Genomic DNA, 54264 nt, shown 5'->3' with positions numbered 1-54264 from the left:
CCCGGCGCGCCCGGCACGTTGTCGACCGCGTCACCGGCCAGCGCCTGCACGTCGACCACGCGGTCGGGTCCGACGCCGAACTTCTCGAAGACCTCGTCGGGGCCGATCAGCTTGTTCTTGATGGGATCCAGCATGTCGACGCCGTCGCCGATCAGCTGCATCAGGTCCTTGTCGCTGCTGATGATCGTGGCCGTGCCCCCGGCGTTGCGGGCGGCAACGGCCATGGCCGCGATGATGTCGTCGGCCTCATAGCCCTCGGTCTCGATGCAGGCGATGTTGAAGGCGCGGGTCGCGTCGCGGGTCAGCGGGAATTGCGGGCGCAGATCCTCGGGCGGCTCGGGGCGCTGCGCCTTGTAGGCGGGATAAATTTCGTTGCGGAAGGTCTTGGACGAATGGTCAAAGATCACCGCCGCATGGGTCGGCGCGGTATGCCCGTCATCGGTCTGCACATAGCGCCACAGCATGTTGCAGAACCCCGCGACCGCACCCACCGGCAACCCGTCCGATTTGCGCGTCAGGGGCGGCAGCGCGTGATAGGCGCGAAAGATGAAGGCCGATCCGTCGATCAGATGCAGATGACAGCCCTTGCCGAAACGCTCGCCCATGATCACCTCATCCATGCTGGTCAGGGCCGCCTTGTGCCATGACCCGCGCCGATCTTCCAGCGGGGATGCTTGATGCCCAAGATGCGCCGAAAATCCGACCTGCCCCGCAAGACCTGCGCGGCCTGCGGGCTGCCCTTCACCTGGCGCAAGAAATGGGAGCGGGACTGGGAGAACGTGCGCTACTGCTCGGACCGCTGCCGCAGGGCGAAACCCGCGGGCGGGGCGCCGGGCGGCCGCGCCGCCCCGGTTTGACGGCCCCCTCGATGGGGGGCGTCGAACCGAGCCGCGCCAGGACGGAGGATCAGTGCTCGTCGCCCGCGTGATCGCGGTCGATGACGAAGCGCTTGTCGCAATAGCCGCAATCGACAAAGCCCAGATCCGGGCTGATCGCCAGCCAGACCCGCGGATGGCCCAGGCCCAGGGCGTCGTCGCCGTCGCAGCAGACCCGCCAGCGGGTCACCACCTCGGTCACCGGGGCCGGTCGGCTCAGCGCCTCGGGGCCGGTTTCGGTGGACAGCGGGGTCTCGGGCGTCACATGCTGCGTCATGGCTGGCCTTCTTGTGGCGGCGTGCTTCATCTGGTCTAACCCCCATTAGCGCAGCGCCGCCTGCCTTCGCAAGCTCTGCTAGGAAGCACCCATGCCCGACGCCATCCAGATCAGCGGTCTTCGCAAGACCTATGCCGCCCAAGGCAACGCGCCCGAAAAGCACGCCCTGAAGGGGATCGACCTGACCATCCCGGCGGGCAGCATCTTCGGCCTTCTGGGTCCCAACGGCGCGGGCAAGTCCACGATGATCAACATCCTGGCCGGGCTTGTGAACAAGACCGCGGGCCGGGTCACCATCTGGGGGTTCGACCAGGACGTGAACCCGCGCCAGTCGCGCGCCGCCATCGGGGTCATGCCGCAGGAGCTGAACATGGACCCGTTCTTCACCCCCCGCGCCAGCCTGGAGGTCCAGGCCGGCCTCTACGGCGTGCCGAAATCCGAACGCTGGACCGACGAGCTGCTGGAGCTGGTGGGCCTGACCGATCAGGCCAATGCCTATGCCCGCGCCCTGTCGGGGGGCATGAAGCGGCGGCTGCTGCTGGCCAAGGCGCTGGTCCACCGCCCCCAGATCCTGGTCCTGGACGAACCCACCGCCGGCGTCGACATCACCCTGCGCGAGATGCTGTGGAGGAACGTCCGCCGCCTGAACGACCAGGGCATGACCATCATCCTGACCACCCATTACCTCGAAGAGGCCGAGCAGATGTGCGACGAGATCGCCATCATCAACCATGGCGAACTGATCGTCCGCCAGCCCACGCGCGACCTGCTGGCCCGGACCGACGGCAAGACCCTGGTGCTGGAGACCGGCGGCGACGCCCCGATCCCGCCTCTGCCCCAAGGCGCGCGGGCCGAGACGCGGCCCGACGGGCGTGTGGCGATCACCTATGCGCCCTCGCGGCTGCGCGCCGACCAGATCCTCGACGTGCTGCGCGCGGGCGGGGTGCCGATCCTCGACGTCGCGACCGAACAGCCCGACCTCGAGGATGTCTTCGTCGAACTAACCCGCGACTAGCGCGCGCCCAGCATCGGCCCCATCACCGCGCCGCCCAGGATGTGCAGGTGGAAATGCGGCACCTCCTGCACGCCATGGCTGCCTGCATTGGTGATGGCGCGGAACCCCTCGCCCCGGTCCAGCGACAGCCCCTCCATCGCGCAGACCTCGGCGCAGAGCCGCATGAAGCCCGCGATCTCGGCCTCCGAGGCATTGGCCGCGAAATCGTCGAAGCTGACATAGGCCCCGCGCGGGATCACCAGCACATGGCTGGGCGCCTTGGGGTTGATGTCGCGAAAGGCCAGCGCGTGATCGTTCTGGGCGACGGTGTCATTGGGGATCTCGCCCCGCAGGATGCGGGCGAAGATGTTGCTGTCGTCATAGGCCATGTCGGTCCTTCCTTCAGTCTGCGAAAAGATGCGGCGTCTCGGCCAGGGCCTGCGCCGTGTCGGGGGGCACGGCCAGGAATGCGGCCAGCGCTTGGGCGTTGCGTTCGGGCGGGGCCTGTTCGCTGATGATGCTCAGGTTGCGGAACCCCGCCTCCTTCAGGCGGTCGGCCTCATGTTCCAGATCGCTGCGCACCACGGGCAGCAGCGCCTCGACGATCTCGGGGGGGGCATCGGCGCTGACCAGCCCGACCCGGCCCATATGGCCGCGGATGTAATCGTCGTCGAAGCGGCTGTCCACGAACAGCACCCGCGTCTCGGCCCGGTCCTTGTCGAAATCCGCGATCAGGTCCAGCGCCGATGGGTCCACGCAAAAGACCAGCCGGTCGGCCTCGAACTGGTCGAACATCAGCTTGACCAAGGCGCGGCGATGGCGCGTGCGCTTGTCCAGCGAGGTGGCGACGCCGCCCATGTCGGGCAGGTGCGCATCCTCCTCGTTGAAGACGTAATCGACGGCCGGGATCGGGGTCAGCCCGCGGATGGCATCGGTCAGGCGTTTCGCGATGTGCCATTTCTTGGCCACCACGATCTGGACCACCCGTTCCGCGCCCAGGCTGCCATCGGTTTCCCAGAAGCGCGGCGCGAAGCGGCGCCCGACCCGGCCCCGCCCGGTCAGGAAGGTGAACAGCCGCCGCCCCTCGGCCGCGATGGTGAACTGCTGCCCCTCGGCCTGCCACAGCGCCCCGAGCCGCGCGCGCAGGTCCAGCGCCTCGGGACTGATCTTGCGGGCGAACAGGTAATCCTGGCGCAGCAGGAAATCGTAATGGTCGTTGTAGAAGGTCGTGGGCATCCCGTAATCGCTGAAGATCAGGAAGGTCAGCGTGCGGGTGCGGATCTGGCGCTTGGGCACCAGATGCGCGACCAGGGTCTGAAAGAAGGTCTCGTCCGGGATCCAGGTCGTGCTGAAGAACCGCGGGATCTCGGGGCGGTCGCGGATCAGGGCCAGGATCGCCTCGACCGTCTGGCGGCGCAGGCACCACCATTGCGACCCGATCATCACCTGCAGGTCGCGCGGCACCGCCCGCGTCAGGCCGAACCGCCGCTGCAGGTCCATGCTGGCATAGAACAGCCGTTTCTGCCGCCGCTCGTTGAACCAGTGGCGATAGATCAGCCGCTCCTCCTTGAGGCCGATCTTGATCCAGTCGCCCTTGTGGAAATCGAAGCTCTCGATGTAGTCGCAATCCTCGGCATCCAGGACGCGCCGCGCATATTCCGCCGACTTGATGGGCATGCAGTCGCCCGACAGCATGTAGAAATGGGTGGCTTGGGGAAAGGCCGCCTCGGCCGCGCGCAGGGCCTCCAGGGTGGCGGCGACCAGGGACCATTCGCCCCACCCGCATCGCACGCGCCGCCGCGCGAAGACGACGCCGGGATGATCGGCCAAGGCGTCGCGCACCTGCTGGAACATCGCCTTGGGGGCCCGCCGGTCGAAATGGATCGCGACATAGTCGCCCGTGGCCGTCAGCCGCCGCGCCTGGTCGATCACCCCGTCGGGGTCCTTGTGGGTCAGCAGGATAAAGGCGATCCGTGCCATCGTCAGCGCGCCCTCCGAAGGTCGATTGCGTCGAATCCAACGCAGGGCGTTGAAATTGTCGGATGGTTGAGGTTTGTGTGTGTCATCATTTCCGCGTTCGGGACAAGCAGGGCGATCGGCGCCGCGCTGTCAACCCCGGTCGACGCAATCAGAGCGAGTATCAGGATGGGTTTCCCCGGCGTTTGGATGACGGAAAGTGAAAGTCTGGTCTATCGAGTCGTGCCGAAATGCGCCTGTTCGACGATCGGGCAGATCATGTTCTATTCGGACCACGGGCGCTTCTTCGACGGCGACATCCACGATTCCACCGACGGCATGCACAAATGGGCCCAGGATCACAGCCATGATCCGATCGAACGGGCGGTCCGTGCGCGCAAGGGGGTGACCTTCACCTGCGTGCGCAACCCCTATGCGCGCATCCTGTCATCCTTCTTCGACAAGATCGCGGGCATCCAGCGCAACGGCCGCCGCTATCGCGGCAACCTGGTCCCGCAGCTGATGCAGCGCTACGGCATCGACGTGGGCAGCCCGGAAAACGGTTTCGATTTCGACCAGATCGCCAGCTTCCGCCGGTTCCTGCTGTTCGCGCGCGACACCGTGCGCTTCCGCAAACCGATGGAGCCCGACATCCACTGGTCGGCCATGTCCGGCCATATCTCGACCTTCATCGTGAATGGCGGGCGCTACGACCGGATCTTCTTCACCGAGGCCTTCAACGACGGCATGCAGAAGGTCCTGGATGCCGCCGACAACCCGGTCGAGGTCGATCTGGCCCAAGTCCCGCGCTTCAACGAATCGGAAGGTCACGGGCCCAAGCGGGCCCATAAGGTCAGCGATTATTTCGACGACCTGTCGCGGCACCTGATCTGGGAAATCTACAAGGACGATTTCCAGCTGTTCCGCTATGACTTCGACGACCCCGACAACAAGATGCCCCTGGGCGAGGTCGACCTGGACGAGGTGCACGCCAAGCTGGGCCGCTGAGGGCCCGACCGGGTCACTCCAGATGGCTCTCCAGGAACCACAGGTCCTTGTCGGCGGTGCGCGAGGCCGCGGTCAGGATATCGGCCGTATCCTCGTCCCCCGCATCGCCCACGGCGGCGATCGCTTGGCGCAGATTGGCCCCATGCGCCCGCATCCGCGCACAGATCGCCCGCAGGTGATCCTCGGCCTTGGTCAGGTCGGTGGGATAAGGCTCCAGCCCGGATGCCTCGGCCACGACCTCGGCGGTGCCGCGGGCGGTGCCGTCCAGCTGCTGGACGCGCTCCGCGAATTCGTCCAGATGCGGGTCCAGGTTGGTGCGCACCGTGTCGAACAGCTCGTGGATGGCGATGAAGTTCGGGCCCTTCACGTTCCAATGCGCCTGCTTGATCGCCAGCGCCAGGGCCAGCCCGTCGGCCAGCCGGCCGTTCAGCTCGTCGATCGCCGTCTTGCGGGCATTGTCGCTCAGGCCTTCCAGATTGACCGGCATCGCGGCCTCCTTCTTCCAATGGGTCACGGCCCCAACACCGCCCCGTCGGACCGGGTTCCGCGCATGAAAAAACGGCGCCACGCGATGCGGGCGCCGTTCAGGCCGCAACCCCCGCAAGGGGGCCGCGCAAGGGATGCGATCAGACCGCGCCCTTGATGAAGTTCACCGCGTCGCCGACGGTCTGGATGGTCTCGGCGGCGTCGTCGGGGATCTCGATCCCGAACTCTTCCTCGAAGGCCATCACCAGCTCGACGGTGTCGAGGCTGTCGGCACCCAGATCGTCGATGAACGAAGCGGATTCGACCACCTTGTCCTCGTCGACACCCAGATGCTCGACCACGATCTTCTTCACGCGATCAGCGATATCGCTCATGTCATATCCTCATTGTCGCGGGCATCCGCCCAGGTTTTGCGCGGGCACGACGGCCCGGTTCAGCCCAGGGCGGTTCCCCTGCTGCCAAGGGCCGGGATATAGCACCCATGAACCCTCATGCAACCGCTTTTGCACAGGCCAAGCGGGCTCAGACCATCGCCATGCCGCCATTCACATGCAGCGTGGCCCCGGTGACATAGCCCGCCGCGGGGCTGGCCAGATACAGCACGGCGGCGGCGATGTCCTCGGGACGGCCCATGGCGCCGGCGGGGATCTGGGTCAGGATCTTGCCCTTCTGGTCGTCGGTCAGCTTGTCGGTCATGGCCGTGGCGATGAAACCGGGCGCCACGCAGTTCACGGTGATCCCGCGGCTGGCGACCTCATAGGCCAGGGATTTCGACATCCCCACGACCCCCGCCTTGGCGGCGGCATAGTTGCCCTGCCCCGGATTGCCCGTGGCCCCCACGACCGAGGTGATGTTGACGATCCGCCCCCACCGCGCCTTCATCATGCCCCGCAGCACCGCGCGCGACAGCCGGAAGGTGCTGGTCAGGTTGACCTCCAGCACCTGGGCCCATTCCTCGTCGGACATGCGCATGAACAGGTTGTCGCGGGTGATGCCGGCATTGTTGACCAGGATGTCGACCGAACCCATCGCCTCGGCGGCGGCCTTGGGCAGCGCCAGGACGGATTCCGCATCCCCCAGATCCGCGGTGACCACATGGGCCCGCTCGCCCAGCTTCTCGGCCAGCGCGCGCAGCGGCGCCTCGCGCGTGCCCGACAGGGCGACGGTCGCGCCGGCCCCGTGCAGCGCCTCGGCGACCGCCCCGCCGATCCCGCCCGACGCACCCGTCACCAGCGCGCATTTTCCCGTCAGATCGAACATCCCAAAGCCTCTTCTTCGTTGTGCAAATACCCCGGGGTCCGGGGCGGAGCCCCGGTCCGCCCTCAGCCCTTCAGCGCCGCCAGATCGGCGGGGGCGCCCACATTGCGCACGGTCGCGTCCTTGCTGATGCGCCGGATCATGCCCGACAGGGCCTTGCCCGCGCCGATCTCCCAGAACTCGGTGACGCCGGCCTCGGCCATGTTGGCGATGGATTCCCGCCAGCGCACCGTGCCGGTCACCTGCTCGACCAGCAGGCGGCGGATGGCGCCCGGCTCAATCACCGCCTCGGCGCGGACATTGGCGATCAGCGGCACGGCGGGGGGCTGGATGTCCACGCCCGCCAAGGCATCCGCCATCACCGCGGCCGCGGGCTGCATCAACACCGAATGGAAGGGCGCCGACACGGGCAGCATCAGCGCGCGCTTGGCGCCCGCCGCCTTCATCGCCTCGGCCGCGGCCTCGACCGCGCCCTTGTGCCCCGAGATCACCACCTGCGCGGGATCGTTGTCATTGGCGGCCTGCACGACCTCGTCCCCGCCGATCTCGCGGCAGATGCGGTCCACGGTCTCGAAATCCAGGCCCAGGATGGCGGCCATCGCGCCCTGGCCCACCGGCACGGCCTCCTGCATGGCCTGGCCGCGCAGGCGCAGCAGCCGCGCCGTGTCCGCCAGGCTCAGCGACCCCGCCGCACAGAGCGCCGAATATTCGCCAAGCGAATGGCCCGCCACGAAATTGGCGTCCATGATGTTGATGCCCTCGGCCTCCAGCGCGCGGAAGGCCGCGATCGAGGTGGCCATCAGCGCGGGCTGCGCGTTCTGGGTCAGGGTCAGGGTGTCGGCGTCGCCCTCCCAGATCAGCACCGAGAGGCTTTCGCCAAGCGCCTCGTCGACCTCGTCGAACACGTCCCGCGCGGCGGGATAGGCCCCGGCCAGTTCGCGCCCCATGCCGATCGTCTGTGCACCTTGTCCCGGAAACACGAATGCCCGCATGGCACCCCCCTGATAACGTTGCGTCCCCCGTGGCATAGCCGCTGCGGGGCGCTGCCGCAACCAAGCGCGCCAAAGAGAAACGGGGCCGCAGGGACCCCGTCCGTCCGTTCCATGCCTTGCGGCGGGTCTCAGCCGACCAGTTCGAGGCCCGAGAAGAAGAACGCGATCTCCTCCTTGGCGGTCTCGGGGGCGTCCGAGCCGTGGACCGAATTCTCGCCGACCGACAGGGCGAATTCCTTGCGGATGGTGCCGGCATCGGCCTGCTCGGGATTGGTGGCGCCCATCACTTCGCGGTTCTTGGCGATGGCGTTCTCGCCTTCCAGAACCTGCACGACGACGGGTTCGGAGGCCATGAACTCGACCAGCTCGCCATAGAAGGGACGGTCCTTGTGGACCTCGTAGAACTTGCCCGCCTGTTCGGCCGACAGCTTGATGCGCTTCTGCGCGACGATGCGCAGGCCGGCATCCTCGAACTTGGCGTTGATCTTGCCGGTCAGGTTGCGGCGGGTGGCGTCGGGCTTGATGATGGAAAGCGTGCGTTCGATGGCCATGTCTTCACCTTGTCATTGTCGCGGGCTATGCCCGCCGTGATGGGAAATCCGCGTCCGGTTAACAGGCTTGCCCCGCGCGGGCAAGATCGCCACGCTTGCGGAACCCGACCGACACCACCACCCGGAGACCCGATGACCCAGCCCCCCTGCCCGCGGCCCCGGCCCCCATGCCCCCCGGCCCCGCACCCTCGGCCCCAGAACGCGCGATCACGCCCGGCACGCTGATCGCGGTGGCGGTCCTGACCGTGCTGCTGGCCGCGTCCTGGTTCTGGGCGGATGTCCTGCTGCTGGTCTTTGCCGCGGTGCTGATCGCGGTGGCGCTGCGGGCGGGGGCGGGGATGCTGCACCGCTGGCTGGGGCTGAACGTCAAGATCGGGGTGATCGTCGTCATCTTGGCGGTGATCGGGGCGCTGGCCGCCGTGGGGCGCGTCGCGGGCCAGGCCGTGGCCGAACAGTTCGCGGAACTGGCCGCCTCGGTCCCGGAGGCCTGGGCCGGGGTGAACGACTGGCTGAGCTCCAGCGAGATCGGCACCAGCCTGCAGGAACAGATCGAGGATGCCCCCGACATGACCGATCGCGCCGCCGAGATGGCGCAGCGCCTGCCCGACCTGTTCCAGACCCTGTCGGGCGCGGTCAATGCCACGGTGGGCAGCGTCTTCTCGATCTTTTTGATGCTGATCCTGGCGCTCTATATCGCGATGGAGGCGGAACGCTATCGCCAAGGCACGATCATGCTGGTGCCGCTGCGCCATCGCGACCGCGCGGGAAACATCCTGGACGAGATGGGCCGCAACCTGGCCCTTTGGATGGGCGGCCAGGCGCTGGACATGCTGGCCGTGGCGATCCTGGCCGGGCTGGGGCTGTGGATGCTGGGCGTGCCCTTGGCCTTCATCTTGGCGCTGATCGCGGGGCTGACCAACATCATCCCCATCGTGGGGCCGTTCCTGTCGGGCACGATCGCGGTCCTCTTCTCCTTTACCCAGGGGTTCGAGCTGGCGGTCCAGGTGGCGATCCTCTTCATCGTGATCCAGCTGATCGACGGCGAGATCATCCTGCCGATGATCCAGCGCTTTGCCGTCAGCCTGCCCCCGGCGCTGACGGTGGTGGGGATCATGGCCTTCGGCGGGCTGTTCGGCCTGGTCGGCATCCTGCTGGCGACGCCGCTGCTGGTGATCCTGATCGTGCTGGTCCGCCGCGTCTATGTCGAGGACGTTCTGGGCGACCGCCTGCCGGACTGACGGCCCGGCCCGGCGGTCCCGCGAAAGGACGTCGTGATTCCGACATGCGGGCGCGCTATGGTGCCCGTGCCTTCCGCGGGGGGCGCGCCTTCAGCGTGGGGATTGCCGCATGACGCCGATGATCCGGGGCCGGTACACCGCCCGGCTGGCACGGGACCAGGCCGATCTGCGGGATGCGCAGCGCCTGCGCTGGCTGGCCTTCGTCGCCCGGACCGGCCAGGCCGATGACGGCCACGCGACTGAGGCCGACGCGCTGGACCCGCAATGCAGCCATATGCTGATTCGCGACGCCGAGGGCCGGCTGGTCTGCAGCTTCCGCTTCCTGCCTTTGGAGAACGGATCCCAGATCGCGCGCAGCTATTCCGCGCAGTTCTACGACCTGGCCGCCCTGCAGGATTTCGACGGGCCGATGGTCGAGATGGGGCGCTTCTGCCTGCATCCCGACTGCCGCGATCCCGACGTGATCCGGCTGGCCTGGGCGGCGCTGACGCGATTTGTCCATGACAGCGGGACCGAGATGCTGTTCGGCTGCTCCAGCTTTCTGGGATGCGAGCCCGAACCCCATGCCCAGGCCTTCGCCATGCTGCGCGAACGCCACCTGGCGCCGCGCCGCTGGTGGCCGCGGGTCAAGGCGCCGCAGGTCTTCCGCTTTGCCCGCGGCGCCCGGCAGGCGGCCGATCCGCGCCAGGCCATGGCCGCCATGCCGCCCCTGCTGCGCAGCTACCTGGCCTTGGGGGGTTGGGTCAGCGACCATGCGGTGGTCGATCCGGTGCTGCGGACCATGCATGTCTTCACCGGGGTCGAGATCCGCGCCATCCCCCCCGCCCGCCGCCGCCTGCTGAGCGCCATGGCTGAACAGCCCGCCTGATCGTCAGGCACCCTGCCCGCCGATTGGGCAGACGCCCCGCCTCTGCCCAGCCCATCGGCAGAAATCGCCCCTCCTGCGATTGACCTGGCGCCCGACCCGGCGCCCCTTGCGGCCATGTTGGACGCCCGCCCCCCCGTGACCCAGATGCAGCGCAGCCAAGGCGCGGCGCAAGTCGTCATGGGCCGACGCGGGCTGATCGATCTGGCGCAGCGCGGATCAGCCAAGGCGATGCTGCCGCGCATGACCGCGGGCCTGCCCGAGATCGTGTTCCTGAACACCTCGGGCGGGCTGGCCTCGGGCGACCGGCTGGAATTCGGCGTGACCCTGCGCCCGGGCACCGCCGCCTTGGCCACCACCCAGACCGCCGAACGCGCCTATCGCGCCGAAGGCCCCCCGGCGCAGGCCCGCGTCACCCTGACCCTGGGCGCCGATGCCCGCCTCGACTGGCTGCCGCAGGAGACGATCCTCTATGACGGCGCGCGGCTGGACCGGGTGACCTTGGTCGATCTGGCCCCCGGCGCCAGCTGCCTGATGATCGAGATGCTGGTCCTGGGCCGTCTGGCCATGGGCGAGCGCCCGACCCGCATCGCGCTGAGCGACCGGCGCGTGATCCGGCGGGCGGGCCGCATCCTGCATCACGACGCGCTGGCCTTGGACGATGCGGCGCTGTCGCGGCTGTCGAACCATGCGCTGACCGGCGGGCGGCCTGCGATGGCCAGCCTGGTGCTGGCCGCGCCCGACGCGCCCGACCGGCTGGCGGCGCTGCGCGCGGTCCTGGACGAACCCGGCGTGGATGCCGCCGCATCCGCCCCGCCGGGGCGGCTGGTCCTGCGCGCGCTGGCGGGCGACGGCTGGCCTTTGCGCCGACAGATCGCCCGCGCGCTGGCCGCGCTGCGCCCCGACCCCCTTCCCCGAACCTGGCAGGTGTGACGCCATGAACCTTACCCCCCGCGAACGCGAGAAGCTGATGGTCTCGGTCGCCGCCATGGTGGCGCGCAACCGCCTGGCCCGCGGCGTCAGGCTGAACCATCCCGAGGCCATCGCCCTGATCACCGATTTCGTGGTCGAGGGCGCCCGCGACGGCCGCTCGGTCGCCGATCTGATGCAGGCGGGCGCGCATGTGATCCGCGCCGATCAATGCATGCCCGGCATCCCCGGCATGATCGAATCGGTCCAGGTCGAGGCGACCTTTCCCGACGGCACCAAGCTGGTGACCGTGCATCACCCGATCCGCGACGAGGCCCCCGAATGACCCATCCCGTCCCCGGCCAGATCATCACCCCCGACGGCCAGATCGCCCTGAATGCGGGCCGCCGCACCATCACGCTGATGATCGCCAATACCGGCGACCGCCCGATCCAGGTCGGCAGCCATTACCATTTCGCCGAGACCAACCCCGCGCTGGATTTCGACCGCGAGGCCGCGCGCGGCATGCGCCTGGCCATCCCCGCAGGCACCGCCGTCCGGTTCGAGCCCGGCCAGTCGCGCGAGGTGACGCTGGTCGATTACGCGGGCGACCGGATCGTGCACGGCTTTCGCGGCCGGATCGGGGGTGCGCTGTGACGACGCTGTCCCGCGCCGATTACGCCGCGCTCTACGGTCCCACCACCGGCGACCGCATCCGCCTTGCCGACACCCAGATCATCATCGAGGTCGAACGCGACCTGACCATCCCGGGCGAGGAGGTCAAGTTCGGCGGCGGCAAGGTCGTCCGCGACGGCATGGGCCAGTCCCAGATCACGCGCGCGGGCGGCGCGATGGACACGGTCATCACCGGAATCGTGGTCTTTGACCATCAGGGCATCGTCAAGGCCGATGTGGGCATCCGCGACGGGCGCATCGCGGGCATCGGCAAGGCGGGCAATCCCGACACCCAGCCCGGCGTGACCCTGATCATCGGCCCCGGCACCGAGATCATCGCCGGCGAAGGCCGCATCCTGACGCCCGGCGGGTTCGACTGCCACATCCACTACATCTGCCCGCAACAGGTGGATCATGCACTGCATTCCGGGGTCACGACCCTGCTGGGCGGCGGCACCGGCCCCGCGCATGGCACCTTGGCCACGACCTGCACGCCGGGGCCGTGGCACATCGCCCGCATGCTGGAGGCCTGCGCCGAGCTGCCGGTGAATATCGGCATCGCGGGCAAGGGGAACGCCTCGCTGGCCGCGCCCTTGGAGGAACAGATCCGCGCCGGCGCCTGCGCGCTGAAGCTGCACGAGGATTGGGGCACCACGCCCAAGGCCATCGACACCTGCCTGACCGTGGCCGATGCGATGGACGTGCAGGTGATGATCCATACCGATACGCTGAACGAATCGGGCTTTGTCGAGGACACGATGGCCGCCATCGGCGGGCGCACCATCCACGCCTATCACACCGAAGGCGCGGGCGGCGGGCATGCCCCCGACATCATCCGCATGGTCGGCATGGCGAATGTCCTGCCCTCGTCTACGAACCCCACGCGCCCCTATACCGCCAACACGGTCGAGGAGCATCTGGACATGCTGATGGTCTGCCATCACCTCGACCGCCGCGTCCCCGAGGACGTGGCCTTTGCCGAATCCCGCATCCGCAAGGAGACCATCGCCGCCGAGGATATCCTCCACGATCTGGGTGCCTTCAGCGTGATTTCCTCGGACAGCCAAGCGATGGGCCGGATCGGCGAGGTCATCATCCGCACCTGGCAGACCGCGTCCAAAATGCGCCAGCAGCGCGGGCGGCTGGAGGGCGAGCAGGGCCAGAACGACAACCTGCGCGCCCGCCGCTATATCGCAAAATACACGATCAACCCGGCCATCGCGCATGGGGTCAGTACCCATATCGGCTCGATCACGCCCGGCAAGCGCGCCGATCTGGTCCTGTGGTCGCCCGCCTTCTTTGCGGCCAAGCCCGAGATGGTGCTGGTCGGCGGGCAGATCAGCGTGGCGCAGATGGGCGATCCCAACGGCTCGATCCCGGTGCAGCCGATCTTCTCGCGACCCATGTGGGGGCATACGGGGCGTGCCTCGGCTCTGTTCCTGTCCCGCGCGGGGCTGGAGGCCGGGGCCGCCGGCCATCTGTCCAAGACTCTGATCGCGGTGGAAGACACCCGCGGTATCGGCAAGGCCGACATGGCGCTGAACGACGCCATGCCCGCAATCGAGGTCGATCCCGAAACCTACGAGGTCCGCGCCGATGGATCTTTGTTAACCTGCGAGCCCGCGACGGAACTGCCGCTGGCGCAACGCTATTTCCTCTTTTGAGGGAGGACCAGACCATGATTGCAACCGCTCATTCCATCATCCGCAACGCCCCCGCGCCCTTCGACGGCGAGATCGCGCTGGATTACGAAGGCCGCCTGCTGCGCCGCAAGCGCCTGGCCTGCGCGGGGGGGGATTTCATGGTCGACCTGCCCGAGGTCACCAGCCTGGACGACGGCGACGCGTTCGAACTGTCCGACGGCCGCCAGATCGTCGTGCGCGCCGCGCCCGAGCCGGTGCTGATCATCCGCGGCAACCTGCCCCGGCTGGCCTGGCATATCGGCAACCGCCACACCCCCTGCCGGATCGAGGCCGACCGCCTGATCATCCGTCAGGACCACGTGCTGGAGGCGATGCTGCGCCAGCTGGGCGCCGATCTCTGCCGCAAGGACCTGCCCTTCCGCCCCGAGGGCGGCGCCTATGGCCATGGCCGCACCTTCGGCCATGACCACGGATCCCACCACGGGCACCATCACGGGGCGGGCGAACATGTGCATGCCCATTCCCACGCCCATGCCCATGCCCATGCCCATGCCGAGGCGCATGACCACGCCTGACGCCGCCCGGCTGAGCCTGCAGCAGATGATGTCGCCCGCCTTTCCGGTGGGCGGTTTCGCTTGGTCTCAGGGGCTGGAATGGGCGATGGATCAAGGGCTGGCGGATCGCGCCGGGCTGGCCCCTTGGCTGGAGGATTGGCTGCATCGCGGATCGGGCTGGACCGATGCGGTGCTGCTGTCGCTGGCGCTGCGGACGGATGCGGACCGGGCGGCTCTGGACGATCTGGCCCGCGCGGCCTGCCTGACCAGCCAGCGCCTGACCGAGACGGTCGAACAGGGAACGGCCTTCGCCGCCAATGTCGCGGCCCTGACCGGGACCGACCAGCCGCCCGCCGCCCTGCCCGTCGCGGTGGGCCGGGCCTGCGCCGCCCTGCCCCTGCCCGCGCCCGAGATCATCGCGGCCTTCCTGCAGGCCCAGGCCGCCGGGCTGATCGGCGCGGCGGTGCGGTTCCTGCCGCTCGGCCCGGTCGAGGGCCAGCGCCTGCTGGCCGCGATGCGCGCGCCCATCCTGGCCACCGCAGACCGCGCGGCCGGGGCCGGCATCGACGCCCTTGCCAGCGCCACCTGGGGCGCCGACATTGCCGCCATGCGCCACGAAACAATGACCACGAGGATCTTCCGATCATGAGCCATAACGGCCCCCTCCGCGTCGGCATCGGCGGCCCCGTCGGCGCCGGCAAGACGACCCTGACCGAACAGATCGCCCGCGCCCTGGCCCCGCGCCTGTCCATGGCGGTGATCACCAACGACATCTATACCCGCGAGGATGCCGAGGCGCTGATGCGCGCCCAGGTCCTGCCCGCCGAGCGCATCAGGGGGGTGGAAACGGGCGGCTGCCCCCATACCGCCATCCGCGAGGATGCCAGCATCAACCTGGCCGCCATCGCCGACCTGAACGCGGCCTTCCCGGACCTGGATCTGGTGCTGATCGAATCGGGGGGCGACAACCTGGCCGCGACCTTCAGCCCGGAACTGGCGGACCTGACGATCTATGTGATCGACACGGCTGCGGGTCAGGACATCCCGCGCAAGCGCGGGCCCGGCCTTGCGCGCTCTGACCTGCTGGTGGTCAACAAGACCGACCTCGCGCCGCATGTGGGCGTGGACGCGGCGCTGCTCGAATCCGATGCGCGTGCCTCGCGCGGGACGCGGCCGGTGGTCATGGCGCAGCTGCGCCATGGCGCGGGCGTGGACCAGATCGTCGATTTCCTGATCGAGCAAGGCGGCCTGACCCCCGCCTAAGCCGCAGGCATCTGCCCCGGCAGGTGCCTGCTTGCGCGCCATTGGCGGAACCGGCGCGCGCAACCCTGCCCGAATCCTCGCCAACTGCCCGAAATCCCGCTCTTTCTGCACCTGCGAAGGCCGCGACGAGCCTTCCGTCAGGGATGAATGGCCCCCGCGCGGGGCGCAGGGAAACGGGGACCCCATGAAGAAACTGACCGGCATTCTGATGGCGACCAGCGCGCTGACGCTGGCCACGATGGCCCATGCGCAGGACGGCGAGCCAATCAAGATCGGCGTTCTGCATTCGCTGTCGGGCACGATGGCGATTTCGGAAACCACGCTGAAGGACACCGTCCTGATGATGGTCGAACAGCAGAACGCCAAGGGCGGCGTGCTGGGCCGCCCGCTGGAGGCGGTGGTCGTCGATCCGGCCTCCGACTGGCCGATGTTCGCCGAACGCGCCCGCGAGCTGCTGACCGTCAGCGAGGTCGACGTGATCTTCGGCTGCTGGACCAGCGTCAGCCGCAAGGCCGTGCTGCCCGTGCTGGAGGAACTGAACGGCCTGATGTTCTATCCGGTGCAGTATGAGGGCGAGGAATCCTCGAAGAACGTCATCTATACCGGCGCCGCGCCGAACCAGCAGGCCATCCCGGCCGTCGATTACATGATGGAGGAGCTGGGTGTCGAATCCTGGGCGCTGCTGGGGACGGACTATGTCTATCCGCGCACGACGAACAACATCCTCGACGCCTATCTGAAGGCGAATGGCGTGGCGGACGAGGATATCTTCGTCAACTATACCCCCTTCGGCCATTCCGACTGGTCGCGGATCGTGTCCGACGTGGTCGCGCTTGGCGCGGGCGGCAAGAAGGTGGGCGTCGTCTCCACCATCAACGGCGACGCGAATGTGGGCTTCTACAAGGAGCTGGCGGCGGCGGGGATCTCCTCCGACGACATTCCCGTGATGGCCTTCTCGGTCGGCGAGGAGGAGCTGTCGGGCCTGGATACCGCGAACTTGGAGGGGCATCTGGCGGCCTGGAACTACTTCCAGTCGGCCGAGACGCCCGAGAACGAGGAATTCATCGCCGCCTGGCAGGACTTCATGGGCCCGGACCGGGTGACGAACGACCCGATGGAGGCCACGATGATCGGCTTTTCCGCATGGGTCGCGGCCGTCGAGGCGGCGGGCACCACCGATGTGGACCCGGTCCTCGACGCCATCGTGGGCATCGAGGTGCCGAACCTGACCGGGGGCACCGCGACGGTCCTGCCGAACCACCACATCACCAAGCCCGTCCTGATCGGCGAGATCCGCGCCGACGGCCAGTTCGACATCGTCAGCCAGACCGAGCCTGTCCCCGGCGACGCCTGGACCGACCATCTGCCCGAATCGGCGGTGCTGGAGGCCGACTGGCCGGGCAAGGGCTGCGGCATGTGGAACACCGAGACGGACAGCTGCGTGCAGGTCCAGTCGAACTATTGATCGCCAAAGGCCGGGCGTGACCGCGCCCGGCCTCTTTTGCCAAAGGATATGCGCGTGCCCTTCCTGATCGCCCCGCTTCTGGCGGCGCTGCTGGCGCTGTTGCCGCTGGCCGCCACCGCCAATCCCGCGCTGGACGCCGTCATCGCCGGGAACCTGGACCAGATCGAACAGCCCTCGCGCCGCACGGTCGAGCCGCTGGTGGCCGAAATCGCCGCCACCGGCCCCGAGGGGCTGGCGCTCTTGCAGGCCTGGGCCGATCGCAGGCTGGGGCTGACCGATGACGGGCGCGCGGCCATCGTGGATGGCGACACGGCCACCGATGCGGTGACGGGCACGCCCATCACGCCCGCGCCGCGCACGCTGCGCCCCAATGCTGGCGTTCGCGGCGTCATCGAGGCGGCGCTGGCCGCGGGCGCGCTGTCCGACCCCTCGCCCGCCCGGCGCGCGGCCGCGCTGGACAGCCTGTCGCGGGGCGCCGATGCCGCGGGGCTGGAGGCACTGCGCGCCGCGCTGGACGATCCCGACCCCGCGCTCGCCGCCCGCAAGGCGCGGCTGGAGCGTCTGCTGACCATCCAGCACGACCCCGACGGCGCCGCCCGCGTGGCCGCGATCCAAGGGCTGGCGGGCGATGTGGGCCTCGATTTCCGCGCCGCGCTGAACCCGCTGCTGGCCACGCGCCGCGTGGTGACGCAGGACGAACCCACGGGCAATGTCGCGCGCGAACTGAGCCCCGGCAGCGACGCCCTGCCGCGCCAGGCCGCCATCGCCATGTTGGTCGATGCTGGCGCGCTGGACCCCGCCCTGACGCCCGCCGAACAGCGCACGCGCCTTGCCGCCAACATCGTGGATGGCCGCGTGGGCGGCATCCCCGTGCCCCTGCTGTCGGACCCCGCGCAGCGCGACCGCGCCTATGAGGCGCTGGAGGCCGCAGGCACCGTCCCCCCCGCCGCCACCACGGCGGAGATCGACGCGGCGCTGGACGCGCACCGCTTCTTCGACCTTTATGCCGAAGCCGACCCAACGGTGACCGAGGCCGCCCAGGCCGCGCAGACCCGCGCCCAGGTGCGGCTGGCCGCGATGCAGGGGATCGATCTGGGGCTGGACGCGCTGTCGCTCGCCTCGATCTATTTCCTGGCGGCGATCGGGCTGGCCATCACCTTCGGCGTCATGCGGGTCATCAACATGGCGCATGGCGAATTCATCATGATGGGCGCCTATACCGCCTATACCGTCCAGACGATCATTGCCGACCGCACCCTGTCGCTGATCGTGGCGCTGCCCCTGGCCTTCGCGGTGACGGCGCTGGCGGGGGTGGTCCTCTACCGCCTGGTGATCCGGCATCTGGCGCATCGCCCGCTGGAGACGCTGCTGGCGACCTTCGGCGTCTCCATCGCGCTGCAGCAGCTGGCCAAGAACGTCTTCGGCACCCAAGCCCGCCCCCTGACCGCCCCCGCCTGGCTGGAGGGGTCGATCACCATCAACGACGTGATCGGCATCAGCTCGATCCGGGTGGCGATCTTCGTGCTGGCGCTGATGTTCCTGGCGCTGTTCCTGTTCATCATGAAGCGCACGCGCTTGGGGCTGGAGGTCCGGGCGGTCACCCAGAACCCCGGCATGGCGGCCAGCATGGGCATCAACCCCGACCGGATCGCCATGATGACCTTCGGTCTCGGCTCCGGCATCGCGGGGATCGCGGGGGTGGCCATCGGGCTCTTCGCGCAGGTTACGTCGGAACTGGGCCAGCAATATATCGTGCAAAGCTTCATGACCGTGGTCGTGGGCGGCGTCGGCAATATCTGGGGCACGCTGGCGGGGGCCACGCTGATCGGCGGGCTGTCCAAGATCATCGAATCGCTGAACCCCTCGAACACGCTGGCGGCGCAGACCTTCATGATCCTCTTCATCATCATCTTCATCCAGTTCCGGCCGCGCGGGATCATCCCGCAAAAGGGCCGCGCGGCGGAGGCCTGAGCCATGACCCGAACCCCCTTCGTGCTGCGCCACCCCTCGGTGCTGGTCGTGCTGGCGGTGCTGGCGGTCTTCACCGCCGCCGTCACCGCGGGCAGCGCAGCCTATGGATCGGGCGCGATCCCGGTCTCGATGATCAAGCTTCTGGGCAAGACCCTGTGCCTGGCGCTGGCGGCGGTGGCGATGGATCTGGTCTGGGGCTATCTGGGCATCCTGTCGCTTGGCCAGATGGCCTTCTTCGGGCTTGGCGGCTACATGATCGGGCAATGGCTGATGTATGCCCGGACCGAGACCATCGTCGCGGCCCAGCTGGCCCAGCAGCCCATCCCCGCCACCGCGCAGGAATTGCAGGACGCGGTCACCAACCAGATCTTCGGCGTGGTCGGATCGTCGGACCTGCCGCTGGTCTGGAGCTTCGCCCATTCGCTGACCCTGCAGCTGATCCTGGTGCTGGCGGTGCCGGGCCTTCTGGCGTTGGTCTTCGGCTGGCTGGCCTTCCGCTCGCGCGTGAACGGCGTCTATCTGTCGATCCTGACGCAGGCGATGACGCTGGCGCTCGCGCTGTGGCTCTTTCAGAACGACAGCGGGTTTCGCGGCAATAACGGGCTGTCGGGCCTGCAGAACATCCCCGGCCTGGAGGATCGCGGCCAGGCCGTGCTGTCGGTCTGGTTCCTCTGGGGATCGGCCTTGGCGCTGGCCCTGGGCTACGCGCTGGCCGCCTGGCTGGTCAGCGGCAAGTTCGGCAGCGTCGTGCGCGCCATCCGCGACGACGAGACGCGGGTGCGGTTCCTGGGCTACCCGGTCGAGGGGTTCAAGCTGGTCGTCTTCACCATCGCCGCGATGATGACTGCCTTGGCGGGGGCGCTGTATTATCCGCAGGCGGGGATCATCAACCCCGCGGAAATGATGCCCATCGCCTCGATCTATCTGGCGGTCTGGGTGGCGATCGGCGGGCGCGGCAGGCTCTATGGTGCGGTGATCGGGGCGGTGATCGTGTCGCTTCTGTCCAGCTGGTTCACCGGCGGGCGGGCGCCATCCATCACCCTGCCGGGCTATGTCATCAACTGGGTCGATTGGTGGCAGGTCGCGCTTGGGGTGACCTTCGTGCTGGTCACGCTGTTTGCGCCGCGCGGCATCGCGGGGGTGGTGGACCTGATGCCGCGCAAGGGGGGCCGGGCATGAGCGCGCTTCTGGAAGTCAGCGGGATCAGCAAGACCTTCGACGGGTTCCGCGCGATCAACAACCTGTCCTTTTCCATCGGCGCGGCGGAACTGCGCGCGGTGATCGGGCCGAACGGGGCGGGCAAGACGACCTTCATGGATATCGTCACCGGCAAGACCCGCCCCGACGAGGGGCAGGTCCTGTGGGGTCCGAATTCGCAGTCGCTGCTGAAGATGAACGAGGCCCAGATCGCCCGCGCGGGCATCGGCCGCAAGTTCCAGCGCCCTACGGTCTTCGAGGATCAGACCGTCGCCGAGAACCTGACCATGGCGCTGAAGGCCCCGCGCGGGCCTTTGGACGTGCTGCGCTGGCGCCCCTCGGCCGCCAGCGCGGCGCGGGTGGCGGAACTGGCGGCCGAGGTGGGCCTGTCTGAGGCGCTGCCCCGCCGCGCGGGCGAGCTGAGCCACGGCCAGAAGCAATGGCTGGAGATCGGGATGCTGCTGGCCTCGGACCCGCAGCTGCTGCTGGTGGACGAACCGGCGGCGGGCATGACCCTGGCCGAACGCGAGCTGACGACGACGCTGCTGTGCCGGCTGGCCGAGACGCGGGCGGTGGTCGTGGTGGAACATGACATGGATTTCGTGCGCCGCCTGAACTGCCGCGTGACGGTGCTGCATCAGGGCGCGGTCCTGGCCGAGGGGTCGCTGGACCATGTGACCCGCAATCCCGACGTGATCGAAGTCTATCTGGGGAGGTGAGCGATGCTGGAGGCCAAGGGCCTGACCCTGCATTACGGCGGCAGCCAGATCCTGCACGGGATCGACCTGACCGCGCGGCCCGGCGCGGTGACCTGCGTGATGGGCAATAACGGCGTGGGCAAGACCTCGCTGATGCAGCTGCTGGCGGGGCGGCATCCGCGATCCGGCGGCGATCTGGCGCTGGACGGGACGGCGCTTGGCCGGGTCTCGGCGCAGCGGATGGCGCGGATGGGGGTGGGATACGTCCCGCAGGGGCGGGCGATCTTTCCGACCCTGACCGTGCGCGAGAACCTGGAGACAGGCTTTGCCTGCCTGCCCCGTGCCGAGCGGCGCGTTCCCGATGAGATCTATGACAGCTTTCCGGTTCTGGCCGAGATGGCGGGGCGTCGCGGCGGCGATCTGTCGGGCGGCCAGCAACAGCAACTGGCCATCGCGCGGGCGCTGATCACCAAACCGCGCATCCTGCTGCTGGACGAGCCGACCGAGGGGATCCAGCCCAATATCATCGCCCAGATCGGCCGGGTCATCGCCGCCCTGCGCGACCGGGGCGACATGGCCATCGTGCTGGTCGAGCAGTTCTTCGACTTCGCATGGGATCTGGGCGACGCGTTCCTGGTGATGGAGCGCGGGCGTGCCGTCATGCAGGGGCCGAAGGGGCGCCTGTCGCGCGGTGATCTGCATGCCCGGCTGGCGGGGCATCAGGCGGCGTGAGGCTTTGGGTATTTGGGCAACGGAGAAGGGGCGGGCGTCAGCGCTTGCGTTCCCACCGCCCGGATTCCTCGGACCAGTATTCGCAGGTCATGGCGGCGTCGGAAAGCTGGCGCCATTGGGTGCGGGCGGTGGTCAGCGCTTGGGGGTCGTGGCCGTCGAAGAGGATCCAGCAGCGTTCCAAGGGCACCAGCGCGGCGGGGTCAAGGGGGGCGCCCTCCAGCGTCATCAGGGCCTGGGGGGCGTTGGACGCGGGCTGGTCGGGGGCGGTCAGCAGCACCGGCTGGCGCGCGTCATGCGGCCCGCCCGCGCGGCCATGCGGCAGGAAGCCATCGCCCTGCCACAGATGGCCGTCCAGGCGGTCCAGCAGGTCGGGCGACAGGGCGCGCAGTTCCACCCGCCAGCCCGCGGAGAGCGCGCGCGTCAGCAGCACCGGCACGAGATCCTCGGCCGGGCTGCGGGTCAGGTGGTAGAACAGCGCCTTGACCATGGGCCCTCAGCGCCCTGATGCGGCCATGGGGTCCCGCCCCCCGGTCGGGGGGGACGGGAGGTGGCGGGGTCGCGGGATCACTGGCCTTCGAACCGGTCGCGGACCAGGCGGTCCAGCGTCATCACGCCCCAGCCCGTCGCGCCCTTGGGCGCCAGGTCCGTGGCCGAGGGCGGCAGCGTCACCCCCGCGATGTCGATATGCGCCCAGGGCTGGCCGTCCTTGATGAAGCGCGCCAGGAACTGGGCCGCGGTGATCGAGCCCGCCGCGCGACCGCCGGTATTCTTCATGTCGGCCAGGCGGCAGTTGATCAGGCTGTCATAGGACTTGCCCAAGGGCAGGCGCCACGCGCCCTCGCCCTCGGTCCGGGCGGCGGCCAGGATCTGGTCGGCCAGCGCGTCGTCATTCGAGAAGACGCCCGCATTGTCATGGCCGAGCGCGATGATCACCGCCCCGGTCAGGGTCGCCAGGTCGATGACGGCGCGCGGCTGATAGGTTTCCTGCGCGTACCAGAGGACATCGGCCAGGACCAGGCGGCCCTCGGCGTCGGTGTTCACGACCTCGATCGTGTCGCCCTTCATGGATTTCAGGATGTCGCCGGGGCGATAGGCGCGGCCGTCGGGCATGTTTTCCACCAGGCCCACCAGGCCCACGACATTGGCCTTGGCGCGGCGCAGGGCCAGGGCGCGCATGGTGCCCGCGACGACGCCCGCGCCGCCCATGTCCATGGTCATCTCCTCCATCCCTGCGCCGGGCTTGATCGAGATGCCGCCGGTGTCGAAGACGACACCCTTGCCGACCAGCGCCAAGGGCGCCTCGTCCCCGCCGCCGTTCCAGCGCATCACCACGACCTTGGAGGGCGATTCGCTGCCTTGGCCCACGGCCAGCAGGGCGCGCATGCCCAGCTTGGCCAGTTCGTCCTCGTCCAGGACCTCGACCTCGAGGCCCAGTTCGCGCATGGCCAGCAGGCGGTCGGCGAAATCGGTGGTGGTCAGGACATTGGCCGGTTCGTTCACCAGATCGCGGGTGAAGAACACGCCCTCGGCCACGGCGGCGGCGTCGCGGGCCTGGCGGGCCAGCGATTCGGGGTCCTTGACCATGATCGTCACCCGGGCGCGGTCGCCGATGGGTTCGGCGGGTGCGTCGGCGCGGTCGGCGGCCTGGGCGTCGGACAGGACCGCGTCGTCGGATGCGGCCTCGGCCTCGGGGATGGTGGCGCCGGATTTCGGCGCGGCATCGGGATCGACGGGCTTGGTCTTGTAGGCATCGAAGTCATAGCCGCGCAGTGCCAGCCCGAAGGCCAGATCGCCCGCCAGCTTGCTGGGCCCGGCCATGACCAGCGTATGGGCGGTGCCCAGTTTCGCGCCCAGGGCCGCGCCCGCGCGGCGCGCCTCGGCCTGGCTGGAACCCGCGGGCAGATGCACCAGCACCAGTGCATCGGCGGCCATGCCGGCAGGGAAGGCCAGTTCCAGCACCTGGCCCGGCTTCAGCGCGCGCCCCGCCTTGGAGGCCAGCGCCCGGGTGGCGGCGTCGCGCGCCGCGCGCGGCAGGCGGCCCGGCAGCTTGTCCGGCGCGGTCAGCACCAAGGCCACGCGGCCCTTGTGATCGACCAGCTTTTCCGGCGCGGTTTCGGTGAAGGTGATTTCGACAGGCTGGGTCATGGCTTCCTCACGTCTGGTTGGGGGCGACCCTAGACCCCCGTCCGGCCCTTTTCCAGAGCCGCCCTTGCCGCTAAGCAGGACGGAACGTCACGCAGGATGCCCGCATGCCCCGGATCGACCGCTATATCCTTGCCCAACTGCTGACGCTGTTCGGTTTCTTCGCGCTGGTGCTGGTCTCGGTCTATTGGATCAACCGGGCGGTCAGCCTGTTCGACGATCTGCTGAATGACGGCCAGACCGCGCTGGTGGTGCTGGAATTCACGGCGCTGACCCTGCCCTTGGTGATTTCCGTGGTGCTGCCGGTGGCGGCCTTCGCGGCCACGGCCTATGGCACCAACCGCCTGGCCGGGGAATCCGAGCTGGTGGCGATGCAGTCGGCGGGCCTGGGGCCGTGGCGGCTGGCGCGGCCGGTCCTGGTCTTCGGGATCATGGTCGGGCTGATGGTCGCGGTGCTGGTCCACGGGCTGGTGCCCATGGCCCGCGCCCGCCTGGCCGATCGCAGCGCCGAGATCGCCGAGAACGTCACCGCCCAGTTCCTGCGCCCGGGCGCCTTCCAGTATCCGGCATCCGACGTCACCCTGTTCATCCGCGACATCGCGGCCGATGGCCGCCTGCTGGACCTGTTCATCGAGGATGGCCGCGACCCGGCGCGGCAGGTGACCTATACCGCACAGGAATCGCTGGTCGTGCGGACCGAGACCGGCCCCGTCCTGATCCTGCTGGAGGGCATGGCCCAGGAGCTGCGCCCCCGCGATGGCGTGCCTGCCCTGTCGGTGACGCGTTTCGACGAATTCAGCTATGACATCGGGGCGCTGTTCTCGGCCGGCGGCGATCGGCGGCGCGATCTGCGCGATTTCGGCACGCTGGCCCTGCTGTCGCCCGATGCGGCGCTGCTGCAGGCGACGGGCGCCACCCCCGGCGATGCCCGGCGCGAGGCGCATGAGCGGCTGGCCCAACCCCTGCTGTCGCCCATCGCGGCGATGCTGGGCTTTGCCACGCTGCTGATCGGCGGGTTTTCGCGGTTCGGGGTCTGGCGGCAGGTGGGCTGGGCGATCCTGGGGCTGATCGCGGTGCAGTTCCTGTCCAACGCCGCCGCCAACCAGGTGGGGCGCGACGCGGCGCTATGGCCGATCCTCTATCTGCCGGCGGGGTTCGGGGCGGTGCTGTCGATGGCGCTGCTGTGGCTGGCGGCGCGGCCGCGCGGGCCCAAAACGGGGGCGCGGGCATGATCCTGGCCTTCTATGTCGCGCGGCGCTTTTTACGGGCCTTCCTGCTGATCGCGGGGGTGTTCCTGCTGATCCTGTTCCTGATCGACATGATCGAGATGATCCGCCGCTTTTCGGGCCGCGACATCGGCCTGGCGGGGGCTGCGCGGCTGGCCGGGCTGAACATCGCGGGCAGCTTCTATGCGATCCTGCCGCTGATGACGGTGCTGGCGGGGATCGCGCTGTTTCTCGGGCTGGCCCGCAGCTCCGAGATGGTCGCCATCCGCGCATCGGGGCGGTCGGGGCTGCGGCTGATCCGGGCGCCGGTCGGTGCGGCGATCCTGGTGGGCGCGCTGGCCGTGGGGCTGCTGAACCCCCTGGTCGCCGCGACCGGGTCGCTCTACGACGAGGCCGTGGCCGGGATCGACCGTGCCGGCAGCCAGACCGTCAGCCTGGGCGACAGCGCCGTCTGGCTACGCCAGGCCGTCCAGCAGGACGGGCGCGAGGCCGGCCAGATCGTCATCCGCGCCACCCGCACCAGCGCCGACGGGCTGACGCTCTATGGGGCCAGCTTCCTGGTCTTCGATGCCGATGCGGGCCCAGTGCGGCGCATCGAGGCGCGCGAGGCCCGGCTGGAACCCGGCGCATGGGCCCTGACCGATGTGGGCGATTTCCCGCTGGACCAGCCCAACCCCCAGGCCGGTGTGGCGCGTCAGGACAGCATGCGGCTGGCATCCGACCTGACGGCGCAGCGCATCCGCGACGGGTTCGGCCGCCCGGAATCGGTGCCGGTCTGGCAGCTGCCCGATTTCATCGCCGGGCTGGAACGCGCGGGCTTTTCCGCGTCCCGCCACAAGACCTGGTTCCAGATGGAGCTGGCCCGCCCCTTCCTGATGGCCGCGATGGTGATGATCGCCGCCGCCTTCACCATGCAGCATGTGCGCGGGCGCAACACGGGTGCGGCGGTGCTGATGGCCTTCGGCGCGGGGATCGCGCTGTTCTTTCTGCGCAATCTGGCGCAGGTTCTGGGCGATAACGGGGAGATCCCGGCGGCGATGGCCGCCTGGACGCCGCCCCTGGTCGGCGCGATGCTGGCCTTGGGCCTGATCTTGCGACGGGAGGACGGATGATGGGTCCCAGACATGGCCGCGCGGCCCCCGCAGTGATCGCCGCGCTGATCGCGGGCCTGGCCCAGCCCGTGGCGGCGCAGGTCAGCCCCGAACGCACCGGCATCGCGCCCGGCATCCTGACCATGCCCGGCATGGCCAATATCGCCCCCACCGGCCCCTTCGGCGGGGTGACGGCCTTGGCCCCCGAGGCATCGGCCCTGGGCTCGAACCCGGTCGGCGACCGCACCCCCACCCCCAGAGCCCGCCCACCGCCGAACCCGACACCATTGTGACCCTGCCGGGCGGCACCGCGCCCGCCACGGCCACCGCGCCCGCGACGGTGCTGGCCGATGCGGTCCAGCTGCAGGGGGACGGCACGCTGGTCGCCTCGGGCGGGGTGGTGGTCTGGCACCAAGGCGCGCGGCTGGTCGCGTCATCGGTGCGGGTGGACGGGGCGTCGGGCGATCTGACCATCGCGGGGCCGATCCATCTGTCGCGCCCCGGCGCCGCCGATCCCGATGCCGAGGCCGTGCTGATCGCCGACAGCGCCCAGCTGGACCGCGAATTGCAGGACGGCATCATCCTGGGCGCGCGGCTGGTCCTGGCGCGGGAACTGCAGCTGGCCTCGGACCGGGTCACCCGCCGCGAGGGCGGCCGGATCACCGAGCTGGGCAATGTCGTCGCATCGGCCTGTCATGTCTGCGCGGGCGACGACAACCCCCTGTGGGAGATCCGCGCCCGGCGCATCACCCATGACGCCCAGACCCGGCTGATCACCTTCGAACGCCCGCAGTTCCGCGCTTTGGGCGTGCCCCTGGCCTATGCGCCCTTCACCGTGACCGCGCCCGATCCGACGGTCGATCGCCGCAGCGGCTTTCTGCGCCCCGAGTTCCGCACGACCTCCGGTCTGGGTTTCGGGGTCAAGCTGCCCTATTTCCGCACCTTGGGCGATCACGCGGACATCACGCTGACCCCCTATCTGTCGCTGGACCGCACCCGCACGCTGGAGACCCGCTATCGCCAGGCCTTCGCCTCGGGGGCCACGGAATGGAACGCCGCGATCAGCCGCGACGACCTGCAGCCGGGATCGACGCGCGGCTATGTCTTCGGCGCGGGGCGGTTCCTGCTGCCGCGCGACTATCGCCTGTCGCTGCAGCTGCAGGCGGCGTCCGACCGCGCCTATCTGCTGGATTACGGCATCACCGATGCCGACCGGCTGTGGAGCGGGGTCAGCATCGAACGCGTCCGCCGCGACAAGCTGTTCTGGGGCCGGGTCGGCAATTACGAATCGCTGCGCGAGGACGAGCCGAATTCCACCTCGCCCGCCCAGGTGGCCGATGCGATCTGGATGCGCCGCCTGACCCCGGACCTGATCGGCGGCGAGGCGGTGCTGGAATGGTCGGTCCATGCCCACAGGCGGCCGTCCAACGCGAACCGCGTCGGGCGCGACGTGGCGCGCGGATCGGTGGGGCTGGACTGGCGGCGCAGCAAGATCCTGCCCGGCGGCGTGGTCGCGGCGGGGCTGGCGGGGCTTGATGCGGATCTCTATCGCATCGCCCAGGACGACCGCTTCGACCCGGTGGTGGGCCGCGTCGATCCCTTGGCCGGGGTCGAGCTGCGCTGGCCCTTGGCGGGCCAGTCGGGCGGTACCACCCATATGGTCGAGCCGGTGATCCAGGTCCTCTATTCCCCGCGCGGGCGCGACGACGACATCCCCAACGAGGACAGCCGCCTGATCGAATTCGACGAGGGCAACCTGTTCTCCGACAACCGGTTTCCGGGCTGGGACGCGCGCGAGACCGGGCTGCGGGCCAATATCGGCGCGACCTGGACGCGGTTCGACCCGGCCGGCTGGTCCCTGGGCCTGACCGGGGGGCGGGTGCTGCGCGCGCGCGACGCGGACGGCTTCGCCCCCGACAGCCCGCTCGGCGGGCGGTCCTCGGACTGGCTGATCTCGGCCAATTACGACAGCGGCACGGGGCTGGCGGTGGCGAACCGGGCGCTGTTCGACGACGACCTGGCGGTGTCGCGCAACGAATTGCGGGTGGGCTGGCTGCGCCCGGACCTGCAGGTCTCGGCCGGCTATATCTGGATCGACCGCGACGAGGACGAGGGACGCGACACAGATGCCAGCGAACTGTCCGCCGATATCGGCTGGCAGATCGCCCGCGGCTGGTGGGGCCGGGCCGAGACGCGATACGATTTCGCCGCCGACCGCGCACAGCGCGCGGCCCTGCGCGTGGCCTATCGCAACGAATGCATCACGGTCGAATCGGGCCTGTCGCGGCGCTTCAGCAGCTCGGACCTGCTGCGGGCGGAAACCAGCCTGGACCTGTCGCTGCGGCTTGGCGGTTTCGGCGCCCAGCCCGACGGGCCGGGCACGGTGGCGCGCCGCAGCTGCATGCGATAAGGTCACCCCAACGGATCAGATGAGGGCTCAGATGCGGCATTTCCTTTCGGGCATCGCCCTGGCGGCGGTCATCGCCACAGGCGCGGCGGGCGGCGCGGCCGCGCAGAACCTGTTCGCGCCCGCCGTCTATGTGAATGACAGCGCCGTGACCCGCTACGAGGTCGACCAGCGCATGCGCTTCATGCAGATCATCGGCGCCCCCGATGCCAGCGCGTCGGCCGCCGAACAGTCGCTGATCGACGACCGGCTGCGCGTCCAGGCGGCGCGTGACCTGGGCGTCCAGATCACCCCCCAGGGCCTGGAGGAGGGGATGGAGGAATTCGCCGGCCGCGCCGGGCTGGACGCGGCGGGCTTCATCGCCCAGCTGGAACGCGGCGGGGTCGAGGCGGGGGTGTTCCGCGACTTCGTCGAGGCCGGCACCGTCTGGCGCGAGGTCGTGCGCGCCCGCCTGCTGCCGCGGGTCCAGATCTCGGATGCCGAGGTGGACCAGGAACTCCAGCGCCTGATCGAGACGCCGATCATCGACCGGGTGCTGCTGTCCGAACTGATCATCCCCGCACCCCCGGGCCAGGAAGGGCAGGCCCTGGCCCTGGCTGAACGCATCTCGGGCTCGCGCCCGACCGAGGCGCAATTCGCCGAGGCCGCGCGGCAATATTCCGCCGTACCCTCGGCCGAGGCCGGCGGCCGGCTGGAGATGCTGGCGCTGGACGACCTGCCGCCCTCGCTCCGGCCGATCATCACCGCCCTGCAGCCGGGCCAGACGACCGCGCCTTTGCCGGTCGAGGGCGCGGTGGTCCTGTTCCATCTGCGCGACGCCCAAGGCACGCTGCGCCCCGGCGCACGCGAACAGGTGCTGGACTACATGGTGCTGCGCCTGGCATCGCCCGCCCAGGCCGCCCAGCTGGCCGCGGTGACGCGCAGCTGCGACGACCTCTATGTCCAGGCCGGCCCCGATGTCGCGCCCCAGGTGCGCCGCCAGACCGCGCCGCAGGGCCAGATCCCCCAGGCCATCGCGCTGCGCCTGGCATCGCTGGACGCGGACGAGGCGGGCGTGGTCCCCGCGGGCGAGGGCGCCGATCTGGTGATGCTCTGCTCGCGCCAGCCCGCGCTGGCGGCCCAGCCCGATGTCGCGACCACCGCCCTGCCGCCCGACGGGGTGGAAAACGCCGTGCCGCGCCAGTCCGCCCCCGGCATCCCCACGCGCGAGGAGGTCCGCAGCCAGCTCTTCAACCGCAAGATCAACACCGCCGCCGAAGGGCTGCTGGCCGATCTGCGCGCCGATGCGATCATCCGGCGACCCTGATGGCGCGCATCCTGCTGACCTGCGGCGAACCGGCGGGGGTGGGGCCGGAACTGGCCCCGCTGGCGCTGGCCGCGGGGGCGGACCTGGTCTGGATGGGCGATCCGCGCCACCTGCCCCAGGGGGCCGCCTGGACGCAGGTCACGGATCCCGACGACCCCGTGCCGCCGGGCCATCTGCCGGTGCTGCGCCATGACTTCGCGGGCCCGGCCACGCCCGGCCGCCCCGACCCCGCCCATGCGCCGGACGTGATCGCCGTGATCCGCCGCGCGGTGGATCTGGCGATGTCGGGCCGCGTCGCGGCCATCTGCACAGCCCCCATCAGCAAGGAGGCGCTGATCCGCGGCGCGGGCTTCGCCTTTCCGGGCCATACCGAATTCCTGGCGCATCTGGCGGGCGGGGTGCCGGTTGCGATGATGCTGGCCTCGACCACGGTGACGCCGCCCTGCCGGGTGGTGCCCGCGACCATCCACATCCCCCTGGCCGACGTGCCCGCGGCCCTGACCGAACAGGCGCTGGACCAGGCGATCCGCCTGACCCATGCCGCCCTGATCCGCGATTTCGGCCTGACCGCGCCGCGCATCGCGGTGGCGGGCCTCAACCCGCATGCCGGCGAAGGCGGCCTGATGGGCCGCCAGGACCGCGACCTGATCGCCCCCCTGATCGCCCGCCTGCGCGCCGAGGGCCTGCATGTCACCGGCCCCCACCCTGCCGACACGATGTTCCACGCCCCCGCCCGCGCCCGCTACGACGCCGCGATCGCCTGCTATCATGACCAGGGCCTGATCCCGATCAAGACGCTGGATTTCGACGGCGGCGTGAACGTGACGCTCGGCCTGCCCTTCATCCGCACCTCGCCCGATCACGGCACCGCCTTCGACATCGCGGGCAAGGGCCTGGCCGATCCCTCGTCGACCATCGCCGCCCTCACGCTCGCGGCGCAGATGGCGGGGCACCGCGGCTGATGCCTCTCCGTTGCGCAAATACCCACTGGCGCACTCTCACCCCCAGGACCACGCGATGATCGACGACCTGCCCCCCCTGCGCGAGGTGATCGCGACCCATGACCTGCGCGCCAAGAAGCAGCTGGGCCAGAACTTCCTGCTGGACCTGAACCTGACCGCCAAGATCGCGCGCCAAGCGGGCGACCTGACCGATTGCGACGTGCTCGAGATCGGCCCCGGCCCGGGCGGGCTGACCCGGGGCCTGCTGGCCCAGGGCGCGCGCCATGTCCTGGCCATCGAAAAGGACCCCCGCGCCCTGCCCGCGCTGCAGCAGATCGCGGATGCCTATCCCGGCCGGCTGACCGTCATCAGCGGCGACGCGCTGCAGATCGACCCCTTGGCGCATCTGACGCCGCCGATCCGCATCGCCGCGAACCTTCCCTATAATGTGGGCACCGAGCTGCTGATCCGCTGGCTGACGCCGCGCGACTGGCCGCCCTTCTGGCAATCCCTGACCCTGATGTTCCAGAAGGAGGTGGCCGAGCGCATCGTCGCCGCCCCCGGCTCCAAGGCCTATGGGCGGCTGGCGATCCTGGCCCAGTGGCGGGCGGATGCGCGCATCGTGATGTCCCTGCCGCCCGAGGCCTTCGTGCCCGCGCCCAAGGTCCATTCCGCCGTCGTCCAGCTGACCGCCCTGCCCGAGCCGCGCTTTCCCGCCGATGCGCAGGTCCTGTCGCAGGTGACGGCGGCGGGCTTCAACCAGCGGCGCAAGATGCTGCGCGCCAGCCTGAAATCCCTGCATCCCCGCATCGAGGCCCTGCTGGAGGAGGTCGGCATCCCCCCCACCGCCCGCGCCGAGGAGATCGGGCTGGACCGCTTCTGCGCCCTGGCCCGCGCCCTGAAGGCCGCGCGCGGCTGAGGACCGGATCGGGCCGAAGACGAAAAAGGGGCGCATCGGTCGATGCGCCCCTTTTTCGTCAATCCTGCGGATCGCCCTGCGGTTCGGGCGCGGGGGCCGGGGCATCGCCCTCGGCCGCGGGCTTGCGGCGGCTGCGAGTGGGCGTGGTGCCCGCCGGGCTGCGCGGGGTACGGGCCCGGGTGCTGCGCGGGCGCGGCGTCTTGGGCGCGTCCTGGCTTTCCGGGGTGGCGACGGGATGCGATCCCTGATCGTCCCCGGCGCTGACATCCGGCAGGGCCGGCTGCACCGGCTCGGGCCGGGATTCCGGCTGCGGCTCGGGGCGCGTCTCGGCCGGGGCGGGGCGGGCCTCCGCCTCCGGCTCGCGGCGCTGATGGTCCCGGTTCTGGTGATCGCGGGGCTGATGATCGCGGGGTTGGTGATCGCGGGACTGGCTGTCGCGCCCCTGATGATCACGACCTTGGTTATCGCGGCCCTGGTTGTCGCGGGGCTGATGGTCGCGACCGTGATTGTCGCGGGGCTGGCCCTCGTCATCGCCATGGCGCGGCTGGTGATGGCCGTTCTGGCCCTGCCCGCCTTGGCCTTGACCGTTCTGGCCCTGCCGCTCGGCCATTTCGCGCTGCGCCTCGCCCAGCATGCGGGTATAGTGTTCGGCATGCTGGAAGAAGCTCTGCTCGGCGACGCGGTCGCCGGACAGCTGGGCGTCGCGCGCCAGGGTCAGGTATTTCTCGATGATCTGCTGGGGGGTGCCACGCACCTTCCCTTCCGGCCCCGAGCTGTCGAAGACGCGGTTGACGATGTTCCCCAGCGTGCGCTGGCGGTTCGATTTGCTACGCGAGCGGGATTTGGATGATCTCATCAGTCTGTCTGTAAGGTTTCTGAGCGTCGGGATGCCAGGGCAAGCTGGGCGGCGGTGTCGAACGGCTACGGGGGCTGTGACCACTCCGTTCAGCCCTGCTTCGGCCCGGGCATGGCGCATCGCTTGCGCCCGTCGGGAATCGGCAGTGTCAGGCTGACCCATGCGACGGCAGCTTGCCTGTCGCACGCCGATGACTAACCATGCCCCGCAGGGCGAGACAAGCCCAAACTGTCGCAAATGCCCGCGATGCGGCGTCAACCGGCCTGTTTTCGCGCGAAATCCGCCAGAACCACCCGGTCGCGCCCGTCCAGGTCCGGCAGCACGCGCACCGCCGCCCCCGCCTGCGCAAAAAGCGCCGAGACCGCCGCCCCCTGGCTGGGCCCGATCTCGACCAGAACGGCGCCCTTGGGCGTCAGATGGTCGCAGGCGCCCGCCGCGATCGCGCGATAGGCCCCCAGCCCGTCGCCGCCATCGGTCAGCGCCTGATGCGGTTCCCAGTCGCGCACATCGGGCGCCAGCCCGGCCATCTCGGCCTGGGCGATATAGGGGGGGTTGGACAGGATCAGGTCGAACCGCCCCTCGACCCCCTGGAACCAGTCCGCCTGCCGGAACCGTGCATCGACGCCGATCCGGCGCGCGTTGAACCGCGCCACCTGCAGCGCCGCCTCCGAGATGTCGGTCCCCGTGCCCCGCGCCCCCGGACGCGCCGCCAGAACCGAGATCAGGATCGCCCCCGTCCCCGTTCCCAGGTCCAGCACGCTGTCCCACGGGCGGGCCAGCGCGGCCTCGACCAAGGCTTCGGTCTCGGGGCGGGGGTCCAGCGTGTCGCGTGTGACCTTGAAGCGATGCGCCCAGAAATCGCGGAACCCGGTGATCTGGGCCACAGGCTGGCGCAGGGCACGGGCGGCGATGCCGCGGTTGAACTCGCCCGATTCGGTGGCGCTCAGCAGGCGGTCGTCGGTGATGCGCAGCTGGCCGGGCTCGATCCCCAGCACCGCGGCCAGGATGCGGTCGGCGTCGCGGGACGCACCCTCGACGCCCGCCGCGCGCAGCAGGGCGGCCCCTTGGGCCTGGGCGTCAGACAGCCTCATGTCTCGGCCGCCAGCCGGGCCGCCTGGTCATGGGCGGTCAGCGCGTCGATGGTCTCGGTCAGGTCACCCGCCATGATGCGGTCCAGCGCATAGAGCGTCAGGTTGATGCGGTGATCGGTCATGCGGCCCTGCGGAAAGTTGTAGGTGCGGATGCGTTCGGACCGGTCGCCGCTGCCCACCTGGGCGCGGCGGTCGGCGGCGCGTTCGGCATCGGCCGCCGCGCGCTGCATATCGTACAGACGCGCGCGCAGCACCGCCATCGCGTTGGCGCGGTTCTGGTGCTGGGACTTCTCGGAACTGGTGACGACGATGCCGGTGGGCAGATGGGTGATGCGCACCGCCGAATCGGTGGTGTTGACGTGCTGGCCGCCCGCGCCGGATGCGCGCATCGTGTCGATGCGGATGTCGGCTGCGGGAATGTCGATCTCGACGTCCTCGGCGGCCTCGGGCAGGACGGCGACGGTGGCCGCGCTGGTATGGATGCGCCCGCCCGATTCGGTCGTGGGCACGCGCTGGACCCTATGCACCCCCGATTCGTATTTCAGCCGCGCAAAGACCCCCTCGCCCGCAATCCGGGCGATGGCCTCCTTGACGCCGCCCAGCTCGGTCCGGGTCAGCTCCAGCATCTGGAACTGCCAGCCTTGGGCCTCGGCATGGCGGCGATACATCTCCAGCAGGTCGCCCGCGAACAGCGCGGCCTCGTCACCGCCGGTGCCCGGACGGATCTCCAGGATGGCCGGGCGGGCATCGGCCGCGTCGCGCGGCAACAGCGCGATGCGCAGGTCCTGTTCCAGCGCGGGCAGCTCGGCCTCCAGCCGGCGCAGCTCGTCCTCGGCCAGTTCCCGCATCTCGGGATCGGCCAGCATGGCGCGGGCCTCGGCCAGCCCGTCGCGGCTGGCGCGCCAGCGGTCGATCTGGGCGATGACGGGCTTCAGCTCGGCATATTCGCGGCTGATCGTGGCGATGCGGTCGGGCGCGGCGCCCGCGTTCAGCTGCGCCTCGAGAAACTCGAAACGCGCGGAGATCTGGTCGAGGCGGTCCTGGGGCAACATCGGTCCCGATTACCCCCCGGCCTGCGTCAGGACAAGCGCCCGCCACGGGCGCGGCGCCGGGGGGGTCCGGGGGGCGCGCAGCCCCCCGGCGCGTCGCGGGACGCAATTCATCGGCGGTTCCAGCCCAGCAGCGCGATCAGCTCCATCGCGACATGCGCGCCCGCGATCGCCGTGGCGCCGGTCGTGTCATAGGGCGGCGAGACCTCGACCACGTCGCCGCCGATCAGATCCACCCCCGCAAGCCCGCGCAGCAGCGCCGCTGCCTGCCAGCTGGCCAAGCCCCCCCAGACCGGCGTGCCCGTCCCAGGCGCAAAGGCCGGGTCCAGCGCGTCGATGTCGAAGGTCAGATAGCAGGGCCTGTCCCCCACGGCGTCGCGGATCCGCGCCAGCGTCGCCTCGACCCCGTCCCGATGCACCGAAGGCGCATCCAGGATCATCACCCCTATCGTGTCCGGGTTGTCGGTGCGGATCCCCACCGAGACCGCGGCCGCCGGATTGACCAGCCCCTCGCGGATCGCCTTGTAGAGGAAGGTGCCGTGATCGATCCGGTCCGGATCGTCATCGGCCCAGGTGTCGGAATGGGCGTCGAACTGGATCAGGGCCACCGGCCCCCGTCGCGCCGCCACCGCCCGCAGGATCGGCAGGGTGATGAAATGATCGCCCCCCAAGGTCACCGGCGCCGCGCCCGCATCCAGGATGGCGCCCAGATGCGCCTCGATCCGGGCGGGCACGTCGCGCACCGCCGCATAGTCGAACGCCATGTCGCCGTAATCCACAACATCCATCACCGACAGCGGATCATAGCCCCAGCCATAGGGCGCGTCGAAGGCCTGAAGGGTCGATGCCTCGCGCACCGCGCGGGGGCCGAAGCGCGCGCCGGGCCGGTGCGTCACCGCCTGGTCGAAGGGGATGCCGGTCACCGCCACATCCACCCCGGTCAGGTCCTTGGTATAGCGGCGGCGCAGAAAGCTGGTCGCGCCGCCGAAGGCGTTCTCAAACGACAGCCCGCGCAGGCTCTCGCGCGTGAAGGCCTGATCGACCTGGGTCTTTGCGTCTTCCAGCGCCATGGCGGCCCCCCTGTTCCTGCGCCGGGCAGATTGGCCGGGCCGCCCGACCGGCGCAAGGGGCGATCAGCCGCCCATCATCACCGGCGCGCCCGTCGCCATGTCGGTGCCGCGATAGGGCTGGCCGGCCTCCTTCCAGGCGGCGAAACCGCCCTGCATATGGGCGATGCGGTCGGTGACCCCGGCGCCCAGGATGCGTCGCGCCACCGCCTCGGACCGCTTGGAGCTGCCGCAATAGAGCAGCACCGGCTTTTCCCCGTCCAAGGGCAGGCGCTCGGGGATGATGAAGGCCATCGGCGCCAGCAGCGCACCCTCGACCTGTTCCTGCATGTATTCGGGGGGCGTGCGCACGTCGATCAGGGCGATCTCGTCCGCGGCCAGGGCGCGGGCGACCTCGTCCACGGACCAGGTCTCCAACGTGCCGCCCTCGACGGTCTCGGTCTTCATGCGGTGGGGTCCTTGAACTTGTCGGTGAAACGGTTCGCTGGGATCTTGAAGTAACTGCGCCCGTCGGATTCCGGTTCCGGCAGCCGCCCCGCCCGCAGGTTGACCTGCAGCGCATGCAGGATGCGGTCGGGCAGCGGCAGCGTCGCGTCGCGCGCATCGCGCAGCGCGATGAAATCCGCGCGTGAGGTGCCGCCCCCCATATGCGCGTTCGAGGCCTTGTGCTCGGCCACCGTCGCCTCCCATTCCGGGTCGTCGCGATCGTCGGTGCCGTAATCGTGGCCTACGAACAGCCGCGTCTCGTCAGGCAGGGACAGGATCGAGGTCAGGCTGTCATAGAGCTCGGAGGAATTGCCGCCCGGGAAATCGGCGCGGCTGGTGCCCACATCGGGCTGCATGAAGGTGTCATGCACGAAGGCCGCGTCCCCGATGACATAGGTGATCGACCCCAGGGTATGGCCGGAATGCAGCATCACCCGCACGGTCAGATCGCCCAGGGCAAAGGTCTCGCCATCGGCCAGCAGGCGGTCGAAATCGGCCGCCGGGTCGAAGGCGCCGGGCAGGTTGTAGTGATCCTCCCACAGGCGGGCGATGTCGGTGACCTTCTCGCCGATGGCATTAGGCACGCCGGTCCGCTCCTTCAGCCAGGCCGAGGCCATCAGGTGGTCCGCATGGGGATGGGTGTCCAGAATCCAGGCCAGGGTCAGGCCGCGCGCCTCGATCTGGTCCAGCGCCCATCGGGCCGCGTCATGGCGGGTCGAGGCGGCGCGCGGATCGAATTCCTGGACCACGTCGATCAGCGCAGCCTGCCGCGTCGCGGGGTCCCAGACCAGATATTGGCAGCTGCCCGTGGGCTTGTCCCAGAACCCCAGCACATGCGGCGAACCGGCCCCGCGCGAGGGGCTTTCCCTGGTGAACATGGCGAAATCTCCCGTTTTCATATTCCGTGTGATGAATATATGCGGCCCGCGCCGTCTGTGAACCCCCCTGATGCCTAAAATCCGCCGCGGCGAATCGCCTTGCATCCGCGGGTTTTGCTGCTAGAAAGCCGCATCCTTCCGCCTGCCATCTTTGCAACGCGCAGCCTCTCGTGACGGGTGCGGAAGGGACGACCCGTCGATGAAATGCGCATAGAAACCGAAAGGATCGCCATGCCTCTGTATGAGCATGTGCTGATCGCCCGCCAGGACCTGTCGAACACGCAGGCCGAAGGGCTGATCGAACATTTCTCGACCGTTCTCGCCGATAACGGCGGCAAGGTCGTTGAACATGAATACTGGGGTGTGCGCACCCTGGCCTACAAGATCAACAAGAACCGCAAGGGCCATTACGCCTTCCTGCGCACCGACGCCCCCTCGGACGCGGTGCTGGAAATGGAACGCCTGGCGCGCCTGCATGACGACGTGATGCGCGTCATGACCATCCGCGTGGACGAGCATCAGGAGGGCCCCTCGGTCCAGATGCAGAAGCGCGAAGAGCGTGGCGACCGTCCGCGCGGCGACCGTGGTGATCGCGGCGACCGCGGTGACCGTGGTGGCGACCGTGGTGATCGCGGCGGCGAACGCCGCGAGCGGAACTGAAAGGATCTGACGAATGGCCAACAAACCCTTCTTCCGTCGTCGCAAGGTCTGCCCGTTCTCGGGCGATAACGCACCCGCGATCGACTACAAGGATACCCGCCTGCTGCAGCGCTACATCAGCGAACGCGGCAAGATCGTGCCCTCGCGCATCACCGCCGTCTCGGCCAAGAAACAACGCGAGCTGGCCCGTGCCATCAAGCGCGCGCGTTTCCTGGCCCTGCTGCCCTATGTCGTGAAGTAAGGAGGCCTGAGAGATGCAAGTCATCCTGCTGGAACGTGTGGCCAAGCTGGGCCAGATGGGCGACGTCGTGAACGTCAAGCAAGGCTTTGCCCGCAACTTCCTGCTGCCGCAGGGCAAGGCGCTGCGCGCCTCGGAAGCCAACATCAAGGCATTCGAAGGCCAGAAGGCGCAGCTGGAGACCCGCAACGCGGAGTCGAAGGCCGAAGCCCAGAAGATCGCCGACAAGCTAGACGGCCAGACCTTCGTGGTCATTCGTTCCGCATCGGATTCGGGCGCGCTCTATGGTTCGGTCACCACGCGTGACGCCGCCGAGGCCGCGACCGAGGCCGGCTTCACCGTCGACCGCAAGTCGGTCGTGCTGCGCGAGCCGATCAAGGATCTGGGCCTGCATGACGTCACCGTCGTGCTGCACCCGGAGGTCGAGGCGACCATCACCATGAACGTCGCCCGTTCCGCCGAAGAGGCCGAGCTGCAGGCCCAGGGCAAGTCCATCCAGGACCTGGCCGCCGAGGCCGATGCCGAGGCCGAATTCGAGATCGCCGAGCTGTTCGACGACATCGGCGCCGCCAATGACGACGAGGGCGACGACCGCAACTGATCGCCGGTCGAAAAACGTCCAGACAAATTGCCGCGCCGGGAAACCGGCGCGGTTTTTCGTTCGTTGATGCGGAAATTGCCACCCCCGAAGCGACGGACTAGCATGGACCAGATCATAGGCGATCTCTGGGCGGGACAGATGAACCCGCAGCGAAGGAAAGCGACCATGACCGATCCGCTGAGCCGGATGCTGGCGCGCAGCCCGCATGTGCTGGCCGACGGCGCCACGGGCACCGCGCTGATGAACATGGGGCTGGGCCAGGAACCGGCCGAGCTGTGGAACCTGACCCGCCCGGCCGAGGTGGCCCGCCATTACCGCGCCGCGGTGGATGCGGGGTCGGACCTGTTCCTGACCAACAGCTTCGCCGCCAATGCCAGCCGGATGCGCCTGCCGGGCCTGGCTGACCAGGTCACCGATCTGAACCGCCAGGCAGCCGCCATCGCGCGCGAGGTGGCCGATGCCGCGGGGCGCCCGGTGATCGTCGCGGGCTCGATGGGGCCGATCGGCGAATTCATGGCACCCATGGGCAGCCTGACCCATGCCCGCGCGGTCGAGATGTTCCACCAGCAGGCCGAGGCCCTGCGCGAGGGCGGGGCCGACATCCTGTGGGTCGAGACGCTGGCCTCGCTGGAGGAGCTGCGCGCCGCGGCCGAGGCCGCCCGCCGCGTGGGCATGGCTTGGTGCGGCAGCCTCAGCTTCGACACGGCCGGGCGCACGATGATGGGCGTGACCCCCTCGCAGCTGGCCGCCGCGGTCGAGACCCTGCCCAACCCGCCCGTCGCCTATGGCGCGAATTGCGGGATCGGCGCGTCCGACCTGCTGCGCACCGTGGCGGGTTTCGTGGCATCGGGCAATGAACGCCCGATCATCGCCAAGGGCAATGCCGGTGTGCCGCATCTGCTGCATGGCGACATCCATTACGACGGCACGCCCGAGCTGATGGCCGATTACGCCTGCCTGGCCCGCGACATGGGCGTGCAGGTGATCGGCGGCTGCTGCGGGACGATGCCCGCCCATCTTTGCGCCATGCGCGAGGCACTGGAGACCCGCCCCCGCGGCCCGCGGCCGACCCTGGATCAGATCACCGCCCAGCTGGGCGCCTTCGCCAGCGCCCGGCACTAGAACAGCGACAGCTGGTCCCCCGCCCTGGGTGGGGGGCCGAATCGGCTGCAATCCAATGCCGGGCCGCCCTCGCGATATCCCAGCCTGCGCCGGGCCAGCCGGAACCGCTGCATCGCCAGATCGGCATGCAGCCCCTCGCCCCGGAACCTGTGCCCGAATCGCGGATCGTTGTCGCGCCCGCCGCGCATGTCCTGCACCCGGTTCATCACATGGGCGGCCATGCCGGGGCGGTGGCGATCCAGCCAGTCGCGAAACAGAGGCGCCACCTCATGCGGCAGGCGCAGGGGGATCATCGTGGCGGTGGTCGCGCCCGCCTCGCGCGCGGCGGTCAGGATGGATTCGATCTCGGGCTCGGTCAGGACAGGGATGACGGGGGCGACCATCACGCGGACCGGCACGCCCGCCCGCGACAGATCGCGGATCATCCGCAGCCGGGTGGCGGGCGCGGGCGCGCGCGGCTCCAACGCCCGGGCCAGGTCCGGGTCCAGCGTGGTGACGCTGACCCCCACCGCCGCCTGATCGCGCGCCGCCAGCTCCGCCCACAGATCCAGGTCGCGCAGCACCAGCCGCCCCCGCGTGACCAGCGTCACCGGATGGTTCCAGTCGCGCAGCACGCGCAGAATGCCCGGCATGATCGCCAAGCGCGCCTCGACCGGCTGATAGGGGTCGGTATTGGTCCCCAAGGCGATCGGCGCGGGGCGATAGCCAGTCCGCCCCAGCTCCCGCACCAGCAGCGCCGCGGCATCGGGCTTGGCGGTGATGCGCGTCTCGAAATCCAGGCCGGGCGACAGGCCCAGATAGGCATGGCTGGGCCGGGCATAGCAATAGATGCAGCCATGCTCGCATCCCCGATAGGGGTTGATCGAACGATCAAAGCTGATGTCCGGAGAGGTGTTGCGCGTGATGATGCTGCGCGGCCGTTCGACCGCAACCTCGGTCCGCAGCAGGGCCTCCTCCTCGGGGATGTCCCAATCGTCGGATTCGCGGATGCGCGTCTCGCGCTCGAACCGCCCGGCGGGCCGGGTATCGGCCCCGCGGGCCTTCAGACGCTGGTCAGGATCACGGGGCGGCAACATGGGGCGACTATAGAACACATCAGGAACATGGCAAGGGCCGGTTGATGTCCCCCGCCCGCACCCACATCTTTGCCCCAAGCATCGACAGGAGACGTGATGACCAACGCATACACCCCACCCAAGGTCTGGGCCCCCGGCAAGGAGAATGGCGGCCAGTTCGCCAGCATCAACAAGCCCACCGCCGGCGCCCAGTTCGACCGCGACCTGCCCGTGGGCAAGCATCCGCTGCAGCTCTACTCGCTGGCGACGCCCAACGGGCAGAAGGTCACCATCCTGCTGGAGGAGCTGCTGGAGGCGGGCCATGACGCCGAATACGACGCCTGGCTGATCAAGATCGGCGATGGCGACCAGTTCGGATCGGGCTTCGTCGCGGCCAACCCCAACAGCAAGATCCCCGCACTGATGGATCATTCGACGACCCCGCCACAGCGGGCCTTCGAATCAGGGTCGATCCTGCTCTACCTGGCCGAGAAATACGGTGCCTTCCTGCCGAAGGACGCTGCCGGGCGGACAGAAACGCTGAACTGGCTGTTCTGGCAGATGGGCGCGGGCCCCTATCTGGGGGGCGGGTTCGGGCATTTCTATGCCTATGCGCCGACCAAGATCGAATATGCGATCGACCGCTTCACCATGGAGGTCAAGCGCCAGCTGGACCTGCTGGACAAGCGCCTGGCCGAGACGCAGTTCATCGCGGGCGACGATTACACCATCGCCGACATGGCGATCTGGCCATGGTACGGGCGCTTGATCACCGGCGGCGCCTATGGCGATGCGGCGACCTTCCTTGATGCGGAAAGCTATCGCAACCTGCATCGCTGGCAGGCCGAAATTGCGGCACGCCCCGCTGTCCAGCGCGGCATCATGGTCAACAACGTCTCGGGCGACCCGGCGGGACAGCTTCACGAGCGTCACGACGCATCGGATTTCATGAACCGCACTCAGGACAAGCTGCAGGCATAAGAAAGGGGGGCGTTGCCCCCCGTCCTTCGGACTCCCCCCAGGGTATTTCAGCAACAGAGAATGCGCTTCTTCGTTGCCGAAATACCCCGCGGGGGTCCGGGGGCGCGAAGCCCCCGGTCTGCCGTCTCAGTTGCGTGAACGATCGACCATCTTGCCCTTGCTGATCCAAGGCATCATCTCGCGCAGTTTCGCGCCGACCTGCTCGATCTGGTGCTCGTCGTTCAGGCGGCGGGTCGCCTTGAACGAGGGCTGGCCGACCGCGTTCTCCTGCATGAAGTCGCGGACGAACTTGCCCGACTGGATGTCGCGCAGCACGGCCTTCATGCGGGCCTTGGTCTCGTCATAGGGCAGGATGCGCGGGCCGGATACGTATTCGCCGTATTCCGCCGTGTTCGAGATCGAGTAGTTCATGTTCGCGATGCCGCCCTCGTAGATCAGGTCGACGATCAGCTTCACCTCGTGCAGGCATTCGAAATAGGCCATCTCGGGCTCGTAGCCGGCCTCGACCAGCGTCTCGAAGCCCATGCGGATCAGCTCGACCAGACCGCCGCAGAGGACCGCCTGCTCGCCGAAGAGGTCGGTTTCGCATTCCTCGCGGAAGTTCGTCTCGATGATGCCCGAGCGGCCGCCGCCGATGGCCGAGCAGTAGGACAGGCCGATATCCATCGCCTTGCCGGATGCGTCCTGATGGACCGCGACCAGGCAGGGCACGCCGCCGCCCTTGGTGTATTCGCCGCGGACCGTGTGGCCCGGGCCCTTGGGGGCCATCATGATGACATCGACGCCGGGCTTGGGCTCGATCAGGCCGAAATGCACGTTCAGACCGTGGGCAAAGGCGATCGCCGCGCCCTCGCGCAGGTTGTCATGGACGTATTTCTTGTAGGTCTCGGCCTGCAGCTCGTCCGGCATGGTGAACATGATCACGTCGCACCAGGCGGCGGCTTCGGCGATGCCCATGACCTTGAGGCCCTCGCCTTCGGCCTTCTTGGCCGAGGGGCTGCCCTCGCGCAGGGCGACGACAACGTTCTTGGCGCCCGAATCGCGCAGGTTCAGGGCATGGGCGTGGCCTTGGCTGCCATAGCCCAGGATCGCGACCTTCTTGTCCTTGATCAGGTTCACGTCGCAATCGCGGTCGTAGTAAACGCGCATGGGTTCATCCTCTCATGTCTCTGGGGACGGTTCTAACGCGCGGCGGGCGCGGATACCCGGCCAATCGACATCATTTCCGGCCACCTTGCGAAAAGATCATGCCGTGATATGGAAATCTGTATGACATTCATGCCCGATAGCACCGATCGCCGCATCCTGCGCCAGCTGCTGGCCGAACCCGAGGCATCGAATGCCGCCCTGGCCGAGCGCGCGGGCGTGACCACCGCCGCGCTATGGCGGCGGTTGGAGCGGATGCGTGAGGCGGGGGTGCTGCGTGGCGTGCAGGCGCGGATCGACTGGCGCGCGATGGGCTGGGCGGTCGAGGTCAGCTTGCGCGTCACGCTGGACAAAACCAATCCCCGCGCCTTCGACGAATTCCTGGCCGCCCTGCGCCAAGTGCCCGAGGTTATCGAGATCCAGTCCTTTCTGGGCAGCGTCGATTGGCGCGCATCTGTCATCGCGCGGGACATGGCGCATTGGCAGCAGGTCTATCGCGACCGCATCCTGACCCTGCCCCATATCGCGGAACTGGACGCGCTGATGCTGGTCGCGACGATCAAGGACAGCGGGGAATTGGCGCTGTGACCGATCTGGATGCGACCGACCTGGCGATCCTGCGCCTGCTGGCGGGCGACGCGACGCGCAGCGCGGCGGACCTGGGCCGCGCCGTTGGCATCGGTCAACCCGCCGCCTGGCGCCGCATCCGGCGGCTGACGGATGCGGGCGTGATTGCCGGGCGCCGCGTGGTGCTGGACCCGGCGGCGCTCGGCTTCGGTGTGACGGTCTTTCTGGGCATCAAGCTGGCCGCCAAGGGCCGCACCGGCCTCGAGGATTTCGAACGCGCCGTGACCGCCATCCCCGAGGTCCAGCTGGTCCAGCATGTGCTGGGCCAGTTCGACTATCGCCTGCGGATCACCGCCCGCGACATCAGCGATTTCGAACGCATCCTGCGCCGCCGCATCATGACCCTGCCCGGCGTGGGCCAGGTCGAGGCGAATGTGATGCTGTCCGAGGAACGCCGCCCCGGCCCGCTTGGATAGTGCCGGTCATGCAGGCAGGGCCGACGCCTCGGCCGCAGGCAGGGCCACACGCAGGCGCTGGCCCAGATAGGTCACGTCATGACTGGCGTTGGCGACCTTGAATCCCTCACCGATCAGGCGGTTCAGGTGCCAGCGATTGTAGATGAAGGCGAAGACGAGGCCCGAGAGGCCCCAGGTCAGGGCCCCGGCCAGTCCGATGACGATGGCTGCCACCCAATGACCGCGCAGCAGTGCGGGAAACAAAGCGAAAAACAGCGTGGTCCAGGGAAATCCGACGGGGCTGTGCGCAACCGTCCGCTTTGGGGGTGAATGAAGTTGATGGATGCAAATGCCATGGATGCCTCTCGTGAAACATCCATGGCCTAGCAGAGGGGTCTTAACAGGCGGTGAACGGCGGCCTCATTGCCCCATGCCGTCGGGAATGACCCGCACCGCACCCCGCGCCGCGCTGGTCGTCATCGCCGCATAGGCGCGCAGCGCGGTCGAGATCTTGCGCTGGCGCGGCTTGGCGGGCTTCCAGCCCTCGGCCTCGCGCTTCTCGCGCCGCGCGGCCAGGGTCGCGTCATCCACGACCAGCTCGATCCGGCGGTTCGGAATGTCGATTCGGATCGTGTCGCCCTGTTCGACCAGGCCGATCGTGCCGCCCTCGGCCGCCTCGGGCGAGACATGGCCGATCGACAGCCCCGAGGACCCGCCCGAAAAGCGCCCGTCGGTCACCAGCGCGCATTCCTTGCCCAGCCCCTTCGATTTCAGATAGCTGGTCGGGTACAGCATCTCCTGCATGCCCGGCCCGCCGCGCGGCCCCTCATAGCGGATCAGCACGACCTCGCCCGGCTTGACCTTGCCGGTCAGGATGGCGCTGACGCTATCATCCTGGCTCTCGAAGATATGGGCCGGCCCCTCGAAGGTCAGGATCGATTCGTCGACGCCCGCCGTCTTCACGATGCAGCCATCCTCGGCCAGGTTGCCGTAAAGGACCGCCAGCCCGCCATCCTTGCTGAAGGCATGTTCCGGCGCGCGGATCACGCCCTTCTCGCGGTCCAGGTCCAGATCGTCGAAGCGGTTCGACTGCGAGAAGGCCACCTGGGTCGGCACGCCGCCCGGTGCGGCGCGGAAGAAGTCATGGACCGATGCAGCCTCGGTCCGCGACACGTCCCACCGATCCAGCGCCTGCGCCAGCGTGCCGGAATGGACGCTGCCCACGGAGGTGTCCAGCAGGCCCGCCCGGTCCAGCTGGCCCAGGATCGCCATGATGCCCCCGGCGCGGTGCACGTCCTCCATATGAACGTCGTCCTTGGCGGGCGCGACCTTGCACAGGACCGGCACCTTGCGCGACAGCCGGTCGATGTCGGACATGGTGAAGTCGATCCCCGCCTCATGCGCGGCCGCCAGCAGGTGCAGGACCGTGTTCGTGGACCCGCCCATCGCGATGTCCAGCGTCATCGCATTCTCGAAGGCCGCAAAGCTGGCGACGTTGCGCGGCAGGACGCTGGCATCGTCGCCCTCGTAATAGCGCTTGGCCAGATCCACGATCAGGTGGCCCGCCTCGACGAAGAGGCGCTTGCGGTCGGCATGGGTGGCCAGGGTCGATCCGTTGCCGGGCAGCGACAGGCCCAGGGCCTCGGTCAGGCAGTTCATCGAATTGGCCGTGAACATGCCCGAACAGGACCCGCAGGTCGGACAGGCCGACCGCTCGATCGCCTCGACCTGGGCATCGGAATAGGAATCGTCGGCCGCCGCGACCATGGCATCGACTAGGTCCAGCGCCTTCAGCCTGCCATCTTCCATGACCAGCTTGCCGGCCTCCATCGGCCCGCCGGACACGAAGACGGTGGGGATGTTCAACCGCAGCGAGGCCATCAGCATCCCCGGCGTGATCTTGTCGCAATTGCTGATGCAGACCATCGCATCGGCGCAATGGGCGTTGACCATGTATTCGACCGAATCGGCGATCACCTCGCGCGAGGGCAGGGAATAGAGCATCCCGTCATGGCCCATGGCGATGCCGTCATCGACGGCGATGGTGTTGAACTCCTTGGCGATGCCGCCGGCCGCCTCGACCTCGCGGGCGACCAGCTGGCCCAGATCCTTCAGATGGACATGGCCCGGCACGAACTGGGTGAAGCTGTTGACGATGGCGATGATCGGCTTGCCGAAATCGCTGTCCTTCACGCCCGTCGCGCGCCACAGGCCACGGGCGCCGGCCATGTTGCGGCCATGGGTGGTTGTGCGGGAACGATAGGCGGGCATGGGCTGATCTCCTTTGGCTGGGATTGCGTTTAGCATCCCGCGCGGCGGAATGAAATTACCCCCGGCACGCCATTCAAGAGGTTTTCTGTCTATTCGACCGGGGCCGTCCGGCGCGGCGCGGCGGGGGGTCCGGGGGGCGCCAGCGCCCCCGGCCGTCGCGGGACGCAATCAGGACGCCAGTTTCATCGTCACGATGCCCGCCACGATCATAGCCGCCGCCGCCAGCCGCATGGCCGTCGCGGGCTCGGCCAGAAAGACCACGCCGACGATGAAGCTGCCCACCGCGCCGATGCCCGTCCAGACCATATAGGCCGTGCCCAGGGGCAGCGTCCGCATCGCCGTGGCCAGCAGCCAGAAGGACAGGATCATCGCGACGATGGTCACCAGCGTCGGCGCGGGCTTGGTGAAGCCCTGCGAATATTTCATCGAGGTCGCCCAGAGAATCTCCAGCAGACCGGCAAGAAAGACAAGGACCCAGGGCATTGACGACACCTCTCGACAGGATCCGGGTCGTCCCGGCTGATCGTCCCGCGCATGATCGCGGTCACTGAGGTCGTCCTCGGGCCTCCAGATAGGACCGCCCGCCCCATGGGTCAAGGCCGCCCTGCGGCAAAACCGCCCGCCCCCCGGCATCCCCGCGCCGAAAACGCCGAAGATTGGACGGGCGGGCTTTCCAACACCCGCCCCCTTGCCCATATTGACGGTCAGGAGAAGGAGTGTCCCATGCCGCTGACCCATTTCCTCGCGATGATCGCCCTGGTCGTGATGGCGGCCGCCCTGACCATCTGGGTCGGGCTCTCGGCGGGCATCCCTCCGGTGGCCTTCGTGCTGGTCGCGCTCAGCGCCGCGCTGCTCGTGCATCTGAACCTGCGCGACGGGCGCGATCACGACGCCTGATCAGCTGTCCAGTTCGGCATCCCAGTACAGGAAATCCATCCAGCTGTCATGCAGATGGTTCGGCGGAAAGCGCCGGCCGATGGCATGCATCTCCTCGGCCGAGGGCTGGCGCGGCGGCTTGCGCAGCGTCAGGCCCGAATGGCGCAGGCTGCGATTGGCCTTGCGCAGGTTGCAGGGCGAACAGGCCGCGACGACGTTTTCCCAGCTGGTGATGCCGCCGCGCGACCGCGGGATGACGTGATCGAAGGTCAGATCCCCCTTGGCCCCGCAATACTGGCAGCAGAATTCGTCCCTCAGAAAAAGATTGAAGCGCGTGAAGGCCACGCGCTTCTGGGGTCTGACGAAATCCTTCAGCACCACGACAGACGGGATCCGGAAGGCCTGGCGCTGACTTCGGACCTCGTGATCATATTCGGCGATGATGCTGACCCGGTCCAGGAACACCGCCTTGATCGCCTCCTGCCACGGCCACAAGGACAGCGGATAATAGCTCAGCGGGCGATAATCGGCATTCAGCACCAGCGCGGGATAGTGGCGCAGGTTCGCCGGTTCGCGCACGAAATGCGTTCGAAAGTCGGGGTGTTGATGGTCGTCCAGCATAGCGCCTTCCCGTCTGCCCCGTGGGGTTGACCGGGGCGCCCGTCAGATCCGTTGTCCCGACTATATATGGCGGCGACCATCTGGCAAGCCCCCGCATCTATTCGGGTCCTGCGACCTTCTAACTGCCCGGCATGACGGCAGCGTGACAGATCACCCCGGCAGATGCTCGCGCAGGAAGGCCAGCGCCACCGACAGCCCGTCGGGCGATATGCCATGCCCGGTGCCTTGCATGACATGGCCATAGACGGTGAAGCCCGCCCCCTGCAGGGCCTGGCCCGCCACGTTCATGTCGTCGAAGGGCACGACCTCGTCCTGATCGCCATGGATCAGCAGCACCGGCGGCTTGACCCGCGCTTCGGCCGCCACGGCCTCGGGCGACAGCAGCCGCCCCGAAAATCCGACGATCCCGGCCACGGCCTCGCCCCGGCGGGGGGCGACATGCAGCGCCATCATCGTGCCTTGGGAAAAGCCCACCAGCACCATGCGCTCCGCGCCCAGCCCTTCGGCGGCCAGCACCTCGTCCAGGAAATCGTTCAGCCGGTCCACCGACTGGTCCATGCTGATGCGGGCATCCGTCTCGGACGATCCGTCCAGCCAGGGGATGGGAAACCACTGAAACCCCATCGGATTGTTGCGACACGGCTCGGGCGCGTCGGGGGCATAGAAGGCCGTGTCCGGCAGATGCGGGGCCAGCGGTTCGGCCAGGCCCAAAAGGTCGGTGCCGTCCGCCCCATAGCCATGCAGGAAGACGACGACCGATCCGGCCTTTTCGGGGCCCCGGCGGGCGGATTGCAGCGGTTCGGTCATAGCGTTCCCTCGCGTCCTTTGGCCCATCGGTAATAGGCCCACAGCCCCCGCGCCGCAACCGCGCGCCATGGCCGCCACGGCTCGGCCATCATCCGCAGCGCCGCGGCGCGCGGCCGGTCGGCCAGCCCGTACAGGCCGCGCGCGGCCTCCTGCAGGGCCATATCGCCCGCCGCAAAGACATCCGCGCGGCCCAAGGCGAATTTCAGATAGATCTCGGCCGTCCAGACGCCGATTCCGGGCAGCGCGACCAGATCCGCGATGGCCCGGTCGTCGGGCAGATCGCGCAGGCCTTCCCAATCCAGCCCCGCCGCCGCGATCCCACGCAGATAGCGCGCCTTGGCCCGCGACAGCCCTGCCGCGCGCAAGGTCTCGTCCTCGGCATCGCGCAGCGTCGCCTGCCGGTCCAGCCCGGCGGCCTGCAGCCGCCCCCAGATCGCCGCCGCCGCCGCGACCGAGACCTGCTGACCCACGATCGCCTGCGCCATCGCCCCGAACCCGTCCGGCTGGCGGCGCAAGGGCAGCGGCCCCAGCTCCGGCAGCACCCGCGCCCAGACCGGGCAGACCGCCGCCAGATGGGCGCAGCCCTCGTCGATGTCGTCCTGGGTCAGGATCAGCCGCGGTTCAGCCACCCGCCTGCGCCTCCAGCTTCAGCCGCGTCTCCCAGGCCATCGAGATATGCTGGCGCAGCGCGCGGTCCGCCGCCGCCCCGTCCCCCGCCGCGATCGCATCCACGATGCGGGCATGTTCGGCCAGCGCGGTCTCGCCCCGCCCTTCGGCCGCCAGCGAGGTCCGCGCCATCAGCGCCATGGTCCGGTGCACCAGGTCCAGCTGCTGGACCAGATAGCGGTTGTGGGAGGCCAGGTGGATCTGGCGGTGGAACCGCTTGTTGGCGCGGGCCAGCGCCTCGGGGTCGCCCTTGGCGCGGCGGTCCTCCTCGACCATCTGGGCCAGAACGCGCACCTCCTCGGGCGTGGCGTGGCGGGCGGCCAGGCGCGCGGCCAGCGCCTCCAGCTCGGCCCGCACGGTATACAGCTCGGCCAGCTGGTTGTGGTCCAGCGAGGCCACGATCAGGCTGCGCCCGTCGCGCACCAGCATGGCCTGGGTCTCCAGCCGCTGCAGCGCCTCGCGCACGGGGGTGCGGCTGACGCCGAACCGCTCGGCCAGCTCGGATTCGACCAGCCGGTCGCCGGGGCGGTATGTGCCGCCCTCGATGGCGGTCAGGATCAGGGAATAGGCGTCTTTCATCCGCGAACGATTGGCCCGCGCGCGCCGAATTGCAAGCGGCCAGCGCGCAAGCTATGCCCGGGCCATGGATTTTTCGCATGTCACCGCCTGGATCTTCGATCTGGACAACACCCTCTATCCGCCCGAGGCGCAGCTTTTCGCGCAGATCGAGGTCCGGATGACCGCCTGGATGATGCGCGCGCTGGACGTGCCGCAGGATCACGCGAACCGCCTGCGCGCCGAATACTGGCGCCTGCACGGCACCACTTTGGCCGGGCTGATGGCCGAACATCAGGTCGATCCCGCGGCCTATCTGGCCGATGTGCATGACATCGACTTCTCGGTGCTGGAACCGGACCCGGACCTGGCTGCGGCCATCGCGGCCCTGCCGGGTCGGCGGATCATCCACACCAATGGCGATGCGGGTTACGCCCGCCGCGTGCTGGCCGCCCGCGCCCTGCCCGAGGACCTGTTCGACGCCGTCTATGGCATCGAGGAGGCGGGTTTTCACCCCAAGCCCGACCCCCGCGCCTATGCGCCGATCCTGGCCGCCTCCGGCATCGACCCCGCCCGGGCCGCCTTCTTCGAGGATGACCCGCGCAACCTGATCGTGCCGCACGACCTGGGCATGTGTACCGTGCTGGTGGGCGACGGCCGCCACGGGCCCGACGCACTGACGGGTGGGGTCGGCCCCCATGTCCAGCACCGCACCCATGACCTGACCGGTTTCCTGCGCGCGCTGGTCTGACTGCGACAGCGCCGCCCCTTTCCCCCGCCCGCGCGGCGGGGCAGTCTGGGCGCACACCGAAAGGGCATGCCATGACCGACACGCGCATCGACGACATCGACATCCTGATCTCGGGCGGCGGGCTGGCCGGGCTGATCGCCGCCTGCGCCTTCGGGGCCGAGGGGTTCTCGGTCCTCTGCGTCGACCCCGCCCCCCCGGTGACCGAGGAGGACGCGGCAGGCGCCGACCTGCGCTCCACCGCCTTCCTGACGCCGTCCGTCGCGCTTTTCGAACGCATCGGGTTGTGGGAGGCCCTCGCCCCCCACGCCACCGCCCTGCAGGTCATGCGCATCGTCGATGCGGGCGGCACGGCGCCCACCCCCCGCCTGACCCGCGATTTCGACGCGGCCGAGATCGGCGACCAGCCCTTCGGCTGGAACCTGCCCAACTGGCTGATGCGGCGCGAGCTGATGGCGCGCATCCACGCCCTGCCCTCGGTCCGGGTGATCCACGGCACCGGTACGGCGACGGTCCTGGCCCGATCCGAAGGGGCGGTGGTGACCCTGACCGACGGCCGCCGCCTGCGCGCCCGCCTGCTGATCGGCGCGGATGGGCGCGATTCGGCGGTCCGGCGCGCCTTGGGCATCGGGGTGCGCACCTGGCGCTACGGGCAAAAGGCGCTAGCCTTCGCGGTCACGCATGACCAGCCCCATCACAACGTCTCGACCGAGGTGCATCGCGCGGGCGGGCCCTTCACGCTGGTTCCCCTGCCCGACCGCGACGGCAGGCCCGGATCGGCCGTGGTCTGGATGGATGACGCCGCAGCCATCGACGCGTTGACGGCCCTGTCCGCCCCCGCCTTCGAGGCGGCGCTGAACGACCGCTCGGCAGGCGTCCTCGGCCATCTGCGCCCGGCAACGCGGCTGACCGCATGGCCGATCATCAGCCAGATCGCCCACCGCTTCACCGGCCCCCGCACCGCACTGATCGCCGAGGCCGCCCATGTCCTGCCCCCCATCGGCGCGCAGGGCCTGAACATGAGCCTCGCGGACCTCTCGGCGCTGCTGGATCTCAGCCGCGCCGATGCGGGCAGCGCCGAGAGCCTGGCGCGCTACGACCGCAGCCGCCGCCCCGAGGCGATGGCGCGCATCCTGGGCATCGACGCGCTGAACCGCGCCAGCCAGCTGCGCCTGCGCCCGCTGCGCGACCTGCGGGCGGCGGCGCTCGGCGGGCTGTATGCGGTGACGCCGGTGCGGCGGCTGATGATGCGCGCGGGCCTGGGCGCGCGCTGACCACCCACAGACCGACAAGGGGGGTGCGGGGGGCTGGCCCCCCGCCGTCGCGGGACGCAACTCAGGTCAGGCCGGCATGCTCCAACGCCGCGTCGATCAGGCGGCGCGTCGGCTCGGTCAGCGGCGTCAGCGGCAGGCGCACGCGCTCGTCGCACATGCCCAGGCGCGACAGCGCGTATTTCGCGCCCACCAGCCCCGGCTCGACGAAGATCGCCAGATGCAGCGGCATCAGCCGGTCCTGGATCGCCAAGGCCGCCGCGTAATCGCCCCGCAGCGTCGCCTCCTGCAGATCCGCGCAGAGCCGCGGCGCCACATTCGCCGTCACGCTGATGCAGCCCACCCCGCCATGGGCGTTGAAGCCCAGGGCCGTCGCATCCTCGCCCGACAGCTGGATGAAATCCGCCCCGCAGGTCATGCGCTGACAGCTCACCCGCTCCAGCTTGCCGGTCGCGTCCTTGACCCCGATGATCGAGGGGATCTGCGCCAGAACCCCCATCGTCTCGGGCATCATGTCCACGACCGACCGGCCCGGGATGTTGTAGATGATGATCGGCAGGTCGCAGGCATCCGTCAGCGCGGTGTAATGCGCGATCAGCCCCGCCTGCGTCGGCTTGTTGTAATAGGGCGTGACGACCAGCCCCGCATCCGCGCCCACGCTGGCCGCATGCTGCAGCAGGCCGATCCCCTCGCGGGTCGAATTCGACCCCGCCCCCGCGATCACCGGCACGCGGCCGTCCACGGCGCGCACGACCTCCTCGATGACGGTGCGGTGCTCCTCATGGGTCAGGGTCGGGCTTTCGCCGGTGGTGCCCACGGGCACGATGGCGTGGCTGCCTTGGTCGATCTGCCATTCGACCAGCTTCTTCAGCGTGTCCAGATCCAGCGCGCCGTTCGGAGTGAACGGCGTGACGAGGGCTGGCATCGACCCTTTGAACATGACACGCTCCATGATGATCCTTGGTGAATGGCGGCAATTCCGGCGCCCTCACTATCCTTGGCCGGCGAACTTGCCAAGGTTGTGTATTGCACCGGACCGCCATGGCGGCGACACAGGGCGGTGATGCGACTTCTGCGTGACATGATGACCGCGGGCCTGCTGCTGGCCCTTCCCCTGGCAACCCCGGCCCGGTCCGAGGATCCCGGCGCGATGGCGCTGGCCCTGGCCGCGACCCAGGCCCGCGATTGGGTGACCGCCCGCGACGCGGCCCTGCGCGCGGGCCCCTTGGGCGAAAGCCTGGTCGCATGGCACGCCCTGCGCGCGGGCCATGGCGATTTCGCCGATTACGCCGATTTCCTGCGCGCCCATCCCGACTGGCCCGGCCTCGATCTGCTGATCCAGCGGGCCGAGGCCAAGCTGCGCCCCGGCGCGGATCCCGACGACATCCGCCTGTTCTATGACGGCCGCGCCCCCGCCACCCGCCAAGGCCTGGAGGCGCTGGCCGCCCTGCTGCCCCAGCCCGAGGCCCGGGCCGCCCGCCAGACCTTCTTCCTGACCCGCCCGCTGGAGGCCGCGGACGAGGCCGCCCTGCTGGCCGCCCATCCCGACCTGGCCGCGCTGATCCCCGACCGGGTCACCGCCATGCTGGACCGGCGCGAATGGGCCCAGGCCGAACGCCTGCTGGACCGGCTGGAGGAACCCGCCCGCGCCCTGCCCCGCGCCCGCATCGCGCTGCAGGCCGGGCGCGAGGGCGTGGACGGCCTGATCCTGGCCCTGCCCGATGATCAGCGTGCCGATCCGGGCCTGGCCATGGACCGCTTCGACTGGCGCGTCGGCGCCCGCCAGCACGAGGGCGCCCAGGCCCTGCTGCTGGAGGCGTCGACCGATGCCGAGGCGCTGCGCGATCCGGCCCGGTGGGCCTCGATGCGGGTCGATTACGTGCGGCTGGCGATGCGCAACGGCGATTGGGACCGGGCGCTGCGCCTGGCCCATCCGCATTTCCTGACCCCCGACAACCGCCACTACGCCGATCTGGAATGGCTGGCCGGGTGGGCCGCCCTGCGCACCGGTGATGCAAACCGGGCGCTGGATCATTTCAGCCATCTGGAAACCGTCGTCGGTTCGGCGATCAGCCTGTCGCGCGCCCATTACTGGCAGGGCCGCGCGCATGAGGCCTTGGGCCGCGACGACCGCGCCCGCACGGCCTATGGCGCCGCTGCCGACATGCCGGGCACCTATTACGGCCAGCTGGCGATGGGCAAGCTGGGCCGCACCCTGCCGCCCGACTACGCGGTGGCCGATCAGGCCATCGACACGCTGCCCGACTGGCGCGGCAGCGACCTGCGGGGCGACGGGCTCTTTCGCGCCGCGCTGTGGCTGGTCGCCAGCGGCCGGCGCGACGATGCGCAGCGCTTTCTGCTGCATCTGGCGCAATCCGCCACGCCCGAGGACATCGCCCGCATGTCGCGCCTGATGTACGAGGCAGGCACCCCCTGGCACGGCCTGCGCCTGGCCAAGCAATCCGCGAACCAGGGCGTCATCTGGCCCGTCGCGCATTTCCCCCTGACCGGGTTGGAACGCGAGGATCTGGGCCCGCCGCCGGAGCTGGTCATGGCCAT

General features: G+C 69.3%; 62 protein-coding genes (2 of these 62 only partly in view). 35 read left to right on the top strand and 27 right to left on the bottom strand.

The genetic code is table 11. The features are described 5' to 3' along the window. On the bottom strand, positions 1-620 hold the 5' end (the start) of the coding sequence (polA, locus tag JHW48_RS02535) for a DNA polymerase I (protein ID WP_240637917.1). 2194 nt of this gene lie to the left of the window's left edge; the window shows 620 of its 2814 coding nt (coding positions 1-620); it begins with the start codon at positions 618-620; the stop codon falls past the left edge of the window. Positions 621-677: 57 nt separating this feature from the next. On the opposite strand from polA, the gene JHW48_RS02530 reads away from it, so the two are divergent. After that, positions 678-857, top strand: coding sequence for a DUF2256 domain-containing protein (locus tag JHW48_RS02530; protein ID WP_119887124.1), 180 nt, complete (start codon positions 678-680; stop codon positions 855-857). 49 nt (positions 858-906) lie between these two features. Here the strand turns inward: JHW48_RS02530 and JHW48_RS02525 are convergent, their stop codons facing one another. Beyond that, positions 907-1095, bottom strand: a complete 189-nt coding sequence (locus tag JHW48_RS02525; protein WP_119887130.1) for a zinc-finger domain-containing protein — start codon at positions 1093-1095, stop codon at positions 907-909. 148 nt (positions 1096-1243) lie between these two features. On the opposite strand from JHW48_RS02525, the gene JHW48_RS02520 reads away from it, so the two are divergent. Beyond that, positions 1244-2167, top strand: coding sequence for an ABC transporter ATP-binding protein (locus JHW48_RS02520; protein WP_119887123.1), 924 nt, complete (start codon positions 1244-1246; stop codon positions 2165-2167). Here the strand turns inward: JHW48_RS02520 and JHW48_RS02515 are convergent. After that, the gene (locus JHW48_RS02515) at positions 2164-2535 is read right to left on the bottom strand and encodes an HIT domain-containing protein (RefSeq protein ID WP_119887122.1); all 372 of its coding nucleotides are present in this window, start codon (positions 2533-2535) and stop codon (positions 2164-2166) included. The genes JHW48_RS02520 and JHW48_RS02515 overlap by 4 nt on opposite strands. A 13-nt stretch (positions 2536-2548) precedes the next feature. Further along, positions 2549-4126: a DUF5928 domain-containing protein gene (locus JHW48_RS02510; protein ID WP_119887121.1), complete on the bottom strand. Its 1578-nt coding sequence runs from the start codon at positions 4124-4126 to the stop codon at positions 2549-2551. 165 nt (positions 4127-4291) lie between these two features. Here JHW48_RS02510 and JHW48_RS02505 point away from each other — a divergent pair, with 165 nt between their 5' ends. Further along, a complete protein-coding gene (locus JHW48_RS02505) occupies positions 4292-5110 on the top strand; it encodes a sulfotransferase family protein (protein ID WP_119887120.1) in 819 nt (272 codons plus the stop codon). 13 nt (positions 5111-5123) lie between these two features. Here the strand turns inward: JHW48_RS02505 and dps are convergent, their stop codons facing one another. The 5 genes from dps to ndk all read right to left on the bottom strand — a co-directional run bounded on the left by dps (position 5124) and on the right by ndk (position 8396). After that, entirely contained in the window at positions 5124-5597 is a 474-nt protein-coding gene (gene dps / locus JHW48_RS02500; protein WP_119887119.1) for a DNA starvation/stationary phase protection protein Dps, read from the bottom strand. 139 nt (positions 5598-5736) lie between these two features. Then, positions 5737-5970: an acyl carrier protein gene (locus tag JHW48_RS02495; RefSeq protein WP_111299847.1), complete on the bottom strand. Its 234-nt coding sequence runs from the start codon at positions 5968-5970 to the stop codon at positions 5737-5739. A gap of 148 nt (positions 5971-6118) precedes the next feature. Then, on the bottom strand, positions 6119-6856 hold the full coding sequence (gene fabG, locus JHW48_RS02490) for a 3-oxoacyl-ACP reductase FabG (protein WP_119887118.1): 738 nt from the start codon (positions 6854-6856) through the stop codon (positions 6119-6121). Between the two features lie 62 nt (positions 6857-6918). After that, positions 6919-7845: an ACP S-malonyltransferase gene (gene fabD / locus JHW48_RS02485; protein ID WP_119887117.1), complete on the bottom strand. Its 927-nt coding sequence runs from the start codon at positions 7843-7845 to the stop codon at positions 6919-6921. Positions 7846-7973: 128 nt separating this feature from the next. Beyond that, entirely contained in the window at positions 7974-8396 is a 423-nt protein-coding gene (gene ndk / locus JHW48_RS02480) for a nucleoside-diphosphate kinase (protein WP_119887116.1), read from the bottom strand. 167 nt (positions 8397-8563) lie between these two features. On the opposite strand from ndk, the gene JHW48_RS02475 reads away from it, so the two are divergent. The 14 genes from JHW48_RS02475 to urtE all read left to right on the top strand — a co-directional run bounded on the left by JHW48_RS02475 (position 8564) and on the right by urtE (position 21606). Continuing rightward, complete coding sequence (locus tag JHW48_RS02475) at positions 8564-9634, top strand: AI-2E family transporter (protein WP_272835727.1); 1071 nt, start codon at positions 8564-8566, stop codon at positions 9632-9634. Between the two features lie 109 nt (positions 9635-9743). Next, positions 9744-10502, top strand: coding sequence for a GNAT family N-acetyltransferase (locus JHW48_RS02470; RefSeq protein ID WP_119887229.1), 759 nt, complete (start codon positions 9744-9746; stop codon positions 10500-10502). A gap of 117 nt (positions 10503-10619) precedes the next feature. Then, positions 10620-11432 carry an urease accessory protein UreD gene (locus JHW48_RS02465; RefSeq protein ID WP_205961961.1) on the top strand — a complete coding sequence of 271 codons (813 nt, stop codon included), beginning with the start codon at positions 10620-10622 and terminating at the stop codon, positions 11430-11432. A gap of 4 nt (positions 11433-11436) precedes the next feature. Next, positions 11437-11754: an urease subunit gamma gene (locus JHW48_RS02460; protein ID WP_119887231.1), complete on the top strand. Its 318-nt coding sequence runs from the start codon at positions 11437-11439 to the stop codon at positions 11752-11754. Further along, positions 11751-12065 (top strand): urease subunit beta, encoded by a 315-nt coding sequence (locus JHW48_RS02455; protein ID WP_119887232.1) that lies wholly within the window; start codon positions 11751-11753, stop codon positions 12063-12065. The genes JHW48_RS02460 and JHW48_RS02455 overlap by 4 nt, the downstream gene beginning before the upstream one ends. Further along, entirely contained in the window at positions 12062-13747 is a 1686-nt protein-coding gene (gene ureC, locus JHW48_RS02450; RefSeq protein WP_119887233.1) for an urease subunit alpha, read from the top strand. The genes JHW48_RS02455 and ureC overlap by 4 nt, the downstream gene beginning before the upstream one ends. 14 nt (positions 13748-13761) lie before the next feature. Then, a complete protein-coding gene (locus tag JHW48_RS02445; RefSeq protein ID WP_119887234.1) occupies positions 13762-14301 on the top strand; it encodes an urease accessory protein UreE in 540 nt (179 codons plus the stop codon). Continuing rightward, positions 14288-14929, top strand: coding sequence for an urease accessory protein UreF (locus JHW48_RS02440; RefSeq protein WP_240637931.1), 642 nt, complete (start codon positions 14288-14290; stop codon positions 14927-14929). Before JHW48_RS02445 ends, JHW48_RS02440 begins: the two co-directional genes overlap by 14 nt. Further along, positions 14926-15543 (top strand): urease accessory protein UreG, encoded by a 618-nt coding sequence (ureG, locus tag JHW48_RS02435; RefSeq protein ID WP_119887236.1) that lies wholly within the window; start codon positions 14926-14928, stop codon positions 15541-15543. Before JHW48_RS02440 ends, ureG begins: the two co-directional genes overlap by 4 nt. 184 nt (positions 15544-15727) lie before the next feature. Continuing rightward, entirely contained in the window at positions 15728-17008 is a 1281-nt protein-coding gene (gene urtA, locus JHW48_RS02430; RefSeq protein ID WP_119887237.1) for an urea ABC transporter substrate-binding protein, read from the top strand. 48 nt (positions 17009-17056) lie between these two features. After that, a complete protein-coding gene (gene urtB / locus JHW48_RS02425) occupies positions 17057-18979 on the top strand; it encodes an urea ABC transporter permease subunit UrtB (RefSeq protein WP_119887238.1) in 1923 nt (640 codons plus the stop codon). 3 nt (positions 18980-18982) lie between these two features. Then, complete coding sequence (gene urtC / locus JHW48_RS02420; protein ID WP_119887239.1) at positions 18983-20158, top strand: urea ABC transporter permease subunit UrtC; 1176 nt, start codon at positions 18983-18985, stop codon at positions 20156-20158. After that, positions 20155-20895 carry an urea ABC transporter ATP-binding protein UrtD gene (urtD, locus tag JHW48_RS02415; RefSeq protein WP_119887240.1) on the top strand — a complete coding sequence of 247 codons (741 nt, stop codon included), beginning with the start codon at positions 20155-20157 and terminating at the stop codon, positions 20893-20895. Before urtC ends, urtD begins: the two co-directional genes overlap by 4 nt. Before the next feature lie 3 nt (positions 20896-20898). Continuing rightward, positions 20899-21606 carry an urea ABC transporter ATP-binding subunit UrtE gene (gene urtE, locus JHW48_RS02410; protein ID WP_119887241.1) on the top strand — a complete coding sequence of 236 codons (708 nt, stop codon included), beginning with the start codon at positions 20899-20901 and terminating at the stop codon, positions 21604-21606. Positions 21607-21643: 37 nt separating this feature from the next. Here urtE and JHW48_RS02405 read toward each other — a convergent pair whose 3' ends face one another. Further along, positions 21644-22093, bottom strand: a complete 450-nt coding sequence (locus tag JHW48_RS02405; RefSeq protein ID WP_272835726.1) for a DNA polymerase III subunit chi — start codon at positions 22091-22093, stop codon at positions 21644-21646. A gap of 77 nt (positions 22094-22170) precedes the next feature. Beyond that, positions 22171-23751: a leucyl aminopeptidase gene (locus JHW48_RS02400; protein ID WP_119887847.1), complete on the bottom strand. Its 1581-nt coding sequence runs from the start codon at positions 23749-23751 to the stop codon at positions 22171-22173. A 104-nt stretch (positions 23752-23855) separates the two neighbouring features. On the opposite strand from JHW48_RS02400, the gene lptF reads away from it, so the two are divergent. Genes lptF through rsmA form a run of 7 tightly spaced genes read left to right on the top strand, consistent with a single transcriptional unit; the run spans position 23856 to position 31638 of the window. Further along, entirely contained in the window at positions 23856-24980 is a 1125-nt protein-coding gene (gene lptF / locus JHW48_RS02395; protein WP_119887848.1) for an LPS export ABC transporter permease LptF, read from the top strand. After that, positions 24977-26086: an LPS export ABC transporter permease LptG gene (gene lptG, locus JHW48_RS02390; RefSeq protein WP_119887849.1), complete on the top strand. Its 1110-nt coding sequence runs from the start codon at positions 24977-24979 to the stop codon at positions 26084-26086. The genes lptF and lptG overlap by 4 nt, the downstream gene beginning before the upstream one ends. After that, on the top strand, positions 26083-26358 hold the full coding sequence (locus JHW48_RS02385; protein ID WP_272835724.1) for a hypothetical protein: 276 nt from the start codon (positions 26083-26085) through the stop codon (positions 26356-26358). The genes lptG and JHW48_RS02385 overlap by 4 nt, the downstream gene beginning before the upstream one ends. Continuing rightward, entirely contained in the window at positions 26355-28475 is a 2121-nt protein-coding gene (locus JHW48_RS02380; protein WP_272835723.1) for an LPS-assembly protein LptD, read from the top strand. The genes JHW48_RS02385 and JHW48_RS02380 overlap by 4 nt, the downstream gene beginning before the upstream one ends. A gap of 31 nt (positions 28476-28506) precedes the next feature. Next, positions 28507-29778 (top strand): peptidylprolyl isomerase, encoded by a 1272-nt coding sequence (locus JHW48_RS02375; protein ID WP_119887858.1) that lies wholly within the window; start codon positions 28507-28509, stop codon positions 29776-29778. Then, on the top strand, positions 29775-30740 hold the full coding sequence (gene pdxA / locus JHW48_RS02370) for a 4-hydroxythreonine-4-phosphate dehydrogenase PdxA (RefSeq protein WP_272835842.1): 966 nt from the start codon (positions 29775-29777) through the stop codon (positions 30738-30740). Before JHW48_RS02375 ends, pdxA begins: the two co-directional genes overlap by 4 nt. A 55-nt stretch (positions 30741-30795) precedes the next feature. Beyond that, entirely contained in the window at positions 30796-31638 is an 843-nt protein-coding gene (gene rsmA / locus JHW48_RS02365; protein ID WP_119884890.1) for a 16S rRNA (adenine(1518)-N(6)/adenine(1519)-N(6))-dimethyltransferase RsmA, read from the top strand. 58 nt (positions 31639-31696) lie between these two features. Here the strand turns inward: rsmA and JHW48_RS02360 are convergent, their stop codons facing one another. The 6 genes from JHW48_RS02360 to JHW48_RS02335 all read right to left on the bottom strand — a co-directional run bounded on the left by JHW48_RS02360 (position 31697) and on the right by JHW48_RS02335 (position 37065). Then, positions 31697-32494 carry a DUF4167 domain-containing protein gene (locus JHW48_RS02360; RefSeq protein WP_119884889.1) on the bottom strand — a complete coding sequence of 266 codons (798 nt, stop codon included), beginning with the start codon at positions 32492-32494 and terminating at the stop codon, positions 31697-31699. A 254-nt stretch (positions 32495-32748) separates the two neighbouring features. Further along, positions 32749-33585, bottom strand: a complete 837-nt coding sequence (prmC, locus tag JHW48_RS02355) for a peptide chain release factor N(5)-glutamine methyltransferase (RefSeq protein ID WP_119884888.1) — start codon at positions 33583-33585, stop codon at positions 32749-32751. Next, the gene (prfA, locus tag JHW48_RS02350; RefSeq protein WP_119884887.1) at positions 33582-34637 is read right to left on the bottom strand and encodes a peptide chain release factor 1; all 1056 of its coding nucleotides are present in this window, start codon (positions 34635-34637) and stop codon (positions 33582-33584) included. Before prfA ends, prmC begins: the two co-directional genes overlap by 4 nt. Before the next feature lie 107 nt (positions 34638-34744). Further along, the gene (gene speB, locus JHW48_RS02345; protein ID WP_119884886.1) at positions 34745-35704 is read right to left on the bottom strand and encodes an agmatinase; all 960 of its coding nucleotides are present in this window, start codon (positions 35702-35704) and stop codon (positions 34745-34747) included. Between the two features lie 63 nt (positions 35705-35767). Then, positions 35768-36148, bottom strand: a complete 381-nt coding sequence (locus JHW48_RS02340) for a rhodanese-like domain-containing protein (RefSeq protein WP_119884885.1) — start codon at positions 36146-36148, stop codon at positions 35768-35770. Continuing rightward, positions 36145-37065 (bottom strand): MBL fold metallo-hydrolase, encoded by a 921-nt coding sequence (locus tag JHW48_RS02335; protein ID WP_119884884.1) that lies wholly within the window; start codon positions 37063-37065, stop codon positions 36145-36147. Before JHW48_RS02335 ends, JHW48_RS02340 begins: the two co-directional genes overlap by 4 nt. A 231-nt stretch (positions 37066-37296) precedes the next feature. On the opposite strand from JHW48_RS02335, the gene rpsF reads away from it, so the two are divergent. From rpsF to bmt, 4 genes are all read left to right on the top strand, one after another. Next, entirely contained in the window at positions 37297-37725 is a 429-nt protein-coding gene (gene rpsF, locus JHW48_RS02330) for a 30S ribosomal protein S6 (protein WP_119884883.1), read from the top strand. 13 nt (positions 37726-37738) lie between these two features. Then, positions 37739-37966: a 30S ribosomal protein S18 gene (rpsR, locus tag JHW48_RS02325; RefSeq protein ID WP_042247758.1), complete on the top strand. Its 228-nt coding sequence runs from the start codon at positions 37739-37741 to the stop codon at positions 37964-37966. A 13-nt stretch (positions 37967-37979) separates the two neighbouring features. Then, positions 37980-38564 (top strand): 50S ribosomal protein L9, encoded by a 585-nt coding sequence (rplI, locus tag JHW48_RS02320; RefSeq protein ID WP_119884882.1) that lies wholly within the window; start codon positions 37980-37982, stop codon positions 38562-38564. A 165-nt stretch (positions 38565-38729) separates the two neighbouring features. Then, positions 38730-39686: a betaine--homocysteine S-methyltransferase gene (gene bmt, locus JHW48_RS02315; RefSeq protein ID WP_119884881.1), complete on the top strand. Its 957-nt coding sequence runs from the start codon at positions 38730-38732 to the stop codon at positions 39684-39686. Here the strand turns inward: bmt and JHW48_RS02310 are convergent. Then, the gene (locus tag JHW48_RS02310) at positions 39683-40762 is read right to left on the bottom strand and encodes a PA0069 family radical SAM protein (RefSeq protein WP_119884880.1); all 1080 of its coding nucleotides are present in this window, start codon (positions 40760-40762) and stop codon (positions 39683-39685) included. The two genes, bmt and JHW48_RS02310, sit on opposite strands and share 4 nt — an antisense overlap. Before the next feature lie 96 nt (positions 40763-40858). On the opposite strand from JHW48_RS02310, the gene yghU reads away from it, so the two are divergent. Continuing rightward, on the top strand, positions 40859-41722 hold the full coding sequence (gene yghU / locus JHW48_RS02305) for a glutathione-dependent disulfide-bond oxidoreductase (RefSeq protein WP_119884879.1): 864 nt from the start codon (positions 40859-40861) through the stop codon (positions 41720-41722). Positions 41723-41848: 126 nt separating this feature from the next. On the opposite strand, the gene ilvC is transcribed toward yghU, so the two are convergent. Beyond that, the gene (ilvC, locus tag JHW48_RS02300) at positions 41849-42871 is read right to left on the bottom strand and encodes a ketol-acid reductoisomerase (RefSeq protein ID WP_119884878.1); all 1023 of its coding nucleotides are present in this window, start codon (positions 42869-42871) and stop codon (positions 41849-41851) included. A 129-nt stretch (positions 42872-43000) separates the two neighbouring features. Here ilvC and JHW48_RS02295 point away from each other — a divergent pair, with 129 nt between their 5' ends. Continuing rightward, complete coding sequence (locus JHW48_RS02295; RefSeq protein WP_119884898.1) at positions 43001-43456, top strand: Lrp/AsnC family transcriptional regulator; 456 nt, start codon at positions 43001-43003, stop codon at positions 43454-43456. After that, entirely contained in the window at positions 43453-43911 is a 459-nt protein-coding gene (locus JHW48_RS02290; protein WP_119884877.1) for an Lrp/AsnC family transcriptional regulator, read from the top strand. Before JHW48_RS02295 ends, JHW48_RS02290 begins: the two co-directional genes overlap by 4 nt. Before the next feature lie 6 nt (positions 43912-43917). Here the strand turns inward: JHW48_RS02290 and JHW48_RS02285 are convergent, their stop codons facing one another. The 3 genes from JHW48_RS02285 to JHW48_RS02275 all read right to left on the bottom strand — a co-directional run bounded on the left by JHW48_RS02285 (position 43918) and on the right by JHW48_RS02275 (position 46644). Further along, positions 43918-44124 carry a hypothetical protein gene (locus JHW48_RS02285; protein WP_147388041.1) on the bottom strand — a complete coding sequence of 69 codons (207 nt, stop codon included), beginning with the start codon at positions 44122-44124 and terminating at the stop codon, positions 43918-43920. Positions 44125-44310: 186 nt separating this feature from the next. Then, the gene (ilvD, locus tag JHW48_RS02280; protein WP_119884875.1) at positions 44311-46161 is read right to left on the bottom strand and encodes a dihydroxy-acid dehydratase; all 1851 of its coding nucleotides are present in this window, start codon (positions 46159-46161) and stop codon (positions 44311-44313) included. 168 nt (positions 46162-46329) lie between these two features. Further along, positions 46330-46644: a DMT family transporter gene (locus JHW48_RS02275; protein ID WP_119884874.1), complete on the bottom strand. Its 315-nt coding sequence runs from the start codon at positions 46642-46644 to the stop codon at positions 46330-46332. 240 nt (positions 46645-46884) lie between these two features. Here JHW48_RS02275 and JHW48_RS02270 point away from each other — a divergent pair, with 240 nt between their 5' ends. Further along, positions 46885-47058, top strand: a complete 174-nt coding sequence (locus JHW48_RS02270) for a hypothetical protein (protein WP_170152207.1) — start codon at positions 46885-46887, stop codon at positions 47056-47058. Here JHW48_RS02270 and JHW48_RS02265 read toward each other — a convergent pair whose 3' ends face one another. From JHW48_RS02265 to JHW48_RS02250, 4 genes are all read right to left on the bottom strand, one after another. Beyond that, on the bottom strand, positions 47059-47658 hold the full coding sequence (locus JHW48_RS02265; RefSeq protein WP_119884873.1) for an HNH endonuclease: 600 nt from the start codon (positions 47656-47658) through the stop codon (positions 47059-47061). It abuts the gene before it with no gap. Positions 47659-47808: 150 nt separating this feature from the next. Beyond that, positions 47809-48465, bottom strand: a complete 657-nt coding sequence (locus JHW48_RS02260; protein ID WP_119884872.1) for an alpha/beta hydrolase — start codon at positions 48463-48465, stop codon at positions 47809-47811. Beyond that, a complete protein-coding gene (locus JHW48_RS02255) occupies positions 48462-49094 on the bottom strand; it encodes a DNA-3-methyladenine glycosylase family protein (protein ID WP_119884871.1) in 633 nt (210 codons plus the stop codon). The genes JHW48_RS02260 and JHW48_RS02255 overlap by 4 nt, the downstream gene beginning before the upstream one ends. Beyond that, complete coding sequence (locus JHW48_RS02250; RefSeq protein ID WP_119884870.1) at positions 49087-49710, bottom strand: GntR family transcriptional regulator; 624 nt, start codon at positions 49708-49710, stop codon at positions 49087-49089. Before JHW48_RS02250 ends, JHW48_RS02255 begins: the two co-directional genes overlap by 8 nt. Positions 49711-49774: 64 nt before the next feature. Between JHW48_RS02250 and JHW48_RS02245 the strand changes: the two genes are divergently transcribed. Next, positions 49775-50437: a pyrimidine 5'-nucleotidase gene (locus JHW48_RS02245; RefSeq protein WP_119884869.1), complete on the top strand. Its 663-nt coding sequence runs from the start codon at positions 49775-49777 to the stop codon at positions 50435-50437. A gap of 71 nt (positions 50438-50508) precedes the next feature. Beyond that, the gene (locus JHW48_RS02240; protein WP_119884868.1) at positions 50509-51708 is read left to right on the top strand and encodes a UbiH/UbiF family hydroxylase; all 1200 of its coding nucleotides are present in this window, start codon (positions 50509-50511) and stop codon (positions 51706-51708) included. Between the two features lie 61 nt (positions 51709-51769). Here the strand turns inward: JHW48_RS02240 and dapA are convergent, their stop codons facing one another. Then, positions 51770-52645, bottom strand: a complete 876-nt coding sequence (gene dapA / locus JHW48_RS02235; RefSeq protein ID WP_119884897.1) for a 4-hydroxy-tetrahydrodipicolinate synthase — start codon at positions 52643-52645, stop codon at positions 51770-51772. Positions 52646-52768: 123 nt separating this feature from the next. On the opposite strand from dapA, the gene JHW48_RS02230 reads away from it, so the two are divergent. Continuing rightward, a protein-coding gene (locus JHW48_RS02230; protein WP_170152206.1) for a lytic transglycosylase domain-containing protein crosses the window boundary here: on the top strand, positions 52769-54264 show its 5' portion. The gene runs 571 nt beyond the window's last position; the window shows 1496 of its 2067 coding nt (coding positions 1-1496); its start codon is at positions 52769-52771; its stop codon lies off the right edge, out of view.

Origin of the sequence: Paracoccus aestuarii, from assembly GCF_028553885.1 — a bacterium.
In the GTDB taxonomy this organism is placed as follows: Bacteria; Pseudomonadota; Alphaproteobacteria; order Rhodobacterales; family Rhodobacteraceae; genus Paracoccus; species Paracoccus aestuarii.
Note: the sequence above shows the minus strand (reverse complement) of the source record. Positions and strands in the feature narration are given on the sequence as shown.

Excerpts from the sequence above, each read along its gene's own strand:
- JHW48_RS02505 (WP_119887120.1), top strand. The coding sequence starts at position 4,292 with ATGGGTTTCCCCGGCGTTTGGATGACGGAAAGTGAAAGTCTGGTCTAT.
- speB (WP_119884886.1), bottom strand. The coding sequence starts at position 35,704 with ATGGCGCTGGAAGACGCAAAGACCCAGGTCGATCAGGCCTTCACGCGC.
- JHW48_RS02245 (WP_119884869.1), top strand. The coding sequence starts at position 49,775 with ATGGATTTTTCGCATGTCACCGCCTGGATCTTCGATCTGGACAACACC.
- JHW48_RS02360 (WP_119884889.1), bottom strand. The coding sequence starts at position 32,494 with ATGAGATCATCCAAATCCCGCTCGCGTAGCAAATCGAACCGCCAGCGC.
- JHW48_RS02385 (WP_272835724.1), top strand. The coding sequence starts at position 26,083 with ATGATGGGTCCCAGACATGGCCGCGCGGCCCCCGCAGTGATCGCCGCG.
- JHW48_RS02275 (WP_119884874.1), bottom strand. The coding sequence starts at position 46,644 with ATGCCCTGGGTCCTTGTCTTTCTTGCCGGTCTGCTGGAGATTCTCTGG.
- JHW48_RS02265 (WP_119884873.1), bottom strand. The coding sequence starts at position 47,658 with ATGCTGGACGACCATCAACACCCCGACTTTCGAACGCATTTCGTGCGC.
- JHW48_RS02460 (WP_119887231.1), top strand. The coding sequence starts at position 11,437 with ATGAACCTTACCCCCCGCGAACGCGAGAAGCTGATGGTCTCGGTCGCC.
- ndk (WP_119887116.1), bottom strand. The coding sequence starts at position 8,396 with ATGGCCATCGAACGCACGCTTTCCATCATCAAGCCCGACGCCACCCGC.
- lptF (WP_119887848.1), top strand. The coding sequence starts at position 23,856 with ATGCCCCGGATCGACCGCTATATCCTTGCCCAACTGCTGACGCTGTTC.
- ilvD (WP_119884875.1), bottom strand. The coding sequence starts at position 46,161 with ATGCCCGCCTATCGTTCCCGCACAACCACCCATGGCCGCAACATGGCC.
- JHW48_RS02270 (WP_170152207.1), top strand. The coding sequence starts at position 46,885 with ATGCCGCTGACCCATTTCCTCGCGATGATCGCCCTGGTCGTGATGGCG.
- dps (WP_119887119.1), bottom strand. The coding sequence starts at position 5,597 with ATGCCGGTCAATCTGGAAGGCCTGAGCGACAATGCCCGCAAGACGGCG.
- JHW48_RS02440 (WP_240637931.1), top strand. The coding sequence starts at position 14,288 with ATGACCACGCCTGACGCCGCCCGGCTGAGCCTGCAGCAGATGATGTCG.
- urtA (WP_119887237.1), top strand. The coding sequence starts at position 15,728 with ATGAAGAAACTGACCGGCATTCTGATGGCGACCAGCGCGCTGACGCTG.
- JHW48_RS02400 (WP_119887847.1), bottom strand. The coding sequence starts at position 23,751 with ATGACCCAGCCTGTCGAAATCACCTTCACCGAAACCGCGCCGGAAAAG.
- JHW48_RS02530 (WP_119887124.1), top strand. The coding sequence starts at position 678 with ATGCCCAAGATGCGCCGAAAATCCGACCTGCCCCGCAAGACCTGCGCG.
- JHW48_RS02405 (WP_272835726.1), bottom strand. The coding sequence starts at position 22,093 with ATGGTCAAGGCGCTGTTCTACCACCTGACCCGCAGCCCGGCCGAGGAT.
- dapA (WP_119884897.1), bottom strand. The coding sequence starts at position 52,645 with ATGTTCAAAGGGTCGATGCCAGCCCTCGTCACGCCGTTCACTCCGAAC.
- JHW48_RS02295 (WP_119884898.1), top strand. The coding sequence starts at position 43,001 with ATGCCCGATAGCACCGATCGCCGCATCCTGCGCCAGCTGCTGGCCGAA.
- yghU (WP_119884879.1), top strand. The coding sequence starts at position 40,859 with ATGACCAACGCATACACCCCACCCAAGGTCTGGGCCCCCGGCAAGGAG.
- JHW48_RS02250 (WP_119884870.1), bottom strand. The coding sequence starts at position 49,710 with ATGAAAGACGCCTATTCCCTGATCCTGACCGCCATCGAGGGCGGCACA.
- JHW48_RS02335 (WP_119884884.1), bottom strand. The coding sequence starts at position 37,065 with ATGTTCACCAGGGAAAGCCCCTCGCGCGGGGCCGGTTCGCCGCATGTG.
- JHW48_RS02520 (WP_119887123.1), top strand. The coding sequence starts at position 1,244 with ATGCCCGACGCCATCCAGATCAGCGGTCTTCGCAAGACCTATGCCGCC.
- rsmA (WP_119884890.1), top strand. The coding sequence starts at position 30,796 with ATGATCGACGACCTGCCCCCCCTGCGCGAGGTGATCGCGACCCATGAC.
- fabD (WP_119887117.1), bottom strand. The coding sequence starts at position 7,845 with ATGCGGGCATTCGTGTTTCCGGGACAAGGTGCACAGACGATCGGCATG.
- rpsF (WP_119884883.1), top strand. The coding sequence starts at position 37,297 with ATGCCTCTGTATGAGCATGTGCTGATCGCCCGCCAGGACCTGTCGAAC.
- prmC (WP_119884888.1), bottom strand. The coding sequence starts at position 33,585 with ATGAGGCTGTCTGACGCCCAGGCCCAAGGGGCCGCCCTGCTGCGCGCG.
- JHW48_RS02515 (WP_119887122.1), bottom strand. The coding sequence starts at position 2,535 with ATGGCCTATGACGACAGCAACATCTTCGCCCGCATCCTGCGGGGCGAG.
- JHW48_RS02495 (WP_111299847.1), bottom strand. The coding sequence starts at position 5,970 with ATGAGCGATATCGCTGATCGCGTGAAGAAGATCGTGGTCGAGCATCTG.
- JHW48_RS02240 (WP_119884868.1), top strand. The coding sequence starts at position 50,509 with ATGACCGACACGCGCATCGACGACATCGACATCCTGATCTCGGGCGGC.
- JHW48_RS02340 (WP_119884885.1), bottom strand. The coding sequence starts at position 36,148 with ATGAAGACCGAGACCGTCGAGGGCGGCACGTTGGAGACCTGGTCCGTG.
- prfA (WP_119884887.1), bottom strand. The coding sequence starts at position 34,637 with ATGTTGCCCCAGGACCGCCTCGACCAGATCTCCGCGCGTTTCGAGTTT.
- JHW48_RS02375 (WP_119887858.1), top strand. The coding sequence starts at position 28,507 with ATGCGGCATTTCCTTTCGGGCATCGCCCTGGCGGCGGTCATCGCCACA.
- urtC (WP_119887239.1), top strand. The coding sequence starts at position 18,983 with ATGACCCGAACCCCCTTCGTGCTGCGCCACCCCTCGGTGCTGGTCGTG.
- ilvC (WP_119884878.1), bottom strand. The coding sequence starts at position 42,871 with ATGCGCGTTTACTACGACCGCGATTGCGACGTGAACCTGATCAAGGAC.
- urtE (WP_119887241.1), top strand. The coding sequence starts at position 20,899 with ATGCTGGAGGCCAAGGGCCTGACCCTGCATTACGGCGGCAGCCAGATC.
- ureG (WP_119887236.1), top strand. The coding sequence starts at position 14,926 with ATGAGCCATAACGGCCCCCTCCGCGTCGGCATCGGCGGCCCCGTCGGC.
- fabG (WP_119887118.1), bottom strand. The coding sequence starts at position 6,856 with ATGTTCGATCTGACGGGAAAATGCGCGCTGGTGACGGGTGCGTCGGGC.
- bmt (WP_119884881.1), top strand. The coding sequence starts at position 38,730 with ATGACCGATCCGCTGAGCCGGATGCTGGCGCGCAGCCCGCATGTGCTG.
- JHW48_RS02475 (WP_272835727.1), top strand. The coding sequence starts at position 8,564 with ATGCCCCCCGGCCCCGCACCCTCGGCCCCAGAACGCGCGATCACGCCC.
- rplI (WP_119884882.1), top strand. The coding sequence starts at position 37,980 with ATGCAAGTCATCCTGCTGGAACGTGTGGCCAAGCTGGGCCAGATGGGC.
- JHW48_RS02455 (WP_119887232.1), top strand. The coding sequence starts at position 11,751 with ATGACCCATCCCGTCCCCGGCCAGATCATCACCCCCGACGGCCAGATC.
- urtD (WP_119887240.1), top strand. The coding sequence starts at position 20,155 with ATGAGCGCGCTTCTGGAAGTCAGCGGGATCAGCAAGACCTTCGACGGG.
- rpsR (WP_042247758.1), top strand. The coding sequence starts at position 37,739 with ATGGCCAACAAACCCTTCTTCCGTCGTCGCAAGGTCTGCCCGTTCTCG.
- JHW48_RS02470 (WP_119887229.1), top strand. The coding sequence starts at position 9,744 with ATGACGCCGATGATCCGGGGCCGGTACACCGCCCGGCTGGCACGGGAC.
- lptG (WP_119887849.1), top strand. The coding sequence starts at position 24,977 with ATGATCCTGGCCTTCTATGTCGCGCGGCGCTTTTTACGGGCCTTCCTG.
- urtB (WP_119887238.1), top strand. The coding sequence starts at position 17,057 with ATGCGCGTGCCCTTCCTGATCGCCCCGCTTCTGGCGGCGCTGCTGGCG.
- JHW48_RS02310 (WP_119884880.1), bottom strand. The coding sequence starts at position 40,762 with ATGTTGCCGCCCCGTGATCCTGACCAGCGTCTGAAGGCCCGCGGGGCC.
- JHW48_RS02510 (WP_119887121.1), bottom strand. The coding sequence starts at position 4,126 with ATGGCACGGATCGCCTTTATCCTGCTGACCCACAAGGACCCCGACGGG.
- JHW48_RS02445 (WP_119887234.1), top strand. The coding sequence starts at position 13,762 with ATGATTGCAACCGCTCATTCCATCATCCGCAACGCCCCCGCGCCCTTC.
- JHW48_RS02260 (WP_119884872.1), bottom strand. The coding sequence starts at position 48,465 with ATGACCGAACCGCTGCAATCCGCCCGCCGGGGCCCCGAAAAGGCCGGA.